This window comes from Clostridium collagenovorans DSM 3089, from assembly GCF_900130005.1.
Classification (GTDB): domain Bacteria; phylum Bacillota; class Clostridia; order Clostridiales; family Clostridiaceae; genus Clostridium_D; species Clostridium_D collagenovorans.
Genome location: NZ_FQXP01000005.1, coordinates 57672 through 115342 on the forward strand (window position 1 = coordinate 57672; position 57671 = coordinate 115342).

Annotated in this window: 45 protein-coding genes, 1 riboswitch and 1 other annotated feature (2 of these 47 cut by a window edge); of the genes, 16 read left to right on the forward strand and 29 right to left on the reverse strand. The window is 28.6% G+C overall.

Features of this window, described 5'->3' with window-relative positions; translation table 11 throughout:
• Positions 1–661, forward strand: the 3' portion of a protein-coding gene (dapB, locus tag BUA48_RS06580; protein ID WP_072831266.1) for a 4-hydroxy-tetrahydrodipicolinate reductase. It extends 98 nt beyond the left edge of the window; only the last 661 of its 759 coding nucleotides appear in the window; its start codon lies beyond the left edge, outside the window; the stop codon is at positions 659–661.
• 386 nt (positions 662–1047) lie between these two features.
• Here dapB and BUA48_RS06585 read toward each other — a convergent pair whose 3' ends face one another.
• The 3 genes from BUA48_RS06585 to BUA48_RS06595 all read right to left on the reverse strand — a co-directional run bounded on the left by BUA48_RS06585 (position 1048) and on the right by BUA48_RS06595 (position 4612).
• Entirely contained in the window at positions 1048–1782 is a 735-nt protein-coding gene (locus BUA48_RS06585) for an amino acid ABC transporter ATP-binding protein (protein ID WP_072831267.1), read from the reverse strand.
• A gap of 35 nt (positions 1783–1817) precedes the next feature.
• Positions 1818–2984: a MalY/PatB family protein gene (locus BUA48_RS06590; protein ID WP_072831268.1), complete on the reverse strand. Its 1167-nt coding sequence runs from the start codon at positions 2982–2984 to the stop codon at positions 1818–1820.
• Positions 2985–3457: 473 nt separating this feature from the next.
• Entirely contained in the window at positions 3458–4612 is a 1155-nt protein-coding gene (locus tag BUA48_RS06595; RefSeq protein ID WP_072831269.1) for a pyridoxal phosphate-dependent aminotransferase, read from the reverse strand.
• Between the two features lie 210 nt (positions 4613–4822).
• On the opposite strand from BUA48_RS06595, the gene dapD reads away from it, so the two are divergent.
• Positions 4823–5533 carry a 2,3,4,5-tetrahydropyridine-2,6-dicarboxylate N-acetyltransferase gene (gene dapD, locus BUA48_RS06600; protein ID WP_072831270.1) on the forward strand — a complete coding sequence of 237 codons (711 nt, stop codon included), beginning with the start codon at positions 4823–4825 and terminating at the stop codon, positions 5531–5533.
• Positions 5534–5600: 67 nt separating this feature from the next.
• Here the strand turns inward: dapD and BUA48_RS06605 are convergent, their stop codons facing one another.
• Both BUA48_RS06605 and pdaB read right to left on the reverse strand, forming a co-directional pair.
• A complete protein-coding gene (locus BUA48_RS06605) occupies positions 5601–6311 on the reverse strand; it encodes a single-stranded DNA-binding protein (RefSeq protein WP_072831271.1) in 711 nt (236 codons plus the stop codon).
• 194 nt (positions 6312–6505) lie between these two features.
• Complete coding sequence (pdaB, locus tag BUA48_RS06610) at positions 6506–7276, reverse strand: polysaccharide deacetylase family sporulation protein PdaB (RefSeq protein ID WP_072831272.1); 771 nt, start codon at positions 7274–7276, stop codon at positions 6506–6508.
• A 197-nt stretch (positions 7277–7473) separates the two neighbouring features.
• On the opposite strand from pdaB, the gene BUA48_RS06615 reads away from it, so the two are divergent.
• Complete coding sequence (locus BUA48_RS06615) at positions 7474–8013, forward strand: DUF4364 family protein (protein WP_072831273.1); 540 nt, start codon at positions 7474–7476, stop codon at positions 8011–8013.
• Here the strand turns inward: BUA48_RS06615 and BUA48_RS06620 are convergent.
• On the reverse strand, positions 8006–8890 hold the full coding sequence (locus tag BUA48_RS06620) for a YncE family protein (protein WP_143147678.1): 885 nt from the start codon (positions 8888–8890) through the stop codon (positions 8006–8008). The genes BUA48_RS06615 and BUA48_RS06620 overlap by 8 nt on opposite strands.
• Before the next feature lie 370 nt (positions 8891–9260).
• On the opposite strand from BUA48_RS06620, the gene BUA48_RS06625 reads away from it, so the two are divergent.
• Positions 9261–9509 carry a TIGR03905 family TSCPD domain-containing protein gene (locus tag BUA48_RS06625; RefSeq protein ID WP_072831275.1) on the forward strand — a complete coding sequence of 83 codons (249 nt, stop codon included), beginning with the start codon at positions 9261–9263 and terminating at the stop codon, positions 9507–9509.
• 111 nt (positions 9510–9620) lie between these two features.
• Here BUA48_RS06625 and BUA48_RS06630 read toward each other — a convergent pair whose 3' ends face one another.
• The 4 genes from BUA48_RS06630 to BUA48_RS06645 form a co-directional block, all read right to left on the reverse strand.
• Positions 9621–10919: a bifunctional folylpolyglutamate synthase/dihydrofolate synthase gene (locus BUA48_RS06630; protein WP_072831276.1), complete on the reverse strand. Its 1299-nt coding sequence runs from the start codon at positions 10917–10919 to the stop codon at positions 9621–9623.
• Between the two features lie 281 nt (positions 10920–11200).
• Entirely contained in the window at positions 11201–12256 is a 1056-nt protein-coding gene (locus BUA48_RS06635) for an aldo/keto reductase (protein ID WP_072831277.1), read from the reverse strand.
• A 198-nt stretch (positions 12257–12454) separates the two neighbouring features.
• The gene (locus BUA48_RS06640; protein WP_072831278.1) at positions 12455–15100 is read right to left on the reverse strand and encodes a valine--tRNA ligase; all 2646 of its coding nucleotides are present in this window, start codon (positions 15098–15100) and stop codon (positions 12455–12457) included.
• A gap of 134 nt (positions 15101–15234) precedes the next feature.
• Positions 15235–15460 (reverse strand) — a binding site (T-box leader).
• Positions 15461–15643: 183 nt separating this feature from the next.
• Positions 15644–19999, reverse strand: coding sequence for a 2-hydroxyacyl-CoA dehydratase (locus BUA48_RS06645; RefSeq protein ID WP_072831279.1), 4356 nt, complete (start codon positions 19997–19999; stop codon positions 15644–15646).
• Positions 20000–20396: 397 nt separating this feature from the next.
• On the opposite strand from BUA48_RS06645, the gene BUA48_RS06650 reads away from it, so the two are divergent.
• On the forward strand, positions 20397–20753 hold the full coding sequence (locus BUA48_RS06650; RefSeq protein WP_072831280.1) for a tetratricopeptide repeat protein: 357 nt from the start codon (positions 20397–20399) through the stop codon (positions 20751–20753).
• A 128-nt stretch (positions 20754–20881) separates the two neighbouring features.
• On the opposite strand, the gene BUA48_RS06655 is transcribed toward BUA48_RS06650, so the two are convergent.
• The 11 genes from BUA48_RS06655 to BUA48_RS06705 all read right to left on the reverse strand — a co-directional run bounded on the left by BUA48_RS06655 (position 20882) and on the right by BUA48_RS06705 (position 32743).
• Positions 20882–22048, reverse strand: a complete 1167-nt coding sequence (locus tag BUA48_RS06655; RefSeq protein ID WP_072831281.1) for a transglutaminase-like domain-containing protein — start codon at positions 22046–22048, stop codon at positions 20882–20884.
• Positions 22049–22081: 33 nt separating this feature from the next.
• A complete protein-coding gene (gene recX, locus BUA48_RS06660) occupies positions 22082–22912 on the reverse strand; it encodes a recombination regulator RecX (RefSeq protein ID WP_072831282.1) in 831 nt (276 codons plus the stop codon).
• Between the two features lie 2 nt (positions 22913–22914).
• Positions 22915–24165, reverse strand: coding sequence for a M16 family metallopeptidase (locus tag BUA48_RS06665; protein ID WP_072831283.1), 1251 nt, complete (start codon positions 24163–24165; stop codon positions 22915–22917).
• Positions 24166–24633: 468 nt separating this feature from the next.
• The gene (locus BUA48_RS06670) at positions 24634–25167 is read right to left on the reverse strand and encodes a dihydrofolate reductase (RefSeq protein WP_084666127.1); all 534 of its coding nucleotides are present in this window, start codon (positions 25165–25167) and stop codon (positions 24634–24636) included.
• 192 nt (positions 25168–25359) lie between these two features.
• Positions 25360–26109, reverse strand: a complete 750-nt coding sequence (locus BUA48_RS06675) for a TIGR03943 family putative permease subunit (RefSeq protein WP_072831285.1) — start codon at positions 26107–26109, stop codon at positions 25360–25362.
• Between the two features lie 10 nt (positions 26110–26119).
• Complete coding sequence (locus tag BUA48_RS06680; RefSeq protein ID WP_072831286.1) at positions 26120–27094, reverse strand: permease; 975 nt, start codon at positions 27092–27094, stop codon at positions 26120–26122.
• A 440-nt stretch (positions 27095–27534) separates the two neighbouring features.
• A complete protein-coding gene (locus BUA48_RS06685; protein ID WP_072831287.1) occupies positions 27535–28287 on the reverse strand; it encodes a tRNA threonylcarbamoyladenosine dehydratase in 753 nt (250 codons plus the stop codon).
• Positions 28288–28360: 73 nt separating this feature from the next.
• Positions 28361–29461 carry a toxic anion resistance protein gene (locus tag BUA48_RS06690; RefSeq protein WP_072831288.1) on the reverse strand — a complete coding sequence of 367 codons (1101 nt, stop codon included), beginning with the start codon at positions 29459–29461 and terminating at the stop codon, positions 28361–28363.
• Between the two features lie 30 nt (positions 29462–29491).
• The gene (locus tag BUA48_RS06695; protein WP_072831289.1) at positions 29492–31135 is read right to left on the reverse strand and encodes a YceG family protein; all 1644 of its coding nucleotides are present in this window, start codon (positions 31133–31135) and stop codon (positions 29492–29494) included.
• Positions 31136–31363: 228 nt separating this feature from the next.
• Entirely contained in the window at positions 31364–32296 is a 933-nt protein-coding gene (locus BUA48_RS06700; protein WP_072831290.1) for an SPFH domain-containing protein, read from the reverse strand.
• A 15-nt stretch (positions 32297–32311) separates the two neighbouring features.
• Positions 32312–32743, reverse strand: coding sequence for an NfeD family protein (locus tag BUA48_RS06705; protein WP_072831291.1), 432 nt, complete (start codon positions 32741–32743; stop codon positions 32312–32314).
• Positions 32744–33248: 505 nt separating this feature from the next.
• Between BUA48_RS06705 and BUA48_RS06710 the strand changes: the two genes are divergently transcribed.
• Positions 33249–35156 (forward strand): NAD(+) synthase, encoded by a 1908-nt coding sequence (locus BUA48_RS06710; RefSeq protein ID WP_072831292.1) that lies wholly within the window; start codon positions 33249–33251, stop codon positions 35154–35156.
• A 206-nt stretch (positions 35157–35362) separates the two neighbouring features.
• The gene (locus BUA48_RS06715; RefSeq protein WP_072831293.1) at positions 35363–38038 is read left to right on the forward strand and encodes a cation-translocating P-type ATPase; all 2676 of its coding nucleotides are present in this window, start codon (positions 35363–35365) and stop codon (positions 38036–38038) included.
• Positions 38039–38175: 137 nt separating this feature from the next.
• Here BUA48_RS06715 and BUA48_RS06720 read toward each other — a convergent pair whose 3' ends face one another.
• The 4 genes from BUA48_RS06720 to BUA48_RS06735 all read right to left on the reverse strand — a co-directional run bounded on the left by BUA48_RS06720 (position 38176) and on the right by BUA48_RS06735 (position 41920).
• On the reverse strand, positions 38176–39033 hold the full coding sequence (locus tag BUA48_RS06720) for a CvfB family protein (protein WP_072831294.1): 858 nt from the start codon (positions 39031–39033) through the stop codon (positions 38176–38178).
• A gap of 280 nt (positions 39034–39313) precedes the next feature.
• Positions 39314–39817, reverse strand: coding sequence for a GAF domain-containing protein (locus BUA48_RS06725; protein ID WP_072831295.1), 504 nt, complete (start codon positions 39815–39817; stop codon positions 39314–39316).
• A 189-nt stretch (positions 39818–40006) separates the two neighbouring features.
• Complete coding sequence (locus BUA48_RS06730; RefSeq protein ID WP_072831296.1) at positions 40007–41173, reverse strand: cation:proton antiporter; 1167 nt, start codon at positions 41171–41173, stop codon at positions 40007–40009.
• Between the two features lie 91 nt (positions 41174–41264).
• Positions 41265–41336: riboswitch (Fluoride riboswitch) on the reverse strand.
• A gap of 83 nt (positions 41337–41419) precedes the next feature.
• On the reverse strand, positions 41420–41920 hold the full coding sequence (locus BUA48_RS06735; RefSeq protein ID WP_072831297.1) for a gamma carbonic anhydrase family protein: 501 nt from the start codon (positions 41918–41920) through the stop codon (positions 41420–41422).
• A 720-nt stretch (positions 41921–42640) separates the two neighbouring features.
• Between BUA48_RS06735 and BUA48_RS06740 the strand changes: the two genes are divergently transcribed.
• Positions 42641–45637: a vitamin B12-dependent ribonucleotide reductase gene (locus tag BUA48_RS06740; protein ID WP_072831298.1), complete on the forward strand. Its 2997-nt coding sequence runs from the start codon at positions 42641–42643 to the stop codon at positions 45635–45637.
• A 48-nt stretch (positions 45638–45685) separates the two neighbouring features.
• On the opposite strand, the gene BUA48_RS06745 is transcribed toward BUA48_RS06740, so the two are convergent.
• Positions 45686–46054, reverse strand: a complete 369-nt coding sequence (locus BUA48_RS06745) for a hypothetical protein (RefSeq protein ID WP_072831299.1) — start codon at positions 46052–46054, stop codon at positions 45686–45688.
• 285 nt (positions 46055–46339) lie between these two features.
• Here BUA48_RS06745 and BUA48_RS06750 point away from each other — a divergent pair, with 285 nt between their 5' ends.
• From BUA48_RS06750 to BUA48_RS06775, 6 genes are all read left to right on the forward strand, one after another.
• Positions 46340–47203: a Rossmann-like and DUF2520 domain-containing protein gene (locus BUA48_RS06750; protein WP_072831300.1), complete on the forward strand. Its 864-nt coding sequence runs from the start codon at positions 46340–46342 to the stop codon at positions 47201–47203.
• Positions 47187–48014, forward strand: a complete 828-nt coding sequence (gene panB, locus BUA48_RS06755) for a 3-methyl-2-oxobutanoate hydroxymethyltransferase (RefSeq protein ID WP_072831301.1) — start codon at positions 47187–47189, stop codon at positions 48012–48014. Before BUA48_RS06750 ends, panB begins: the two co-directional genes overlap by 17 nt.
• Before the next feature lie 101 nt (positions 48015–48115).
• Complete coding sequence (gene panC, locus BUA48_RS06760) at positions 48116–48955, forward strand: pantoate--beta-alanine ligase (protein ID WP_072831302.1); 840 nt, start codon at positions 48116–48118, stop codon at positions 48953–48955.
• Positions 48956–48967: 12 nt separating this feature from the next.
• Positions 48968–49351 carry an aspartate 1-decarboxylase gene (gene panD, locus BUA48_RS06765; protein ID WP_072831303.1) on the forward strand — a complete coding sequence of 128 codons (384 nt, stop codon included), beginning with the start codon at positions 48968–48970 and terminating at the stop codon, positions 49349–49351.
• Positions 49352–49420: 69 nt separating this feature from the next.
• Positions 49421–49633, forward strand: a complete 213-nt coding sequence (locus tag BUA48_RS06770) for a DUF378 domain-containing protein (protein ID WP_072831304.1) — start codon at positions 49421–49423, stop codon at positions 49631–49633.
• Between the two features lie 64 nt (positions 49634–49697).
• Entirely contained in the window at positions 49698–51152 is a 1455-nt protein-coding gene (locus BUA48_RS06775; RefSeq protein ID WP_072831305.1) for an NADP-dependent glyceraldehyde-3-phosphate dehydrogenase, read from the forward strand.
• A gap of 234 nt (positions 51153–51386) precedes the next feature.
• Here the strand turns inward: BUA48_RS06775 and BUA48_RS06780 are convergent, their stop codons facing one another.
• Complete coding sequence (locus BUA48_RS06780; protein WP_242944314.1) at positions 51387–52118, reverse strand: lysophospholipid acyltransferase family protein; 732 nt, start codon at positions 52116–52118, stop codon at positions 51387–51389.
• 226 nt (positions 52119–52344) lie between these two features.
• On the opposite strand from BUA48_RS06780, the gene BUA48_RS06785 reads away from it, so the two are divergent.
• A complete protein-coding gene (locus BUA48_RS06785) occupies positions 52345–53208 on the forward strand; it encodes a ComEC/Rec2 family competence protein (protein WP_242944315.1) in 864 nt (287 codons plus the stop codon).
• Between the two features lie 340 nt (positions 53209–53548).
• On the opposite strand, the gene pckA is transcribed toward BUA48_RS06785, so the two are convergent.
• Both pckA and BUA48_RS06795 read right to left on the reverse strand, forming a co-directional pair.
• A complete protein-coding gene (pckA, locus tag BUA48_RS06790; protein WP_072831306.1) occupies positions 53549–55126 on the reverse strand; it encodes a phosphoenolpyruvate carboxykinase (ATP) in 1578 nt (525 codons plus the stop codon).
• A 264-nt stretch (positions 55127–55390) separates the two neighbouring features.
• Entirely contained in the window at positions 55391–57121 is a 1731-nt protein-coding gene (locus tag BUA48_RS06795; protein ID WP_072831307.1) for a tetratricopeptide repeat protein, read from the reverse strand.
• Positions 57122–57591: 470 nt separating this feature from the next.
• Between BUA48_RS06795 and BUA48_RS06800 the strand changes: the two genes are divergently transcribed.
• Positions 57592–57671: the beginning of a Mur ligase family protein gene (locus BUA48_RS06800; protein ID WP_072831570.1), read on the forward strand. Its footprint extends 1279 nt past the window's final position; the window shows 80 of its 1359 coding nt (coding positions 1–80); it begins with the start codon at positions 57592–57594; its stop codon lies beyond the right edge, outside the window.

Genomic DNA, 57671 nt, shown 5'->3' on the forward strand with positions numbered 1-57671 from the left:
AGATTTTAAAGAAGATACTACTCTTAGTTATCCTACTTTTAAAAATATATTAGATTGTAATATTGAAGGAGATGTAATACTAGACTTTTCTAGACCTTCTTCTTTAAAGAGTCTTGGAGAATTTGCTGTTTCTAAAAATCTTCCTTTAGTTCTATGTACTACTGGATACTCTGAAGAAGAAAAAGCATACATCAAATCCTTAAGTGAGAAAATAGCAATATTCCACTCTGCTAATATGTCCATAGGCATAAATGTAGTTAATAGTGTTCTTAGAAAAATTTCTTCTTTATTATATGAAGATTTTGATATAGAAATTATAGAAAAGCACCATAATCAAAAAGTTGACTCTCCTAGTGGAACAGCTTTACTTTTAGCTAATACAATTAAAAATTCCATAGAAGAAGATACTGAATTTATTTATGGAAGAGAAGGACATAAAAAAAGAGAACACAAGGAAATAGGTATACATGCAGTACGTGGTGGAAATATCATAGGAGATCATGAAGTTATCTTTGCTGGTCAAGGAGAATGTATTGAAATAAAACATACTGCTATTTCTAGAGAGGTTTTTGCAGTTGGAGCATTAAGATCTTGTGCTTTCGTTAAAGGAAAGTCTGCTGGAATGTATGATATGGATAATGTAGTAAACGAAGCTTTATAATAAACACTAAAAAGAATAATTTAAAGTTAATTATTAAGGGTGCTTAGGAAAACTTAACAACTCTTAATTCTAAGACATTATATATAGCATATTAGAAACTTATTAAGGGATATGAAAATTCATATCCCTTTAATTATATAGCTTATTAAGTTATAATTAAGCTTCTACATATTTAATTAATTAATCTTCAATAAATAAAATTAAAAATACTATCTTTAATTTTATTTATATCTATATTTTAATAAACAACCTTCATTGTATTTACAGGTAACATACATTGTAAAATAAATGAAACCACTATTAGAAATGTAGAATATTAATATATACTTTTAATATTGTAAAATAGACATTATCATGATTAATTCTAATTTATTATTTACAATAAATTATTTCTCTATTAAATTTAAGAACTTTTGAGTACGTGGATTTTTAGGGTTATCAAATATTTCTTCTGGTGTTCCCTCTTCAATTATGTTTCCACCATCCATAAATATAATTCTATCTGCCGCTTCTCTAGCAAATTTCATTTCATGGGTAACTATAAGCATAGTTCTATGTTTCTCTGCTAAAGATTTTATAACTCCTAAAACCTCTCCTACAAGTTCAGGGTCTAAAGCTGATGTAGGTTCATCAAATAACATAAGCTTTGGATTAACAGCCATAGCTCTTGCTATACCAACTCTTTGCTGTTGACCTCCTGATAATTTAGATGGATAATAGTCCTTTTTATCACTTAGTCCAACTTGATTTAATAAATCCTTAGCTATTTTTTGTGCTTCAACTTTTTTCATTCTCTGAACTGTAACTAATGGCTCCATAATATTTTCTAAAGCTGTTTTATTTTTAAATAAGTTATAACTTTGAAAAACCATAGATGTATTCATTCTTAGCTTTCTAACATCTTCCTTAGAGTGTTTTTTAGCATCCACCTTAATATCATCTATTTCTATGATTCCTTCAGTTGGTTCTTCTAAATAATTTATACATCTTAAAAGAGTAGATTTACCTGTACCTGAAGGACCAATTATAGCTATAACCTCCCCCTTATTTACATTTAAATTAACACCTTTTAATACTTCTAACTCTCCAAATTTCTTATGCAAGTTAGTTATCTTAATCATGACACTCCTCCATAAAATCCCTTAAATCATATATTTTATAGTTCATTAACAAACTTTTCTATTCTTTCTAAAGCTTCTTTTATTACTGCTCTACTTGTACCTAAGTTAATTCTTTGATATAAATCTGAACCTTTACCAAATATAGATCCCTTGTTTAATATAACTCCAGCTTCTTTTATTAATCTTTGATATAATTCTTCCCCTTCAATTCCAAGTGCTGAAAAATCTACCCATAATAAATAAGTACCCTCTGGATATTGAACCTTTAATTTAGGAATTCTTGTTTCAATAAACTCAACAGCAAAATCTATATTACCTCTTAAGTATTCCATTAATCCTTGATACCATTCTTCTCCATTAGAGTAAGCTGCTTCTTGTGCAATAGCTCCAAATATTGTAGGTCCACTTATACATAGTTTTTCTAAATGCTTAGCAAATTTATTTCTTAATTTCTCATTAGGAACTATTATATTAGCTGTGTGAAGTCCTGCTATATTAAATGTTTTATTTGGTGCTGTACATACTATTGTTATATCTTCTATTGCCTTTGAAAGAGTTGAAAATACAGTGTGTTTATTCTCACCAAATATTAGATCTGAGTGGATTTCATCTGAAATAATTAGTATGTTATGCTTTAAGCATATTTCACCTAATCTTCTAAGCTCCTCCTCTTTCCAAACCTTACCTATTGGGTTGTGAGGACTGCATAATAAGAATATCTTTGTTTTTTCAGTTATTTTATTTTCAAAATCCTCGAAATCTATTGAGTAGACCCCATTTTCATTTATTAATGGATTCTCAACAACTTTACAATCATTATTTTCAATCACTTTAAAGAATTGATGATACACTGGAGTCTGAATTATAACTTCATCTCCCGGATTAGTAAAAGCACCTATTATGTAATTTATTCCTGGTACAACCCCTGGAGTAAATTTAATCCACTCTTTTTTTACATCCCAATCATGTCTTCTTTTCATCCATGATATTACTGCATTGTAATATGATTCACCTAAAAATGTATATCCAAAAACCTCATGTTGTAATCTTTTTTCTATATTTGCTTTTATTGATGGATCTACTTCAAAATCCATATCTGCAACCCAAAGAGGTATAGCATTTTCATTGCCTAATACTTTAAGTATATCCCACTTAGCACAATTAGAATTTTTTCTACAAACTTGCTTATCAAAATTAAACATAAATTTATTCCCTCCCATAAAATACTTTATCCCAATAGTCATGTTACATTATAAGACTTTTGTTGTCTAATACATATTGTTTATACAAATTATACTTATTATTGCATTTTTCTATAGAGCTTTAACCTTCTATACTAAAAATTATATCTATATATTAAATATACCTGAGATTATAGATATTATATAAAGCTTAACTTTTATTATTAAAATTTACATAAATAAAAGCTCATATAAATTTGAGATAAGATATCAAATTTATAGAAGCTCATTTGTTACTTTTAATATATAAGTTTTAGTTTATTTTCTAAATAAATATATATTTTTCATTACCTAGATAAAAGTTAAATATATATGTTATTAGTCTTGATTATTTAACTAAATAGTTAATTAAAGCATCTATACTCAAAGTTTACTTATTTATATATGTTTTAATTAACTTTCTTCAATAATCAAATTTAACTATAAATTCTTTACTAATTTATATGTGTTGCTATAAATTCCTCTATTCTTCTTATAGCTTCCTTTAATTCTTCTATACTATAGCAATATGATATTCTAACACATCCCTCTCCATTGCTTCCAAAGGCTGTTCCTGGAATTACAGCTACCTTACCATACTCTAATAATTTTTCACAAAACTCATCACTACTCATATTGAACTTCTCTATACTAGGGAAAATATAAAAAGCTCCCTTAGGTTCATTTATTTCAAAGCCTAATCTTATAAGCTCTTCACATAAGTAATCTCTTCTTTTCTTAAATGAATCTCTCATAGAAATAACATCCTCTAAAGAATTTTTTAATCCTGCTAAAGCTCCATATTGACATATAGAAGGTGCACAAGATACATTATACTGATGTACCTTCAATATAGCACTAAAGAATGGTTCCTTAGCACAAACATAGCCTACCCTCATACCAGTCATAGAAAAAATCTTAGAGAATCCACTTACTAAAATTATTTTATCTTTTATATCATCATATTGTGCTATTGAATTATATTCAGCATCATATATTAAAGCTGAGTACATTTCATCACTTACAATAACTATTTCTTTATCTTTTAATAACCTATGTAGTTTTTCACTAAACTCCTTAGTTAAAATAGTTCCTGTTGGATTAGATGGATAAGATAAAACTATAGCCTTAGGAGAATGCTCGTTTATAAGCTTTTCTATTTCCTCTATATTAGGCATAAACTCTTTATCTAAATTATAATTAACTACTTCTCCTCCTAAAAGCTTTACACACGCCTCATAAGCTGGATAAGCTGGATTAGGAATTAATATTTTATCACCTTCATTTATTAAAGCAGTAAATACATTCATTAACCCCTCACTACCGCCTACAGTAATACAAATATCCTCTGTATCATAATTTATACTTTGACTTTTTAAGTAGTTACTAATTTCTTCTCTCAACTCAAGTACACCTGCATTAGGTGTGTATACTGTCTTACCCATATCAACAGCTTTTAATATTCCCTCTTTTACTCCCTGTGGAATAGGAAAATCTGGCTGCCCTAGAGTTAATGAAATAGCTCCTTCAATTTTGGATACTTTATTATAAAATTTTCTTATTCCTGATATTTCTATAGAATTAACTTTATTTGAAATAAAATCTTTCATTTTTCACCATTCCTTTTATAATATTCAATTGCTTTTCTATGCTTTTTTATATAATATATTACATATATATTATTTTATCATAAAACCTTATTTTAAAAACACTGTAGCCTAGTATTAAACTAGTCATTATGCATATAATTTATATTTAAGTGTTTTAAATTCTAGTAAATTAATTTTACTATAAAATAATAAAATTGAAAGGAGATTATTATGAATTATAATTTAACAGATCCATATGAAATTGCAAGATACATAAAGGAAGTAAAGAAAACTACTCCTGTTAAAGCATACATAAAAGGTACTCTTGAAGGTTGTGACTTTGGAAGTATTGAAGCATTAACAAGTGGAGAATTAAACATTTTATTTGGAGAATACTCTGAGGTTTCTAATTTTATAAAAGCTAATGAAGCAAAAATTAGCACAGTAAAATTAGAAAATGATAGAAGAAATTCTGCTATTCCTATGTTAGACATTTCAAATATAGAAGCAAGAATAGAACCAGGTGCTATTATCCGTGATAAAGTTTTCATAGGTAAAAATAGCGTTATAATGATGGGTGCAGTTATTAACATAGGTGCTGAAGTTGGGGAAGAATCTATGATTGATATGAATGCTGTACTTGGTGCAAGAGCTAAGGTGGGTAAACGTTCTCACGTTGGAGCTGGAGCCGTTGTAGCTGGTGTTTTAGAACCACCTAGTAAATCTCCTTGTGAAATAGGTGATAACGTTGTTATAGGTGCTAATGCTGTAATTCTTGAAGGTGTAAAAGTAGGTAACAATTCTGTTGTTGCTGCTGGTTCAGTTGTTACTGAAGATGTTCCTGAGAATGTTGTTGTTGCCGGAACTCCTGCTAGAATAATAAAAAGCGTAGACGATAAAACTAAAGGTAAAACTGAAATATTAGATGATTTAAGAAAATAACAATAAAAAATCCAAGATATTAACTATCTTGGATTTTTTATTACCATTTTTACTTGTTTGAAGGAATTTATATTATTTCTTCAGTCTCTGATTTAGAGTCTGGAGTGCAAATACCTACTGATGTCATATCAACATCTTCACTGTATAATTCTTCTTCTCCAGCCTTAACCATTTCCATTTTAGAAATTGATACTTCGTATGCAACTTTTTTGATTACGTCTAAGTCTGATATTTTCTTTTGATACTCTCTACTTTGAAGTCTTCCCCATATTCTTATTCTATCGCCTACAACTAAAGTCTTACAGTATCTTGAATTTCTTCCCCATGCTATAGTTGGAATGTAGTCTGACTTGTTATATGCTCTGTTTACAGCAAGAAGCATGTCCGCAATTTCTCTTCCGAATGGAGTCTTTCTGTATACTGGCTCTTTGCAAATGTAGCCATCTAAGAATATTTGATTAGGATTTTTACTTCTTTCTAAACAAGGATATATGTCTCTAGCAAATACTGTTAGTATTAATCTGTTAGCATTGTCAACAAACTTATTATAGGATCTTAATTGACCCTCTACAATTATTTCTGAACCTACTTGGATATCTACGTCAACCATTAGTCTCTCTGATATTGTTATGTTTAATTGGTCAGTTACATCGCTTAATCTTGGTACCTCAATATAAAATGAATAAAATCCTTCTCCATACATTTCATGACTAAATTCTAACTCTGTAAGCACCTTTCCTTCTAAATAAATAGTGTTGCTGTTAATTAAATTTTCCATTGTAACCCCTCTTTCCCTTAGTTTTATAATTTTTAATCATAGCTTTTCAAATAATTATTCTTATAAATAATTATCCCCTAACAATATAGAACCGATATGAAAAGTAATTTTTTTATTTTACTTTTCTTATTTTCCATTATAATACATTTCATTAATACTTTTCAATATTTTTTATGAGAATTTATTAAATAATTTTATTCATTTGAATTTTTAATCTGTTTACCGGTATGATCTAAGTAATAATCGTCCTTATAAATCATGTCTGAGACCTTTACAAACTCATATCCTTCACCTTTTAATTTAGTTATTATTTTTTCAAGATTTTCTGGTGTGTATTTAGCATTGTTATGAAATAATATAATAGATCCTGGTTTTACCTTTTCTACCACTCTATTATACTCTTCTTCCGCTCCTTTTTCTTTCCAATCAATTGAGTCTGTGTCCCATTGTATTATTTTATGATTGGTTTCCTCTATATTCTTAATTACTTCATCATTATATGAGCCACTAGGACATCTAAATAAAGTTGGTCTTTCTCCTGTGATCTCCATAATTTTAGCATCTGTTACAGCTACTTCATTAATCATCTTATCCTTAGATATCTTGGTCATGTCAGGATGAGTATTGGAGTGATTACCTAGTTCATGCCCCTTGCTATGAATCTCCTTTGTCTCCTCCTTATAATCATCAATCCAAGTACCAATTACAAAGAATGTAGCTTTTACATCTTGCTTTTCAAGTACATTTAATATTTCCTTTGTATAGTCAGTTCCCCAACTAGTGTCAAAGGTAATAGCAACCTTTTTATCTTTTACATCAGTTGAGTAAATAGGTAATTTTTTTGTTGTAGCATTAGATAATGCTCCAACTGTTTTATAATTATATACTACCCCTACACACATTACCACAACTAAGGCTATCGATAAAAATAATAATTTAGTATGTTTAGGTTCTAGCTTTTTCATTTATTCCTCCTACATAATGTTTTCCCTAAATTTATATTCATTAGGTATAATTTATATGATAAAATAATTGATAATAAAAAAAATAAGCATTAAAGTTACTATTAAGTAAATTTAAATGCTTATTAACTTAACTTTTTTATGGTATACTATAGTGGGTGTAAGCTTTTTACACACCACTTATTAAAGGAGGAGTAATAATGTATGAAGATACTTTAGAGCTAGCCGAAAATAAGCTTCTTTTATTGTATATAATAGATAACATTAAAATGCCTATATCCAATACTCAATTAACAGATATAGTCTTAGAAAATAATTTTCTAAATTATTTCACTTTACAACAATATATCTTTGAACTTACTTCCTCTAATTTCATAAAATCAATTGAAAAAGAAGGAAAGATACGAATAGGCATTACTGAGAGAGGATCAAAAATATTATCAATGTTCTTTAATAGAATATCTCCATCAAAAATTAAAGTTATTGATGATTATTTAGAGAAGCATATTCAAAACATAAAAAGACAGCTAACTATAACAGCTGATTATACAATAGATGATAATAATAGTTTTATAGTAAATCTAGGTGCCGCAGAAAATGAATCTATCTTAATAGATTTAAAGCTTACTGTAGGTTCTAATAAAGAAGCTAGAAAACTATGCTCAAAATGGACAGAAAATTGTTCAGACCTTTATACAAAACTTATTGAAATATTAATAGATGAAGAAGAAGCTAATTAATTACTATAGCCGATGGCTCTCCGCCTAGGCGAAGGCTTCTTTTTTCTTTACTTAAAATATCTACTCTTATTAAACTTCCATTTAGACAATTAAGTATATATAAGTATGAACCATACTTCAAAATCTTTTTAGGCATCCCACCTACATCCATAATATCTACTATTTCAAAAGATTTTTTATCTATTACATCTATCGTTCCACTTAAAAAATTAGCAACATAATAATTTCCCTCTTCTTCGATTATGTCAATTGGAGATAAACCTACCTCAACTTCCTTTATTGTTTTCATATATACTGTATCTATAATGCTTATCTTTCCATTTTTATTTAGTCCCATATTACTTTGTAAAACAACCATAATGTTTTCTTTCTTGTCCATCAAAGTCTTTGTAGGATAGCTTTTCAAAGCTATTTTTTTATTTTCATTATAGTCTTTAAAGTTGATGACATTTACACTATCATCTCCTAAATTAGTTACAACTATCAATTCTTTCTTTTCATCATATGCTACATGACATGGCGCTGAACCACATGGAACTCTCTCTAAAATACTATTACTTTCTAAGTCAAAAATTATTAGACTATCACATTCCCCACAAGTAAAGTATGCTTTTTTATTCACTATAATAACGTCATTACAATTTGCACCTATATAATATTCACCTATAACCTTATCACTAAGGAGATCAACTATTATCAGGGTGTTTGCATAGCTGTTTGCTATAAATAACTTATCTTCGTGACTTATCATATTCTTAGGTCTAAGAATATGATTGTAAGCCTTGTCTAGCTGTATTCTTCCCTCCTCCTGAAAATCATTTAATGAAATTTTAGATATATAATCATATTCTAAATTACAAATATATATATATTTCACAACACCCATCACCTCCTATAATCTCAGTATATGAATTTAATTACTTATTGATATAATAAAAAATTTCATATAATGATGAATTTATAGGCACACTATGTTTTCACTATACTTACAACACTTGAAATTTATTTTACAGCTAATAAAAAATATTAGTATAGATTTATTCAAAAATATATTCACTGAATTTATTCCAAAACCTTAAGATATATAAAAGCCATGTTTAATAGCAAAGCTTGTTAATTCTATTACTATTTTTTATAAACTTAAGATTACTTAGACATATTTTCTATAGATAGTGAATTGTTCTTGTACTATGGCTTAAAAATAACTTATAATATTTGAAGAATTACTTATATGTGGGGGGATTAACATGCTTAATTATATGCCAAAGGGCGTTTGTGCTAAAGAAATATCTTTTGATGTAGTAGATAATAAAGTTACTTCTGTATCATTCGTAGGTGGATGTAATGGAAATTTACAAGGAGTTTCTAAATTATTAGAAGGCTTAACTGTAGAGGATGCTATTTCTAAACTTGAAGGAATCACTTGTGGTTCTAGAGATACTTCTTGCCCTGATCAATTTGCTCAAGCATTAAAAGATTTAGTTGTAAACAAATAATAAGATAGAATTTTATTTAAATTAGATTATCTTTATTATATACATAACATATTCATAAAATTAAAGAAAGTAAAAGGCTGTTGCACTAACACTTAATGCAACAGCCAATTCTTACTTTATACTATTTATAACTTTTCTCATTCCACCGATCATATATATTGAACCTGCTGCTAAAATCATATCTCCATCCTCATAATCTTCACAGGCTATTTTATATGCTTTTCCATAATCATTGCAACTCTCACAATTAGAATTATACTTAATAACAACTTCTCTTAAGTCTTCACTTAATTCTGCCCTGTCACTATTAGGAGTTACAGTTATTATCTTATGTGCTAAAGGTGCAATTTCCTTAACCATATCTTCTACTTGTTTATCTGCCAAAATTCCTAAAATTAAAATTAACTTATTGTACTTAAAATATGTATTTAAACTTTCCTTTAAACTTATAATCCCACCTATATTATGAGCTGCATCAATTACAGTAAAAGGACTATCTTTTAGTTTTTCTAATCTTCCTATCCATTTAACTTCTCTTAAGCCATTTAGCATTGATTCTTTGCTAATTTCGACTCCTATATAATTAAGTGCTTCTACAGCCTTAATAACTACTGATACATTATTCACTTGATATTTTCCTAGTAAACCTAATAATATATCATAGCTTTCACCTTCATTTACTCTTATCCTTTGATATGTTTTACCTTCTTCTCTACATACCTCTATATATTGTGTAAAATTCTCTGGAACTTCTATTAATATAGCATTTCTTTCAATGCATATATCCTTAAATACCTCTTGAGCTTCCTTTTCTTGAGGATATAAGACAAGTGGCACTCCCTTTTTTATTATTCCGCCCTTTTCATAGGCTATCTCTTTTAGAGTATTACCTAAAACTCCTGTATGGTCAAAGCTAATAGAAGTAATTATTGTTAGAATTGGATTAATTACATTTGTTGCATCCAATCTTCCCCCTAATCCTACCTCTATAAGTGCATAATCAACATCTTTCCTTTTAAAATATAAAAAAGCTATAGCTGTTACTATTTCAAAATATGTTGGTTCATCAAAACCTTCTTCAATAATTTGAGGCACTATATTATAAAATTCAGTTACTAAACTAGCAAATTCATCTTTAGATATATTTTCATTATTTATTTGTATTCTTTCTTCAAATATTTCAACATATGGCGAAGTATACATCCCCACATTATAACCTTGTTGATTTAAAATGTAATTCAACATAGCTGTTGTGGAACCCTTACCATTAGTTCCAGCAATGTGAATAGTTTTTATGAATTTATGTGGATTACCTAGAATCTCAAGTACTCTCTCCATTCTTTCTAATCCCAACTTCATACCAAACTTCGCTGTGCCCTCTACATAAGTTAAAGCTTCATTATAATTCATCCTTATCACTCCGTACCTTAATAAAATATTTACCTCATTATATCACTAATAAAGTTAAATGAAAAACTTATAACAAAATAATTGCATTTACTTTCCTATAAGTTTCAAATTAATATTCTCTTATTTTTTTATATTGTTTTAAATATTATATTTTTAATATTTAACTTCAGCCTATATTTTAAGTTTGTTTAAAATTATAAAAACACTTGGAATTTATTTTGGATATTATATATAAACCATAGTTTAAAATTAATTATTTGCACCTTCATTTAAAGCTAAGTTTACTTTTTAATTATGCAATTTTTAAATATGGATTCCATGTTATTAATAAGATTTTCTTTTTTCTTCATTCCTACCATGGTAGAAAATACTCCTTTAGTTTCTATTACATATCTCAGTAATTCATCCATTGTTCCTTTACCCTCTATATTTTCCATTTGATTTAAAGGTGCATTTATAATTATATTCAAGTCTAAGATTTTACACGCCTCTATCGCTGTATACATTTTTCCATTTATGCTCTGAGTCTTAATTGTATTTGCTGCATTATTCATTTTATTATAAGGAAGTTGTATAAATCTAAAGTTATGATTGTTTCCTGCTACCACTTTTACTATATCCATAACTTTTTCCAAGGATATATGCCACTGTGATTCGGAAGAGCATATAAAAGCTTCCCAAGTTGCCATACCATAATGTTTAATATTACCTTCTTCTACTTGACTCTCATAAAACTTTATAAGCTCAGTTAATTCTTCATAAAATCTTTTTTCACCTAGTACAAATCTAGAAATTTCAGGATCATGAATGTAATGAATATCTAAGGTTTTTAAATTCAAATTTTCTTTACTCTGTTCAATACATAATTTATAAAATTTAGGATTCATGGTATGCCTACGATTATCAATTATATTTACATCCTCTTTATTGAGAATATTACCTTTAAATAATTTATCATTTAAATAGTCCATAGGTCTTATGCCCTTTAGACAGTCTCCAAATATTTGACCACCCTTAGAAGATATTATAATCTCTTCTCGTTTTATTATCTTTTCTTCTACTATTAGCTTCTTTAGTACTTCCCCTATATCTCCCTCTGATCTCATTCCCCTATAATTAATAGCTGTATCTATAAAATTAATTCCCTTATTTAAACCATAACTGAAAGTCTCTTTATAGGCTTTAGAATCTTCATCTGAAAAATCACCTAAATTAGTTCCTATGGCGATCTTTGAGCAGTTAAAATACTCTCCATTTTCTATGCCTTCTCCTTCAAGACCTTTTTTTAGAAAATACTCTTTAGTACCATCAATAGTAGCATATCCACTTATAATCATAACCCTTCCCCCTTATAGCTTTAATACCATACGTAAATTATAGGTGCGAAACTCATAAAATACCAGACTATACTTTTGAAAATATTTACAGTATAATATAAGTATAAGGATACCTTATTTGAAAATAAGATATTTCAAAGTTAACTATATAAAATAAAAGGTAGAAAGCCTATTAAGCTTCTACCTTTTATTTTTATACTATTTAGTTAAACTTGCTATTCTTTCTAAAACAGCAGTATGCATTTCTTTATATTTTTCACCCTTTTGCTTTTCTTCTTCAACTACAGCTTCAGGTGCTTTACTTACAAATTTTTCATTGTTAAGCTTTTTCTCAACTCTATCTATTTCTTTTTCTAATTTTTCTTTTTCCTTACCTAATCTTTCAAGCTCTTTTTCTAAGTCTACTAAATCAAGTAATGGTACATAGATTTCAGCACCCTTTGTTATAACTGATACTGTATTCTCTGGAGCTTCATCCTTAGAATTTAGGAATTCTACTTCACTTGCTGAAGCTAATTTTTCAAAATAAGCTGTTCCACCTTTGAAGGCTTCTTTACCTTCTGTAGCAAAAATCATAAGTTTAGCTTTTCTTGAAGGTGGTACATTCATTTCTGCTCTTAAGTTTCTTAAAGACTTAATAGCTTCAATAATGAAGTTCATATTTTCTTCAACTTCTTCTGAATGTAATTCTTCCTTATATTCTGGCCATTTTGAAACTGTTATAGATTCATATGCACCTTCTAAGTGAGTATAAATTTCTTCTGTTATATATGGCATTATTGGGTGAAGTAATTGTAATGAAGTAGTTAAAACTGTATTTAATACATTGTATGCTACTCCTTTAGCTGCTTTATCTTCACTGAAGAATACTGGCTTAACAAGTTCTATATACCAATCACAGAACTCAGTCCAAATGAAGTCATAGATTTTTTGTGATGCTATACCTAATTCAAACTTCTCTATATTCTCTGTAACTTCCTTAACTACAGTATTCATTCTAGATAAAATCCATTTATCCGCTATTGAGTAGTTAGTGCTATCTTTATACTCTTCCATTAAATCCTTATCTAAATTCATCATAACAAATCTAGATGCATTCCAAATTTTATTAGCAAAGTTTCTAGCTGCTTCTACTCTTTCTTCATAGAATCTTATATCATTTCCTGGAGCGTTACCGTTAACAAGCATGAATCTTAAAGCATCTGCTCCATATTTATCAATTACCTCTAGTGGATCTACTCCATTACCTAGAGATTTAGACATTTTTAATCCATTACTATCTCTAATAATACCATGCATTAATACATGTTCAAATGGTGGTTTTTTCATGTTATGAATTCCTGAGAATATCATTCTAGCAACCCAGAAGAAAATAATATCGTATCCAGTTACTAAAACATTTGTTGGATAGAAATATTCTAAGTCCTCTGTTTTATTAGGCCAACCTAATGTTGAGAATGGCCATAATGCAGAACTGAACCAAGTATCTAATACATCACTATCTTGCTCTAAATTAGTAGAATTACACTTAGGACAATTTGTTGGTTCATCATTAGAAACTATTATCTCACCACAGTCTTTACAGTACCAAACTGGAATTCTGTGTCCCCACCATAATTGTCTTGAAATACACCAATCTTGAATGTTTTCCATCCAGTTATAATAAGTCTTTTCAAATCTTTCTGGAACAAACTTAGTTTCCTTATTTCTTACTGCTTCTATAGCTGGTTCTGCTAAAGACTCCATTTTTACATACCATTGTTTTGATATCATTGGTTCAACAACTGTGTTACATCTATCATGTGTACCAACATTATGGCTGTGTTCTTTAATTGCAACTAAGAAACCTTGTTCCTTTAAATCTTCTACTATAGCTTTTCTAGCTTCATATCTATCCATTCCTGAATACTTACCATATCCATTTACTATGCAGCCTTGCTTATCCATAACTAAGATTTGAGGTAAATCATGTCTCTTACCAACTTCATAGTCATTAGGATCATGAGCTGGAGTTATTTTTACTGCTCCTGTTCCAAATTCTAAATCAACGTACTCATCAGCAACAATTGGAATCTCTCTATTAACTAGAGGTAACATTAATTTCTGACCTATTAAATGACTATATCTTTCGTCATTTGGGTTAACTGCAACAGCTGTATCTCCAAGCATAGTTTCTGGTCTTGTTGTAGCAATTTCTAAGAATTCCTCTGAACCTACAACTGGATATTTTATATGCCAGAAATGTCCTGCTTTTTCTTCATGCTCTATCTCTGCATCTGAAAGTGCTGTCATACATTTTGGACACCAGTTAGTTATTCTATTTCCTTGATATATTAATCCCTCATTATATAACTTAACAAAAACCTCTTTAACTGCTTTATCTAAGTTATCATCCATAGTGAAACTCTCTCTTGTAAAGTCAGCTGAACATCCCATTTTTTTAAGTTGAGTTCTAATTCTATCTCTATATTGCTCAGTCCATTGCCATACTCTATCTAAGAAAGCTTCTCTTCCCATTTCTTTTTTATCTAAGCCTTCTTTTATTATTTCCTTTTCTACTCTAACCTCAGTAGCAATACTAGCATGGTCCTGTCCTGGTAACCATAATGTGCTATATCCTTGCATTCTCTTAGTTCTGATTAAAATATCTTGTAGAGTATTATCAAGTGCATGACCTAAGTGTAATTGTCCTGTGATATTTGGTGGCGGCATAACTATTGTAAATGGCTTCTTGCTCTTATCCACCTCTGGTGTAAAGTATCCTTTCTCTTCCCACCAAGCATATAATCTTTCTTCAAATTCCTTTGGATCATATGTCTTTGCAATATTATTCATTTCTTCCATAGTGTTTTCCTCCTTAATCTTTATTAACATAAACTGCTTTTAATCTATAACTTTAAGACATCGAAGTTATTTTACTTTAAAGTAAAAACTTCATTTAAATTATTTATAAACATAAAAAAGCGCTATCATCCTAATCAAAGGACGACAGCGCGCGTTACCACCTTTATTTTCTTGAAAATAAAAAAATAATTTCAAGAACTCTCAAATCTTTTAACGATACATACCGTTTCTAACTACTACTATTTCATTAGAAAAGCTCCAAAGCTACCTTCAAAATACTTTGTATAGAAGACCTCTCAGCCCATGAGTCTCCTTCTCTAAATACGCTATATTTTTACTCCTCTTTTTCTCAGCCTATAAACTATTAAATTAAAATTAATTCTATAAGATATATTTTATATATTATAGCTTATTAAGTTACTTTGTCAAGAGATGACTTTAAGAAAAAAATAAAAAAAGATATAAGATAATTTTTTATAATAAACTAATTATCTTATATCTATGATAAATCTAGTACTATGTTTACTAAATTATATGCTTATTTTAACTTTCTAAATCTGAAGCTATATAACTCTCTTCGTTAATATCCTCTATATCTTTTATTCCAATCCTTCCCTCTTCTATATCCTTATAGTTTAAGTTAAGATTTTCAATATTTTTATTCCCCTCAGAGTTATCTTTTAAATTCTTGTTAGCAATAGCTAACATTAACTTAATTCTATTAACTTGGTTTACTTCACTTGCTCCTGGGTCATAATCTATTGGTGCAATATTTATATCTTCATATCTTCTCTTTAATTCCTTAATTACACCCTTTCCAGTAACATGGTTAGGTAAACATGCAAAAGGTTGAATGCAAAGAATGTTTTTAACTCCACCTTCTATTAACTCTACCATTTCTCCTGTTAAGAACCATCCTTCTCCACATTGATTTCCAATTGAAAGTATAGGACTAGCTCCCTTTGCTAACTCTTGAATATGCTTTATTTCTCCAAACTTCTCTGAAGTAGCTAAAGCTTTTCTTACAGGGTTTCTATAAAATTCTATATATTTTATAGCAAGATTACTTGTTATCATATCTAGCCTTTTGCCTGACAAATACTTGAATTTAAAATCAGCATCATAGCTACAATATAAGAAGAAATCAGTTAAATCAGGAACTACTGCTTCAGCCCCTTCTCTTTCAATAACATCAATTAAATTATTATTAGCCGTTGGGTGAAACTTAACTAAAATCTCTCCAACAACTCCAACTCTTGGCTTAACAATATTTAATAATGGTAACTTATCAAAGTCTTTAACTATATCATATACAGCATTTTTAAATGCCTTATAATCTCCTTTAGTAACTATATCTTTGCTTCTTTCCATCCATAGATCATATAGTTTATTAGCAGATCCTTCTCTAGCTTCATATGGTCTAACTCTGTATAGGCATCTCATAATCAAATCACCTAATACTAAGGTCATTAGCATTCTATTAATTAACTTAAGAGTAATCTTAAATCCAGGGTTTGGTTCATAACCACAAGCATTTAAAGAAATTATCGGTATATTATTATACCCAGCATCTCTCAAAGCTTTCTTTAAAAATGCTATATAATTGGTTGCTCTACATCCTCCACCTGTTTGAGTTATCATAACTGAAGTATTATTCAAGTCATACCTTCCTGATTTTAAAGCATGTATTATTTGTCCAATTACTATAATTGAAGGATAACAAGCATCATTATGAACATACTTTAATCCATCTTCAACAGCCTCCTTATCTACAGAAGGTAACACTTCTAGGTTATATCCACATGGCTTCACTGCACTTTCTAAAAGCTCAAAATGTATAGGTGACATTTGTGGAGCTAATATAGTATGTGTTTGCTTCATATCCTTTGTAAATAAAACCCTATCCTTATTTATTTCCTTAACTTCAGCCTTATAGTTATTTCTTTCTCTTTCCTCTATTGCAGCTTTTAAGGAACGTATTCTTATTTTAGCAGCACCTAAATTACTTACTTCATCTATTTTTAATGTAGTATATATTTTACCTGCTGACTCCAAAATTTCTTGAACTTGATCTGTTGTTACAGCATCTAATCCACATCCAAAGGAGTTAAGTTGCACTAATTCAATATTAGATTGTTTAGCTACAAAACTAGCTGCTGCATATAATCTTGTATGATATACCCATTGGTCTACAGCTCTTATAGGTCTATCAATTTCTCCAAGCTGACATATAGAGTCCTCTGTTAAAACGGCTATTCCAAAACTATTAATCATTTCAGCTATACCATGGTTAATCTCGTTGTCTATATGATACGGTCTTCCAGCTAAAACAATAGCTTTTCCCCCTGTCTTATTAAGACTTTTAACAACCTCTTCACCCTTTTCTTTAATTTGGAATCTAAAGGCAATATCCTCATTCCATGCCATATCAACAGCTTCCTTAATCTCTTTATGAGATACACCATACTCTTCAAATACATCATATAGTCTAGAAGCAAGTTTATTTTTATCATGAAGTGCTAAGAAAGGATTTATAAACTTTATATTTCTCTCTCTTATAGCTTCAACATTATTTTTTATTACCTCTGGGTAAGAAGTTACCATAGGGCAATTATAATGATTAGTAGCCTCTTTATCCTCTACCTTCTCATAAAATACACAAGGATAAAAAATAGTATCAATTCCTCTATTTATCAAGTTCATTATATGCCCATGCGCAAGTTTAGCAGGATAACATGCTGATTCAGATGGTATTGTCTCTATACCCATCTCATAGACTTTCTTAGAAGACATAGCAGATAATTCAACTCTAAAGCCTAATTGAGTAAAGAATGTAAACCAAAATGGATAATTCTCATACATATTTAAGACTCTTGGAATTCCAATTACCCCTCTTTTAGCTTCTTCTTTTTTTAGTGGAATATAGCTAAAAAGTCTCTTCATTTTATAGTCGTAAAGGTTAGGTATCTTAGACTTATTTTTAGTCTTTCCTTCCCCTCTTTCACATCTATTTCCTGATACAAACTGTGCATTATCATTAAATTTATTAATAGTAAGCATACAATTATTAGCACATAACCCGCATCTTTTTATTTCAGTATTAATCTTCAAATTATTTAATTCTTCACTGTTAAATAATTTACTTTCATAATCATTAATATATCTTTCTCTTGCTATTAAAGCACAACCAAAGGCTCCCATAAGTCCTGCTATATCTGGTCTTACTACTTCTCTCTCTGATATAAGCTCAAAACTTCTAAGAACAGCATCATTGTAGAAGGTTCCCCCTTGAACTATAATCTTTTCACCCATTTCTTTTGGATCTCTTATTCTAATTACCTTGTTTAAAACATTCTTTATAACTGAATAAGATAATCCTGCTGATATATCTCCTACGGATGCCCCTTCCTTCTGAGCTTGTTTAACTCTTGAATTCATAAACACCGTGCATCTAGAACCTAAGTCTACTGGTGATTTAGAAATTAAGGCCTCTTCTACAAACTTACTTATAGGAACATCTAAGGACTTAGAAAAACTCTCTATAAAAGATCCACATCCTGATGAACAAGCTTCGTTTAACATTATACTATCTATTGTGCCATTTTTTATTTTTAAGCACTTCATATCTTGTCCACCAATATCTAAAATAAAATCTACTCCTGGCAAGAAAAACTCAGCTGCTTTATAGTGAGCTATTGTTTCTATCTCTCCTATATCTACATTAAGAGCAGCTTTAATTAAACCTTCTCCATAACCTGTAACTGCAGAATTAACTACTTTAACTTTACTAGGAATAATTGAATATATCTCCTTTAAAGTCTCCACTATTTTATTCAAAGGTTTACCTTCATTCCCACCATAATATGAGTATAAAAGCTCTCCTTCTTCTGATAAAAGTACTATTTTAGTAGTTGTAGAACCCGCATCAATACCTAAGTAAGCATTTCCCTCATAGGAATTTAAATCCCTACGTTTTATTTTGTTTTTGCTATGTCTTTCTTTAAACTTCTCAAATTCATCCTTGCTTTCAAATAAAGGATCCAATCTTGGAACCTCTTCAAAAGAAGTAACATCAACATTGCTTAATTTATCATATATGTCTTTTAAGCTTCTATCTTCACTCTCTACTGCACTTAATGCTGCACCCATTACAACAAAAAGTTGTGAATTCTCAGGAAAAATAACTTCATCCTGTGATAATTCTAATATCTCAATAAATCGCTTTCTAAGCTCTGATAAAAAATATAAAGGGCCTCCTAAAAAGGCCAATTTTCCTTTTATTGGTCTACCACATGCTAAACCACTTATAGTTTGATTTACAACTGAAGAGAATATTGATACTGCAATATCTTCTTTAGCAACTCCTTCGTTAAGTAATGGCTGAATATCACTTTTAGCAAAAACCCCACATCTAGCTGCTATAGGGTATATAGTCTTATAATTTTTAGCAAGTTCATTTAATCCTGAAGCATCAGTTTCTAGTAAAGTTGCCATCTGATCTATAAATGCACCTGTACCACCTGCACAAGTACCGTTCATTCTTTGCTCTATACCGTTTGTAAAATATGTTATTTTTGCATCTTCTCCACCTAATTCAATAGCCACATCTGTATTAGGTATAATTTCTTCAACGGCTTTAGTACATGCTATAACTTCTTGTATAAAATCTATCTCTAACCACTTAGATACAGATAATCCACCAGAACCTGTTACCATAGCCTTTACTTTTATATCTCCAAATTTATCATAAACTTCCTTAACTAATCCTTCTATTGTATTTTTTATTTGTGAAAAATGTCTTGTATATTTACTGTAGATTAAATTCCCTTCTTCATCCATTAGCACAAGCTTAACAGTGGTTGAACCTACATCTAAGCCTATATTCATAATCTTTTTCATAGTTTACTCCACTTCCCAATCTTATTGTATGTAATTTCAATAACACTACTATAGTTATTATAATTATAATGAAAATATGTCCTACAAGTCAATTATATTGTACATACTGTAACTTCTCTTAATTTTTTCTTATTTTTTTCTTAATTAATTATGTAAATTAAAGACTTAATTTGCACATATCTATAAATATATACTATTATATATCTTTTTTGTATCTTTTCAATTTATTTCAATATATTTTTTTAAATAACTAATTATTTTTTAACTTTATTCCTTTTTTATGAATATAAGGAATTTAAATTAGAAACTTAAAATAAAAATGTATAAATTATAGTTTCATGGATAAAATTACTACTATATAGATAAATATAAATTTATTGATGCTTTGGAGGATTTTATGAATTATTTTCAACAAGCAAACGACTTATATAATGCAAAGGAATATAAAAAAGCTATTTCTATGTATGAAAAAGCTTTAGAATTAAATGAGCATGAAGCTAGTTCTTTATATAACACAGCTGTATGCCATATTAAATTAAAAAATTTTACAGAAGCTATAAACAAACTAGTTTCAGCCTTAAGGCAAAGAGAGGACAGTAAGTATTTTTTTAACTTAGCTTATTGCCACGTAATGTTAAATGACAATCAAAAGGCTTTAATCTATTTTAATAAAGCTTGGGCATTAAACCCTGATGATAATGATTGTGAAAAAGCTATAGGCTTAATTTTAAAAAATTATATACATAAAGCATAATTAATAATTAAAAGGACATACTAAGTTATATTCTTATAAACAATACTTTTAAACACCTTGTCCCAATGTAAATACCTCTCAAACTAAACTAAAATAAAATCACCTACTTGCCATAGGTGATTTTATTTTTACCATTCTCCAGCTACTTTTCCCTCTTTATGATCTATTTTAAATCTTAAATTATTAAAATAGTTTCCACTTAATCCAAAGGTGCAATCTACATCAATCCAATTATCAATTTCCTTAATATAAACTTGATTCCAAGAATGATTAACCCATTGTTCCCCATCAAACCCCATACCAGTAATTAATCTCACAGGTATATTATTAGCTTTGCACATAGTTACGTATAAAGATGCATAATCAAAACATATGCCCTTTCTACTATTAAAAGCTGTAATTGCTCCTGAATTCTTAGAGTAATTGTTATTTATAATATCTTCTGCCTTATCATAATCATAGGTTATATTCTTAGTTATCCAAGAATAAATTTTCTCTGCTTTATCTATACTTGTTACTTCTTTATTAACTAATTCTCTTGCAAAACTTTCTAAACTTTCATTACTTTTTATAGCTTGATCTAAAGTCACACCATTATAATATATTATTACATTTTTACTTTCTTCAATATTGCCATTGTTCTTAGCTAAGCTTTCATCTACATTAACCTTAAATGAATTATTTAAAAGATTAGGAAGACTTTTAGCTATGTTTGAAGTTGTTATAGGTGATAAAATTTCACCATTCACATAATTATATATCTTTGATTTACTTATATAATCATTGCTTATCGAAGATGTTGTAAATAAATTAATAGCACTAATAATTAAACAACACACTATTAAATTTACTATTGCCTTAGGTATTTCAAAAATAGCACCTAATACTCTTCCTCCAATTCCTTCTCCAATATGTTTATCTAGAGATTCTAAAAGTGGATCAAAGAATATCTTGTTTATAAATACAAAAGTTATTTGAAATACTTTATATAAGAATAAAGCTACTGTTGGTATAAAAATAACATATATTATAAAGGGAGCATTATTTACTAATTCCAAAATAACATTAGGAATATTTGAGTATATAGTTGAATAAATGCCCTCCTTTTGCTCTATGAAAATATTTTTATTTACCATTACAGAACAAAGGATGCATAATAAAAAGCTCAAACTACATTGCACACTAAAAACTCTTTCTTTATAACTTTTAGATGAAAATTTACATATGAATCCTTTTAGAATAGGAAATACCATTAGACATACCAAGAATACATCTAGTATATTTTCATAGTTCATTTGCTTACCTCCATAAGTTTAAAACAAATCACTTTAATTCATTATTTCTCTTAATGCACTTTTTATTTCTTCGTAAGAGTACCCTCTTCTCAATAAAAAGTCATGTAGCTTTTTATAAATCTTTTGTTTATTATCTTCAGATTTTTTTATGATTTCATATCTCTTAGAAGCTACTTCCAATATCTCATTTTTATCTTCTTTTTCTTCTTCTAATTCTCTACAAAACATTGAACTATTTTCTTCAAGAATTTCATTTACAATTCTTGATACAACATCAAAATCATAACCTTTTCTAATTAAAAAATCATATAATTTCTTTTGAAGCTTTATTTTATTTCCTTCACTTTTCAAAAGCACCTTAAATCTCTTTTCACATAGAAATTTAGCTCTTTCTTCCTCTATGCCATAAGATAATTTATCAAAGGCATTGCGTATATACTCTTCTTTAATTCCTTTTCTTAAAAGTTCTTGCTTTATTCTACTTTTACCACAATTAATTACTTTCGTATTAGTATACATCTTTGCATAATTCTCATCATTTACAAAACCATATTCTATAAGAAACATCATTATTCTAGCAATAGTTTTTTCATCATATTCAAAGCTCTGTAGCTTATCAAATACTTCCTTTTCTGTCTTATATCCACGCTCTAAATATTTAAGTGCTCTACTCTTGCCCTTAATATAATTATCTTCTTCAACTATCTTACCTATCTCTTCTAATTCTATTGCTTTTCCCTTAACTAGATTATGAATGTATACTAATTCAGAACTACATGCAAATAAAAATTCATTATTTACAAAGATATTAACACGCTCTGAATTTCTCTTTTGAATTTCTATCTTTGTTATAATATTTTTCATATTTACTCACTCTTTTCTGACTTTAATATGTGAACAGTAGGATTATTAAGAACCTTATTAGCTATACTATAAATATGTCCACTTTCCATATTTTCTATACTTTTCATATCACTGTAAAATTCATATATATGCTCATCATCCAATCTCTGACATAAAACATAATGACATAAGTCACTAACATCCTCTAAAGTAGAAGCTAAGGCTGTTTTAAATACCTTTTTCATTAAATCTAAAGTATTTTCATTAAATATTATTTTTTCTTTTTTGATATCATCTATAGCCTTATTTATTACTTCAATTGCTTCTTCAACATTTTCTTCATCTACTGCTGTGTATATGTATAATGTCTTTACATTGTTAGAGCAATCAATATTACTATAGACATCATAAGCTAGTCCTCTTTTTTCTCTTAGTTCTCTAAATAAAATAGAGTTAGCGCTATCTCCTAACTTATGATTAAGAATTCTTAATACTAATTCTTCATATTTACTTAAACCATGAAAAGTATATAAATACATAATTGTATTTTGTTCAATATCTTTTTTGTAACTTATATGGGTAGCACATTTATTATCTTCAACTATTATTGGCTTTTTATATAACTCTTTTTTTTGCCAATCTAAGAAGTACTTTTCAACCACTTCTTTAACTTCATCATGTTCGTAACTAGATGCTACAGATATAATACAATTATTAGGTACATAATACTTATTATAGTATTTTAATAAATCCTCTCTTCTAAAGGATTTTAAATTCTTTTCATCTCCTAAAACTTCATATCTAATAGGACTTTTATCAAAGGCTAACTTATTAATCTTTCTAAAACTTAAATCTTCTATATCATCTTTACTAGTTTTTAATTCTGATAAAATAACTCCTCTTTCCTTTTCTAATTCTTCCTCTGGAAAGTTAGAATTAATTATCATATCTGATAAAATCTCTAAAGACTCTGGAAGTTCTTCCCCTAATGCAACCATACTATACACTGTACTTATATAGTCAGTATATGCATTACACTCTCCCCCTAAATTCTCTATATCTTCATTTAAACTCTCATTGTTTCTTGTTTCAGTGCCCTTAAAAAGCATATGTTCAATAAAATGAGATATTCCTTTCTCGTGTTTTTCCTCATTAAGAGATCCTACTTCAATTGCAGCGTATATAGTCATAAGTTGAGTATCCTTCTTTACCGTTACTAACCTTATGCCATTGTCTAATACACTCTCTTTTGCATCAAAAAAGCTTTCCTTCATTAAATTATCTCCTCTATATAAATGTATATCTTAATTATTCTACTTTTATAACTATACTAATAAATCCTTAGCTCACTTTAATAAATATAATTCTTACATTTCTATTTTATAATTATAAAATATCCTACTTTAACTTTTATCATAAAAACCATAATTATAATCTTATCTTATTTAGAACTATAAAAGTACCTAATCATTTATTCTAAGAATTTCTTAATTATATAGCTATTAAAATCATTATGCACTATAATATCATACTTTCATTAACTATACACTAAAATTAAATTTCCATTAACTTTGCTTTCTTAAACTATTTTAACAAATTTTTACTTTCATTTATAGAGTATATTTTAAAATATAAAAAGGACTGTCACAAAAATAATTTTAACATCAATACAGGCGTAAGGTTATTCTTATTAAATAACACTATATTGTGCTTATATACTTTGTTTTCAGTCCTACATATATTTATTTAAATTTCAACTTTACCTTTTTCTTTTTAAACTTATACTCTTCCCTTCTTACAAATTCAAAGAACTCATATGGATCAGGATTTTCAGCATCTACCTTGCCCTTTTCTGCTCTAATAAGCTCCCAATTTTCTGACTCGTACTTAGGAAAATAAGTATCTCCCTCATAATCCTTATATATTTTTGTTATATATAATTTACTAGCATGTGGTAAGAACTCATTAAAGATCTCACCTCCACCTATTACAAAGTTTTCAAATTCATCTTCTATATATGGATAAATTTCCTCTAGGCTGTGAACCACTTTAACACTCTTGTTCTTTACTTTATAGTTCTTATCTCTTGTTAATACTATATGATATCTATTAGGTAATACTTGTGGTAAAGATTCAAAGGTTTTTCTTCCCATAATTATTATTTTATAAGAAGTTATTTCTTTAAATTTTCTCAAATCCTCTGGTAAGTTCCATAATAATTTATTGTTTTTTCCTATAACAGAATTATTAGCAACTGCAGCTATAATACTTATCATAATTTATACTTGTTGATTATAAAAAAATCAACAAATACCTCCTTTCGTTTTTTACAAATATACTTTATATATTTTATTCCATTTATTTTAAAATGTTTTATTCTAAATTATATTTTCTTATAAATTTGCTATTTTCAAGTAAAAATAACACCCTTTTATTATACTATTTTATTTTATAGCTTCAACTAATATTTAATTATATATATATTGATTTTCTGCATTTACGTTACTTAATTTTTTTATATTATTTACTATTACCCTAGGACTCAAGTTTCCTAATTCGTCTTTATAGTAATCAACCTCACCTATAATTTCTACCCATTGATCCTCTTTAATATTAAAATCTTTATTACTTTCACATAAAAACCCTATAAATTGAGAATCTGCAGCACAACAGCTTACTAACATTCTTCCTAATATAAATTCATCTTTTTTCATAGAATTATCTCTATATACAATTCCTCTTAATTTTAAAGTTTCACCTTGTAAAGTTACATCTGTATAAGTTTTATTTAAGGTTTCTAAAAACTCATGGGATTCACCTTCCTTTTCCCCATGACTGTGCTCATGAGAGTTATGTTCTTCACTACTTTGTTGTAAAACAAACTCTTTATTACTACTGTGAATATCTATTAATCTACTGTTTATAAAGCTATTACTTACCCCCTGTGGTTTTACTATATAAGCAAAAAATAATATTATAAAAAAGAATAAAAATCCAAAGTATGATTCTCTTCTTTTACTTTTTTCTGTAAATAAAGTAGCTTGAAATATACATAGTATATACAAGATTACACTAGCAATAAACACATATTTAAACATCTTAGGGTGAATAAATAGATGTAATTTATCATTTAAAATCAACATTAAAAAGTATGTTCCCAAAAGAAACATAACAATAAACCATAGAATATTTTTGTAATTTAGTTTTGCTTTTTTCACACCCTCTCACCTACCCTAAAATTATATTTGCAAAGCAAGACATTATGAAGCAAACTGCAAATATTAAAAATATAAGTACTGCGCTGAATTTCTTCTTAAAGCCTCCAAAAAGCATTATTGAATTTTTTATATCTATCATTGGTCCTAAAATTAAAAATCCTATTACAGAACCTTTTGTAAAGCTATTAATAAAGGTCTTAGCTATAAAAGCATCAGTTTCTGAGCAAACTGATAATATAAAGGCTATAAATAACATTAATATTATTGAAGAAACATTTTCTCCTCCAATTGACATTAAATAGCTTCTAGGTACAAAGCATTGTAATGCAGCTGATAATAAAGCTCCTATTGTAAATAATGATCCAACCTCATAAAACTCTAAGCTTAAATGATATAACACCTCTTTTATAACACTTAAAATACTTTTTCTTTTTCTTTTCACCTTATGTATAGTAACTACTGAATTATTTAAAGATTTTATCTTTACACCTTGTTTTTGAGTTTTATTTTGAAGTTCTCTGTGATAAGTACAATTACAAGTTGCTTCCTTAACTAAAGAATCCTTTAAAGGGTTTCCCTTATATAGTTGTTCTATTAAAATTCCAATTATAATAGCTGATATTACACCAAATCCTATTCTTCCTATTACCATATAAGGCTTATCAATAAAAGCATAATAAGTTGACATTATACATACTGGATTCATAATAGGCACTGATAACATAAAGGTAATAGCAAGACTCACGGGAAGTCCCTTTTTCATTAACCTTCTTGTTATTGGTATTATTGCACATTCACATATTGGAAATATTACTCCCATAGTGGCAGCACAAATCAAACCTAAAAACCTATTTTTAGGTAAAACCTTGCTAATTGTTTCTCCTGATATGAATACTTGAATTAACGATGATACAAAGGTTCCTAATAATATAAAAGGAAAACCCTCTAAAATAATGCTTAAAAATATGGTTCCAAAACTATTCATTTTTCTATCTCCAAAATTACTTTATTTAATTTTATGGATACCCTTTATAAAAAAGAACCTAAAACAAGAAAATACCTATAAAGTTTCTTCACAAAACTTTATAGGTATCATAAATAGTTTATTTATGTAATATATGTACTATTTTTATTTTCAATGTATTATTCTTAGTTATAATAAATATATAAATTCTAATTAATGTTATACATTTTTTATATAAACTTTAATCAATATTCTAAAGTTATATTAATGGCTGAATTTATTATATAATGAAACTCATATTTGAAAAAAATGAGGATTCTTTATTAGAATATATATACTTATATTCTTTTAATCTTAAATTAGTATTTAAATCACATATTCTTTTTATATTTTAGTATATGATTAACACTTTATTCTACTAAACTTAGTTAAATTAACTTGCATTTTAAATTATCTTTACTCTATAGATTAGTTAAATCCTTAATGACCTCTGAAGCAATTATCATACCTGCAACTGGCGGAACAAAAGATACACTACCTGGAGTTTGTCTCTTCGGTTTCATTGTACTTGTTGCATCCATAATTTCTCCATTATGTTCCTCTTCTTCATTATGTACAATAGGCTTTCTTGGTAATTCTTCAGAAAATAACACTTTAACCTTCTTAATTCCTCTCTTCTTAAGCTCAATTCTCATAACCTTAGCTAAAGGACAAATACTAGTTTTTGATATATCAGTTATTTTAAACTTAGTAGGATCTATCTTATTCCCTGTACCCATAGAACTTATAACCATTATATCCTTGCTCTTACAATACTCTATAATAGCAAGCTTTGATGTAACCGTGTCTATTGCATCAACTACATAATCTACATCCTCTGTTATGATTTCACTTAAGTTATCCTTAGTTGCAAAAACAATATGAGTTGTAACATTACACTTTGGATTAATACTAAGTATTCTTTCTTTCATAAGCTCAGCTTTATCTTTACCTACCGTATCAATAGTAGCATGAATTTGTCTATTTAAATTGCTTACACTTACACAATCCGCATCAACTAAAACTAAATTCCCTACCCCACTTCTACAAAGAGCTTCCACTACAAAGCTACCTACTCCACCTATTCCAAACACTACAACTTTACTATTAATTAAAGTCTTTACTCCATTTCTCCCAAGTACTAACTCTGTTCTTGTATACATTGTTTCTTGCATTTTTACACCTCTAGTTTTTAAAGTTATAAAGGGGTAATTATTTAAATAAGTAATTACCCCTTGGCTTATATTCCTATAAAAGTATTCCTTTTTCCTTAGACTTTTCAGTTAACTCATTAATTTTAGAAATACTTTCATCTCTTACACGTCTATTTTCTTCTTCTATTGCTCTAGTTTCATCTATGCCTTCCATGATAGTTTGCCATGTTTTTTCTAAAGTATCCAATTTAATTGAAGTGCCTGTAGATAAACGAGCAATATCAATGCTTTGATTTTTTATAGTCTCTGCATTTTTAAGCAATAATTCATTAGTTGTCTTATCAAGTTCTGATAAAGAACTTGATATTAAGCTTTGTCTCTTTAAGGCAATAGCTTGAAGTATACCATTTTTAAATACTGGTATAGTAATTATAAATGCTGAATGTATCTTACCTATAAGTTTATAGTTAGACTGTTGTATAATTCTAATTTGAGGTGCTGTTTGTAAAGATACCATCTTAGCTAACTCTAAATCATAGATCTTATTTTTTAATAACTCTAATCCCTCTTCAACCTTTTGAACCTTTAGCATTTCCATTTCATCTTGAGAAGACTCAGCCTTTGCTCTTAACTCTGGAAGTTCAACTTTTTCTATTCTTTCTACATACATATTACCTGCAGAAACGTATTTTTGAAGTTCTTTATAATATTGAGCATTTTTATTATACATTTCTTCTAACATAACGTTAGCATCATTAATATCTAATTTATAGTTTTGAAGCTCAACATAAATTTGGTCGATTTCTCCACCCATAGTTTTATATTTACCCATCATTTTATCTATATTATTTGTAGTTTTCTTAAAAATTCTTTCAAAGAAACCAGGTTTTTCATCTTCAAAGTCTTTTTTATCAAACTTATTCATGATGCTAGTTAAATTTTTTATCATCATGCTAGAACCTTCGATAGAACTAGACTTCATGCTACGAAGTATGCCATCAGCAAATTTTGATATTTCTTCTGCTGGACCGTTACCATATGACATAATAGATTGAGCATCCTTTAAATCAATCTTAGATACTAATTGTTTTAACTCAGGAGATACAGCAACCTCTTTTTCAATTTCTTGCTTTTTAACTTGTATATCTTCTTCCGATATAACTAAAATTTCTTTTTCTAAATTATTATTTTCCATAACCAATAGACCCTAAGGTCTTCCCCCTTTCTATTCACCAAATATTTTTTGAATGAAACTTTTTTTCTTTTTAAACTTTCTATATGCCAAATTAAATCTCATCTTTTCTAAATTATGAACATCATATACATTATCAAAGGTATATCTTTCTACATCACTATATCCTGAAGGATTAAATATAAATATATCTACCCCTAGCTTATTAAGGAATGCTAATAAAACACAATCCTCAAAGGATAAGTTTCCATTTTGTTCATTATTATAAATTACAACCTTAGGTACTTTTTGAGGATAGTCAAAGGCCTGCAATAACTCCATAAATTGATTTTCTAAATTTATTAACACAGAAAATATCTCTACTGCAAAATCCCTAAACTCATCATTATTAATATTTTTAATAACAGGACTTAAGCACATTTCCTTGATAGCTAATGCTATAGAGTACTGTAATCCTAATCTTAACTCCCCATATTTCCACCAAGAAGAATTTATTAGCTTTTTAACATCGAATTCTCTTGCACTATTTTTAGGGTATACCTCTCCGAATTTACTATATTCAAGATGTGTATAATCTATAATAGGTAGTTTATTATAAAACTTAGTATTCTCTTGTTTTAAAATTTTACTTATATCTTCCCAATATTTCTCTACATCTTCATGGGTTCCCCTTATTTTTGCAAATATATTAGGTACTACTACCTTTCCCTTTGATGCTACCCAACCATCTCTTAAATAAGCTTCTTCAGTTCCCCAAATAAAAAGCTCCTCATAGGTTGTCTTTAATGTAATAGAACTAAGTTCATATTCACTAAGCTGCCATGGCTTATAAAATAAAGACTCCTCTGAATGTAGAACTTTCTTTAAATCTTCACGAGCATTATAAGCAGTAGTTTCTTTTCTATCTGCCATTGCTATTGGAAATGGTGGAATATCAACTTTTTTACTATAACAAACTTCCTTTGAAAAGGCACTAACCTTATCTACAGATTTAAATACCTCACCATCATGTGAGTTAAAATATAAAACGTCGCAGCCTAAAGTAGCTAGCAAAGTTAAAAACAAACATTCTTCTTCTGTTATGGCACCATAAAATAAGATCTTAGGATTTGTGTCTCTGTATTCAAATTGCTTAAATAAATCATAAAGATAAAGGTTAATCCAAGATACTATAAACCCAATTATCTTCTTCAATTTATCCTTTTCTACATCTCTATTATTAAAATAATAATAGTCCATAAGTCCCTTGAAATTATTTTTTATTTGTCTATTTAAAGTTCTATTAGGAAAACTAGGCAGTATACCATTGCTCTCCATTAAATCCATTATTAAAGTTGTGTCTAAAAAGTTATCTATATTAACTTGATTCCACACCTTATTCAATTGTTCATTTATATTAAAGGCTATATTCCTTTCAAATCCATTTGTAATCTTTAAGTACAAATCAGCATAACATCTAAGTTCTAAATCTATCTTAGAAATATGCTCGAAGTATTCCTCTTCTTTTTCCATAACTCCAATAAATCTATAAAAATATCTAGGAATGTAGATTATGCTGGAGTTCTCCTTAAATCCTTTTCTTGCCCTAACAGGTAATTTTACATTAGATAAAATTTCATTCTCTATCTCAGCATTTATTTCTGCTATTTCTAAATTATTTAAACTCCATTTTTCCACTGTTAATACTCACCCTTCTTATGAATAATATTAAGTTGATTTATTATAACATATATTTATATTATAGTTTTACTTTTGTCATGAAATTTAAAATAAATTTTATTTTTGCATAACTAAAAAATTCCTTCTATAATATTACTTAAATTTTTTTTATTTTATGCATAAATAAGGATAGAAATAAAATCTTGGTTCTAAGATTGAACCAAGATTTTACACTTAAATTTTATTCTAATTTTTTGCATCCTTTAATACATCTGCTATTGCTGCAATACTTCCTAAACCTGATAAAGTTTCATTTGGAAGTATAAGTTTATTAGCAGGGTTCTTAGCCATTTCTTTAAGAGCTTCAACTTGTTTTAAAGCAATTACTACTTCATTAGTTCCTGACTCTATAATTGATTTATTGATTTTTTCAATTGCTTGTGATTCAGCCTCTGCAATAGCAGAAATAGCCTTTGCTTTACCTTCTGCTTCTAGAAGTTGAGATTCTTTTAAACCTTCTGCTCTTCTAATATTAGCTTCTTTTTCTGCTTCTGCTGTAAGTATCTTAGATTGTTTTACCCCTTCAGCTTTAGCTATTTCACTTTGTTTTAAACCTTCTGCTTGAAGGATAATTGCTCTCTTATCTCTTTCAGCTTTCATTTGTTTTTCCATAGCCTCTTGGATTTCACGAGGTGGAATAATATTTTTTATTTCAACTGAAAGGATCTTTATTCCATAAGCATCTGTTATCTCATCTATAATAGTTAAAAGTTTTGAGTTGATTCTATCTCTTCCTGATAAGACTTCGTCTAATGTCATTTCACCAACAATATTTCTCATATTTGTAATTGTAGAATATACAATACCTGATCTAAAGTTTTCAATATTATAAATTGAGTCCTTAGCACTAACAACTTTATAGAATATTACATTATCAATTTCTATATTTACGTTGTCCTTAGTAATAACTGTTTGAGGTTCAATATCTAATATTTGTTGTTTTGTTGAAACCTTTTTTCTAACAAAGTCAGCAAATGGAATAGTAAAGTGCCAACCTGGTTCTAAAATTCTGTGAAACTGACCAAATCTTTCTACAAGATAAACATATCCTGTATTTACAACTTTGATTGATGATAATACTGCAATAAGAATTACTACAGCAATAATAATAAATATCATTATAAATTCCTCCCTTTATTTTTCTATAGCAACTAAAAATTTTGTCCCTCTTAATTCTAAAATCTTAAATTTGTCACCTTGTTTTATAACTTCACCTTCATTTAAAACTGTCCAGTAGATACCCTCTATTTTCACAGTCTCCTTTGTTTCAATGTCCTTTTCAGCTACATAAACTCTTCCTATATATTCTTGCTCTTGAGTTTTAGTAACCTTAACTGTTTTCTTTATGGCATCCTTAACCAATGGATAAGCTACTGCTATTAATACTGTGCTTAAAATTATAAATAATATAATTTGTGCTGCAGTACTTAAACCAAACAACATAGCAATTATTGCAACAATCGCTGATAAAGTGAACCATATGAAAAAAAAGTTACTACTTAGTACATCTAAGGCTATTCCAGCAACAGCTATAACTATCCATACTGTCATCATTGTCCAATCCATCTTACATACACCCCCTTAAAATTTCTTTAATGTTATTTCCCTTCTATTATCTATGATATTTCTACCAATAATATTAAATACTACTTTTTCACATTTCTTTTCTACTTTTTTCAGAAAATCCTATATCACAATAAGTCTTTTATAAAATATTTTAAAAATTCTTATTTGTTAAATCTTGATATCATTATATCATATTTAAAACTATAATCAATACTATTTTATAACTTTTTAAAAGTTTTTTAAAACCATATTATAAGTTGATACTCACTTTGTTTTTATCATTGTTTTTCAAATTTCTACATGCTATAATTTAATAGAATATTTTTACAATAAGAGTATAAATATTTTTCCCTTGGGAACATTTAATTATAAATTATGAATTTTAATTTTATAAAAATAGAACTAGTTTATATTTAAATATATAATGAAGCTAGTGCAATGATTTCCCTTATAAAACTATGAAAATGATTATGGTATTACTAATTAGTGAAAGGTTGTGTAAAAATTGAAACTTGGTTTTATAAAAGTTTCAGCTGCTTGTCCCGTTACTAATGTAGCTGATGTAAACTTTAACCTTAATAAAATAAAAGAGTGTATTTCCATAGCTTTAAATGAGAACTCCAAATTTATACAGTTACCAGAACTAGCTATAACCTCTTACACCTGTGCAGATTTATTTTTAAATAAAAGATTACTAGATAAATCTCAAGATGCTATAGAGGATCTTTGTAATTTTTCTAAAAACAAAGATATACTTATTAGTGTAGGTGTTCCCTTATTACATAATAATTCTCTATATAATTGCTTATTCCTTCTTTTCAACGGCAATATTCTTGGAATTGTTCCAAAAAACTTCATTCCAAACTATAGCGAATTTTACGAAAAAAGATGGTTTACCCCTGGAATAAACCTTAAAAATCAACATATTAATTTTGGCAACCATAAAAATATACCTTTTGGAAGCAAATTTATATTTTCAAGCGGAATTGCAAAGTTTGGCTTTGAAGTTTGTGAAGATTTATGGACTACTATTCCTCCTAGCAGTTACTTAGCTTTAGCTGGTGCAAATATTATAGGTAACGGCTCTGCTTCAAATGAACTTGTTTCTAAAGCAAATTATAGAAGATCTATAATTAATGGGCAAAGTGCTAGAGCATTATGTGCCTATGTATACTCATCTTCAGGAGTTTTTGAATCTTCTACAGATGTACTTTTCAGTGGTCATTTATTAATTTCTGAAAATGGCTCTACTCTTGTAGAAAATAATAGATTTCAAAGAGAAAATGAGGTAATTACAAATATTATAGATTTAGATAAATTAAATGCTGAAAGGTTAAGAAATATAAGTTTTAGAGATGCTTCTCTTAATTTAATGGATTTTGAAGAAATTAATTTTTCATTTTCAAATGATAATATAGGAGAATTTAATCGCATTATAAATAAACATCCATTTATTCCCTATGGAGAAGATAAGAGAGAGGAAACTTGCAAAGAGATTTTTAATATTCAATCCGCAGCCTTGGCTAAACGTTTAGAACACACTAATACTAAAAAGGTTGTTATAGGTATCTCTGGTGGCCTTGACTCTACTCTAGCCTTCTTAGTTTTAGTTAAAACCTTTAAACTTTTAAATTTACCTTTACATAATATAGTTACAGTAACTATGCCTGGTTTTGGTACTACTGATAGAACTTATGTAAACGCCGTAAATTTATGTAAACTTTTAAATACAGACTTAAGAGAAATAAATATTGTTGAAGCTGCCCTTCAACATTTTAAAGATATAAATCATGACCCTAATGTCCATGACATAACTTATGAAAATGTTCAAGCAAGGGAAAGAACTCAAATACTTATGGATATAGCTAATAAGGAAGGTGGATTATCTATAGGTACAGGTGACTTATCTGAAATTGCTTTAGGTTGGAGTACATATAATGGAGATCATATGTCTATGTATTCAGTAAACTGCTCTATTCCTAAAACTCTTATAAGATACTTAGTAAAATATGTTGCTGAGAATGAAGTTAATTCTGAAGTATCAGATATATTATTAGATATCTTAGATACTCCAGTTAGTCCAGAGTTATTACCTAAAAATGAAAAAGGTGAAATCACTCAAAAAACTGAGGATTTAGTTGGACCTTATGAACTACATGACTTTTTCTTGTATTATTTTATGAAACAAGGTGCTTCTAAGGAAAAACTTTTCTTCTTAGCTAAAACGGCCTTTAAAAATGATTACACTGAAGAGACTATTGAAAAATGGTTAAATAAATTTATTACTAGATTTATTACTCAACAATTTAAACGTTCTGCTATTCCAGATGGACCAAAGGTTGGAACAATAAGTTTATCACCTAGAGGTGACTTAAGAATGTCCTCTGATACTAGTTTCAATTCTTTTATTTAATAAATTTAACAATTAGACATAATTATTTCTTTACAGGATGAATATACTTTTAATATTCATCCTTTTTTTATATAAAACTCATTAACTGTAATTTTATTTTTATTATTGGATAAATTAATATAGATTAAAACTTTAAAAAGTTTATAATATGATTATATAATGGTATATTTTTAATTTTTTTATATTTTTTAGGAAGAGGTGATATTATGTGGTTTAGTAAAAAGTCCGAAGATATTATAGTAGAACTTTCAACTAATCCAGTAGAAGGACTAAGTTCTAGTGAAGTAGAAAGAAGAAAAGCCCAATACGGATTAAATAAGTTAGAGGGTAAAAAAGGTAAAACCTTAATCCAACTTTTCTTTGCACAATTAAATGATATTTTGATTTATGTTTTAATTGCTGCTGCTTTAATCTCTGGATTCTTAGGAGAAATTTCTGATGCTATAATTATTGGAATAGTAATACTTATTAATGCTATTGTTGGTATTGTTCAAGAGTCTAAAGCTGAAAAAGCCTTAGATGCCCTAAAACAACTTTCTACTCCTAAAACCATAGTTAAAAGAGATGGTCAATTAGTGGAAATCCCCTCCGAGGAGGTTGTACCAGGTGATATTATAGTAATTGATGCTGGTAGATATATTCCTTGTGATATTAGATTATTTGAAACTGCAAACTTAAAAGTAGAAGAATCTGCTCTTACTGGGGAATCAGTGCCTGTAGATAAAGATGCGGAAATGGTTTTAGATGCACCTGATACTGCTTTAGGTGATCAAAAAAACATGGCCTTTTCATCAACTCTAGCAACCTATGGTAGAGGTGTTGGTATAGCTGTTGCTACTGGTATGAACACAGAAATAGGAAAAATAGCAAAAATGCTTAACGAAGACGAGGATAGTAAAACTCCTCTTCAAATTAAACTTGCTGAATTAGGTAAAACACTTAGTATAGGTGCTATTATAATTTGTGCTGTTATGTTCTTGGTTGGTTTTTTACAAAAGAGAAATTTACTTGATATGTTCATGTCCTCCATTAGTTTAGCCGTTGCTGCTATACCTGAAGGATTACCTGCTATTGTTACTATAGTTTTAGCAATGGGTGTTCAAAGAATGATAAAGCAAAATGCCATTATCAGAAAACTTCCTGCTGTTGAAACCCTTGGTTCTGTAAATATAATTTGTTCAGATAAAACTGGTACTTTAACTCAAAATAAAATGACTGTAACAAAATTTTATTGTAATAAAGAGTTAAAAACTATAGATGATTTAAATATAGAAAATTCATCTGAAAAATTACTTATTGAAAATTTAGTTTTATGTAATGATGCTACTTTTTCTGAAACCTCCAGAACTGGAGACCCTACTGAAATAGCTTTGGTAGAAGCTGGAATAAAGTTTAACTTATTTAAAGATGAACTTGAAGCCTCTCACAAGAGAGTTAATGAAATTCCTTTTGACTCTGATAGAAAGCTAATGTCAACAGTAAACACTTATGATAATAAATTTATTGTGATGACAAAGGGTGCCCTTGATAATATGCTTACAATCTGTACAAAAATATATGAAAATGGGCAAGTAATTCCTCTTACACAGGAAATGAAAAACACTATTTTAGATGAGTCTTATAAAATGTCTGATGATGCCTTAAGGGTACTAGGAGCTGCTTTTAAAGAAACTCCTAATACTAATGTAGAAATATCTACTCTTGAAAATGATTTAATTTTCATTGGTATGATTGGAATGATAGATCCTCCTAGATTAGAAGTTAAGGACTCTATTTCCTTATGTAAAAACTCTGGTATCAAAACTATAATGATAACAGGTGATCATAAAAATACTGCCTTTGCTATTGCTAAGGAACTAGAAATTGCAGAGGATATTAGTCAAGTAATGTCTGGTCAAGAATTAGATAAATTAAATGATGAAGAATTGAGCGAAAAAGTTAAACATTTAAGAGTTTTCGCTAGAGTTTCCCCTGAACACAAAGTTAAAATAGTAAAAGCCTTTAAGAGTCATGGCAATATAGTTTCTATGACTGGAGATGGTGTAAATGATGCTCCTTCCCTTAAGGCAGCAGATATTGGTGTAGCTATGGGGATAACTGGTACAGATGTTGCAAAGGGCGCTTCAGATATGATATTAACTGATGATAACTTTTCAACAATTGTATCTGCTATTAAAGAAGGTAGAAATATCTTTAATAATATAAAGAAATCTGTTATATTCCTATTATCTTGTAACCTAGGTGAAATAATAGCATTATTCTTTGCTATTTTATTAGGCTGGGCAACACCACTTAAACCTATTCACATTTTATGGGTTAACTTAATTACAGATACACTACCTGCTTTATCTTTAGGTGTTGATCCTGGTGATCCTGATATTATGAAAAATAAACCTAGAAGTCCTAAGGATAGTATTTTTAAGAATTCTGTAGGAAGCCTTATTTTTAATGGATTGCTTATTGGATTATTAACTTTAGCAGCCTTTATTGTAGGAATTAAAATTCATACTGGCAGCACTAGTTTATTCCCATTGTATCCTAGCAATTTAACAGAGGATGCTTTAATTTATGCTAGAACTATGGCATTTATAGTATTGAGTGTATCTCAATTAATTCACTCACTTAATATGAGAAGCGAAGATAAATCAATCTTCTCCTTAGGATTGTTTACAAATAAATTCTTAATAGGCTCTATTGTTTTAGGTATTCTTATTCAAGATTTAATAATAACAATACCTTTCCTTGCTAATATATTTAACGTAATTAACCTTACAGGAACTGATTGGTTAGTAGTTACTGTATTAAGCTTAATTCCGTTAATAGCAAATGAAATAATAAAAATCTTTAAAAGAATGAGTAATTCTAAAAAAGAAATAGCATAAAAAAGGCTGTAGCACTAAAATAAATATGTCAACAGATTATACTTGTGATTAACTCAGAAATATAATCTGTTGCACATAAATTTATTAATGCTACAGCTTTTTATTTTTATAATTTATGAAGTAATGTATTCTCAAGCTTACTTTTCATCTTGATTTTCTTTTAAGTAAGTACCCTTTTCATTTTGATCAATTAGTCCCTTTTTCATTAAACCACCTAAAGCTCTTTTAAAGGCATTTTTACTTGTACTAAACACATCCTTAACTACCTCTGGACTTGTTTTGTCTCCGTAAATCATCTTTCCTTCATTTCTCTTTAAGAACTCCATGATTTGTTCTTCAACATCATTCATTTCATCTAATTTCTTTTTTCTAGTGCTTAAGCTTATTTTACCATCATCTAAATATCCAGTAACTCTAGCATTTATAACCTCTCCTGGTCTTACAGCTCTATATATTTCTCTTTTAAATATAACAGCTCTATAAAGATTATCTACTGCAACCATAAGGTTTCCTGTCTTTTGAATTCCATATACTAAAGCTTCTACTTCATCACCTATTTTATAAGTATTAGTATGATGTAAATGCTTATCTACATAAGTTGTAGCAGCAAGTCTATCAGTTTTATCTAGATATATGTAAAATAAATATGATTTACCTACCTCTAATGTGTAAGCAATCTCTTTAAAAGGAACTAATAAATCTCTTTCTAATCCAAAATTTATAAAATATCCTATTCTTGTAGAATCTACAACTTCTAATAAAGCAACATCTCCTACCTTTGCTAAAGGTTTTTGTAAAGTTGCAATTATTCTATCTTGAGAGTCTTTATAAATAAAAGCTTCAATCTCTGATCCAACTTCTATTTCCTCTTCTAAAGCACTTTTGTTTGGTAATAAAATATCATCACCTGTTTTTCCTGTGCCTGCATCTAAATAATATCCAAATTCAGCCTTTCTAGCTACTTTTAATGTATTGAAATCTCCTATATTTATCATTATTTTCTCCTTACTAGCTTTACTAAAAGAAAACCTTTAATAAAGACTTTTATAATACTGTTCTTTAAGTCCTAAATAAAATTACTATATTTCCATAGTACATTTCTCTTCTTACATATTAATAAGTATAATATTACACTAAATTTACTGTCATGGGAATACTGTACCATGTATACTGTAGTGTAAAACATTAATATTATTGCCCTTATACACAAAAAACTTACAAAAATCGTTACACCATATAAAGTATAACGATTTTGAAGAATATTTCTTACTCAAACTACTTACTAATCTCTTTAAAATCTATATATTCTACTAATAATTCTACAAATTTAATTAGATATTTTTCCTCTAATTCTGTAAATCTAGAAAGTTTCGGACTATCTATATCTAAAACTCCATAAACCACATCATTTTGAATTATCGGAATTACAATTTCAGATTTAGATGCACAATCGCAAGCTATATGTCCAGGAAACTCATGAACATTTTCCACTCTATAAATTTTTTTATTAGCTACAGCTGAACCACATACTCCATTGCCAACCTTTATACGATTACAAGCTGGAAGCCCTTGAAAAGGTCCTAAAACTAATTCTTCATTTCTCATAAAATAAAAACCAGCCCAGTTTATATCATGAAAAATAACATTTATAATAGCTGAAGCATTACTTAAATTAGCTAAAGCATCTTTTTCTGATGAAAGTTGTGATTGTAATAAATTATTCATGTATCTATATTTTTGTTCAATAGTCATCTTTTCTATTCCATTTAACTTAAACATTTAATCCCCTCCAAAGTTTAATTATTAAATATACATTTCCCCCACAAGGATAATCTATGTAAATAATATATAGTATCCTTGTAGGTGTCAATAAATATTTAGTATTAAAATCTTTCCATTTAATTATTTATATTTATTTAATAGTTAAATGGAAAGATACTAAAAATCACTTTTAAAAGCACACATTTACTATTCTTTTAAAAGCTTTGGAGCTAATCCTTTTATTGCTATAGCCCCTAAGGGTGCAGTTATTATAATTGCCATAACCGCTACAGCTAAAATTAATTCTCCAGATGCTACCCCACTAGCTAAGGGAACTGCCCCTAATGCTGCTTGCACTGTAGCCTTAGGGGTATATGCTATTACAGTAAATAACTTTTCTTTTCTATTTAAATTAGAACCAAGCAATGCTATGATAACCCCTATAGATCTTCCAATAAGTCCTATTGCTATTATTGCTATTCCAAAAGCACCCGCCCCAAAGGCTACCTTTACATTTACTGCAGCTCCTATTAAAACAAATAAGAATATTTGAGCTATAAACCATAGCTTGCTTAATGAACTTTCTATAAGCTTTGCCTTTTCCTCACTTTTTTCTAAAATCATAAATCCTAATGTCATAACTCCTAATAACCCTGAAACATTAATAAGGTTGCCTATTACATAAATTAAAAATCCCATACTTACTAATAAAAATGTTTCTTCTAAAATAGAAAATTTGAACTTCTTAAATACTTTAACTATAATGATTCCAATTATTAATCCTAGTACTATTCCACCTATTATTTCAATAGGTATTCCTATTAATTCTTTTCCAATAGATACTTCTCCTGATGTTGATAATCCTAGAAATACCGTAAAAATTGTGATTGAAAATATATCATCTATTGATGAACCAGCTAAAATTATTGTAGCTATACCTCTTTTCTCACCTAAACCTTGCTCCTTCATAGAAATCATAGCTGGCACTATAACTGCTGGAGATACTGCTGCTAAGATAAAACCTAAAATGCCAGCTTCATATAGGGGCATATTGAAAAGAAAGTGACCTACTAAGGTTATTACAGCCCCCTCTAATAAGCATGGAATAAAACTCATTTTTAAAGCCGTTACTCCCACCTTCTTTAAAACTTCCTTATTGATTCCTAATCCTGCTCTTAATAAAATAAGAATTAGAGCCATATTTCTAATATCCGTAGATATACTTAAAAATTCCTCGCTTAATAAGTTTCCTACATAAGGTCCTATTACAACTCCAACTAAAATCATACCAAGTAATCCAGGTAGTCTTAATTTAGTAAATAATTTATTTGCTAAGATACCTAATAATAAAACTAATAAAATACTAAAAATCATTTTTTTCTTCCTCCATAATCTATTTATATAACTTTAAAAACTAAATAAATGCATAAAAAAATCAAACTCAAAAAGCAAAAAACTTCTACGACAGGTCGTAGAAGCTATTAGCATTTAGCAGTTTGATAAAGTTTATCAGGAGAGCTTCATCTCCTCATATCTCTTATTTTCACGATTAATATATATTATACAATAAATACTTATTAAAAGCAATTTACTTATGTATGGTAATTTAGTATGTTTTAGTTAATACTCCTTAGATAACTCTACATAATTTTTAGCTGACTCTTTTATTCCCTCTATTTCCTCTGCTGTAAGTTCTCTCACAACCTTTGCTGGTGAACCTAAACATAATACTCCTGAAGGAATCTGCTTTCTTTCTGTAACCAAGCTTCCTGCACCTATAATTGTATTCTCTCCAATTACAGCATTATTTAAAACCACTGATCCCATTCCAATTAATACATTGTTTCCTATAGTACATCCATGAATAACACAATTATGTCCTATAGTTACATCATCACCTATTATAGTTTCAACATCATTGCCTACATGTACTGTGGAGTTATCTTGTATATTGGTTCTCTCTCCTACAACAATCTTTTGTATATCCCCTCTAAGTACTGCTCCATACCAAAGGTTAGCATCCTTTCCTACAACTACATCTCCTATTACATCTACAGACTCTGCAATGAAACTTTCTTCATGAATTTGTGGCTTTAAATTTTTAAATTCTCTTATACTCATAACATATTTTTTAGTAAGAGTGTTTACTTTGAATTATAAATATTAGTTTCTATGTCTTATAAAAACTAAATCTTATATAATACATATCTATATTCTTTCCCTCTTACTAAAGCCTCCCTCCTTATTTATTAGTTTTTATATCCTACTACCTTAGAAAAATACTAAAATTATCTTATTTCATTTCACAATTCGCATCAAAGCTCATGTATAAATTTTATTAAAATGTCTCATAAATAATTATGTTGCTATGAAACAAAGAATATACAAAAGTACTTTTTCACTACATCATTTTATCATATTAAGAAAATTTAGTTTATATATTAAAATAAATTTCATGTAATTTACAACAAAAATACTATTGTCAAAGTTGTGTTTTACCATTAATATATATTTTGTGATAATTATTTCTCTTTAATATTCTTTATTTTTCACTAGTTTATTCTCATTTCTTTTAGTTTCCTATAAAGATTAAGATTCACTATTGTAATAGTATTTTTCTTAAGATATAATACTAAATGTGGTATATATTTCGAGCTTTGCAACTATATATTGTATAGTAGTCTTGGAATTTTTATTAATAAATACTGATAAATTCTCAAGAGAAATTATATGTAGCCTTCTTATGAAGTAATCTTATATAGTTTTTCTTAGTTAAAATATAGCGATATTGGAGGTGAAGCTTAAAGCATTCTAAATTTAGAATGGCTTAAGCATAATATAATGAAAAAACTTGATACTATATTCAAAAGAGTTTTTACTAAAGAGTTAGAAACATCTAAAAACTTAACTGTCTTTGACCTATTTAATTGGAAAAAAGTTGATGTTATCTTAAAAGATCACAAAACTGGAACTACACTAGTAGATATGAAGGACTTAGAATTTCCCGTTGAATATTCACAAAATGCTTGTGATATTATAGCTTCTAAGTATTTTAGAAAAGCTGGTATAAATAATGAATTAGGATACGAAAATAGTCTTAAAATGATTGCACATAGATTAGTTAATTTTTGGGCTGAATCTTTAGTTGACGAAGGAATTATAGAAAATGAGGAGCAAAGAACTATTTTTTATGATGAAATGGTTTATGCTTTTTTAAAGCAAATGTATGCTCCTAACTCACCTCAATGGTTTAATACTGGATTGAAATTATCTTATGGTATAGCTGGTAACTCAAATAATAACTTTTACTATGATGTTAAAGAACAGAAAGTAAAGAAGTGTGAAGATTTCTATTCTAGAACTCAGGCTTCTGCTTGTTTCATACTTTCTATTGAAGATAAACTTTTAGGTGAACATTCAATATCGGAACAGTTTGTAACTGAAACTAAGTTATTTAAAGGTGGTTCTGGTACTGGTACTAACTTCTCAAATATTAGAGCTGTTGGTGAAAGATTATCTGGTGGTGGAGTTTCTTCTGGATTAATGAGTTTCTTAAAATCCTTTGATAGAAATGCCGGTGCTATAAAATCTGGTGGAACAACTAGACGTGCTGCTAAGATGGTTATTCTTGATGTAGATCACCCTGAGATCATGGAATTTATGTCTTGGAAAGCTAAAGAAGAGGATAAAGTTCGTGCTCTTGGAAAGATGGGTTATGAAATAGGTTTTGAAGGGGAAGCTTACGAAACAGTTTCTGGTCAAAACGGTAATAACTCTATTAGATTTTCTGATGAGTTCATGAAAAAGGTAGATGACTTAGATGTAAATCCTGATTCTACTTTAGATCTTAAAGGACGTGTGGATGATTCCGTTACTAGAACTGTACAAATTAAGGATCTTTGGGAAAACTTTAATGAATCTTCTTGGAAATGTGCAGATCCTGCACCACAATTTGATGATACATTTAATGCATGGCACACTTGTCCTTGTGGAGAAGATGGTGTATTCAATGCTAAATATAATAGAATAAATTCAACTAACCCTTGTGGAGAATATGCTTTCTTAGATGATACAGCTTGTAACTTAGCTTCAATTAATATATTTAAGTTCTACAATGCAGAAACTAAAACTTTTGATGTAGATTCTTATGTTCACTTAGTTGGACTTGTTCAGCTTGCTTTAGAAGCATCTATACATTGGGGGAACTTCCCTACTGCTGATATTTGCAGAAAAACTCATTTGTTTAGAACAACAGGATTAGGTATATCTAATATAGCTTCTTTACTTATGGTTATGGGATATCCTTATGATTCAGAAGAAGCTAGAGCTTTAACCGCTGCTTTAGTTGGTACATTAACAGGAACTTCTTATTATGTATCTTCTTTAATGGCTGAAAAGTTAAGTCCTTTTGAAAAGTATGATGTAAATAAAGAGCATATGTTAAAAGTAATTCGTAACCACTGTAGAGTTGCAGGTGCTTTAGATTCATCTTATGAAAACTTAAACTATACACCACTTGAAGTAAATCATGAACTACTAAAAGCTAAAGGTTTAGACAAGGTTAGTTCTGCCTTAATTAACTCTTGGAAAGATGCACTTAAATATGGTGAAACTTTCGGTTATAGAAATGCACAAGTATCTGTTATTGCACCTACTGGAACTATTTCTTTTGCTATGGACTGTGGGGCTACTTCAATTGAACCTTACTTTAGTCACATAGTATACAAAAAATTATCTGGTGGCGGATATATGACTATTGTTAACCCTGTTATTGAGCTTTCTTTAAAAAACCTAGGCTATAACGAGGAAGAAATTGCAGATATACTTGAGTATGTTTCTAGAAAAGAAACTGTTAATGAAAATGGTTTTGAATATGAGAAAATCCTTGACGGTAAAATTGAAGGAGCTCCTCATTTAAAAGAAGAACACATAGCTATATTTGACACAGCTAACAAATGTGGAAGTGGTGATAGATATATCTCTGCTAAGGGTCACGTTTTAATGATGGCTTCTATTACACCTTTAATCTCTGGAGCTATATCTAAAACAGTAAACCTTCCAAAGAACGCAACAATAAATGACTTTAAGAAGGTTGTTTTAGATTCTTGGAAATTAGGTGTAAAAGGTATTTCTTTATACAGAGATTCCTCTAAAGCTAGTCAACCTCTAAATAATACTTTAAGTGAAAATGAAGAGGCTAAGCTTGAGGACTTAAATTATGAGGATTTACTTAATAAAGCAAGAGAATTAAGTTACTCTAAATACTCTCATAGAGATAAGCCACTTGGAATTAGAGTAGGAACAACTCATCCTGCTCAAATAGATGATGTTAAAATATATACTACTGTTAACAGAGATGAAAACGGTAAAATATGTGAAATATATATAACTACAGATAGAGAAGGTACTATAATAACAGGATTGCTTAACTCTTTATCAAAATCAATTTCTGTTATGCTGCAGTACCATGTACCTGCTAAGGACATTGCTAAAATGTTAAGAGGTCAAAAATATGAACCTTATGGCTTTGTACAAAAACACCCTTACATTAAAAATGTATCCTCTATTTCTGATTTAATAAGCAAAGTTATTGATATAGAACTTGGAGATTTCTCTCGTTGTCAAGTTAAGCCTGAAAACTTCAACTTACCAACAATGATTTCCTTAGACTGTGAAGTATCCACAGACTCTATGGATACTTCAAAAGTTAATCCAAAGAAAGTAACTGGTGAAAGACTTTACTCTGAAGTATGTTCATCCTGTGCTAGTACAAGATTAGTTAGAAACGGTACTTGTAAAGTTTGTATGGACTGTGGAACTACAACTGGATGTAGCTAAAAATAAAAATGCACTAAGGAAATTTCCTTAGTGCATTTTTCATAGCTTTTATTTTGAAGCTCTATTTTTCTTAGCTTTAGGTTTTATAACATCATGTTTCTTGTCAACTTGTTTTACATATTTATTATGTTTTAATCTTTCCTTATCATTAGACTTTTTTTCAAACCAATTAAATAAGCCACAAAGATCAATAAACCATAAAAATAATATTACATATATAGCTGGAATTATGTACTTTCCTAAGAAGCTAGTAGCATCTACCCCTAAATACCCTGGAACAAATGCAACAACCAATGCTAGTACAAGTACTATCCACTTATTGATTTTTACTCGATCTAAAACATACTCTTTTAGTACTGTGAAAACTATAAATCCTATAATTGAAAAAATTAGTATAAATAATACATCCTTAAACATTAAAAAAACTCCTCTCATGTTCTAACCTATATAAAGTATTATTCTACATTTTATAGATTATATCAATATACTTTATAAACTTTTAATATTTTCCTGTTATTTCTTTGTTATTTTTTGAATTTTCTTTAAATTTCTTTGTTTCAAATTTTATGCTAAAATATTCTTGGGTAGTATCTGTAAGGAACTGCACCTTAATTGTTTATAGTTTTTTTATTCATTGCTTACATCTATATAGAGTAAGACAATAAGGCAGGAGTAGTTAAATATTATCGTGGTGGTGATATTTTGAAAATTGGTTTTATAGGAGCGGGCAAAGTAGGCTTTAGCCTTGGTAAGTACTTCTCTATTAATAATATTGAAGTCTCTGGCTACTACAGCAAGACTCTTGAAAGTGCTAAGGAAGCTGCACAATTTACTAATTCAAAGTTTTATACTGATTTAAAAGATTTTTTAAATGATACAGAATTTATTTTTATAACTACGCCTGATGATTTTATTAGTACTGTATGGAATGACTTAAAAAACTACTATATTAAAGACAAAATTATTTGTCATTGTAGTGGTTCGATTTCTTCGGAAGTTTTTTCAAACATAAGCAATTTTGGAGCCTATGGTTATTCACTTCATGCCATGTATGCCTTTTCAGACAAGTATACTTCCTATAAAGATTTAAACTCAGCATATTTTTCACTAGAAGGTGATTCTAAATATTTATCTTATATAGAGTCCCTTATAAAAACTTTAGGAAATGAGATTATTATTATTGAAAAAGAGAAAAAATATCTATACCATTTAGCCAGTGTAACAGTTGCTAATTTAACCTTATCACTTTTAAACACAGGTGTTGATTATTTATCTCTTTGTGGTGTTGATAAAAATGATGCTTTAAAAGCCCTTTTACCACTTATAAAAAATAACCTAAACAACATTGAAGAAAAAGGTTTTGTTAAAGCAGTTACTGGTCCTGTAGATAGAAATGATATAGGAACTATAACAAATCATTTATCTGTAATTCCTAAAGAAGATATTTTACTTTATACCAATTTATCTAATAAGTTAGTGAAATTATGCAAAGAAAAAAATCCTGATAAAAATTATTCACAGTTAGAGACATATTTAGGAGGATATAATGATGAAAAACACAGTTAGTACATTTTTAAATTCAAAAATTAAGGGCGAAAAGCTAACTATGCTTACAGCCTATGACTATTCTATGGCAAAACTTTTTGATGGTTGTGGAATTAACGGAATTTTAGTTGGTGACTCTTTAGGAATGGTATGTCTTGGATATAAGGATACTTTAAGTGTAACTATGGAGGATATGATTCATCATACTAAAGCTGTTGCACGTGGTTGTGATAATTGTTTAGTTGTTGGTGATATGCCATTTATGTCATATCAAACTTCTGTTTATGATGCAGTAAAAAATGCCGGTAGATTAATTAAAGAAGCTGGTGCCCATGCTGTTAAGCTTGAAGGTGGTGCTTCTGTTTGTGAACAAGTAGAAGCTATAGTTAAAGCTCAAATTCCTGTGATGGGACATATAGGCTTAACTCCTCAATCTGTTAATATGTTTGGTGGGTTTAAGGTTCAAGGGAAAAGTGAAGATGCAGCAAAAGCTCTTATAGAAGATGCTAAGAAATTAGAGGCTGCTGGTGTATTTTCCATAGTTTTAGAATGTATTCCTGCTAAACTTGCTGAAATTATTTCAAAGGAAGTTTCAGTACCTACAATAGGCATTGGAGCAGGCGCTGGCTGTGATGGTCAAATACTTGTTTATCAAGATATGTTAAATATGTTCTCAGATTTTAAGCCAAAATTTGTAAAAACCTTTGCTAATGTTGGAGAAGCTATAAAGTCTGGGGTTACTTCTTATATAAAAGAAGTTGAAGAAGGAGTTTTCCCCTCTGAAGAACATGGTTTTAAAATAGATGAAGAAACACTAAAAAAATTATATTAAAAATTATCAAATAAAACTTCATAGGATGAAGTTTCTATGAAGTTTTATTTTCATCAAAACTTATTTATGAAAGGAAGTGAAGCTGCTTAAGCAGCTAAATTATGAAAACTGCAAATACTATTAAAGAAGTAAGAGAAACAGTTAAAGAATGGAGAAAACAAGGACTTTCTATTGGTTTTGTACCTACTATGGGATACTTGCATGAAGGTCACATGAGCCTTATAGAAAGAGCTGCTAAGGAAAATGATAAAGTTGTAGTAAGTGTATTTGTTAACCCTACACAATTTGGTCCAAATGAAGACTTAGATAATTATCCTAGAAGCTTAGAAAGAGACACTGAAATTTGTGAAAAAAGTGGTGCAAATTTAGTATTCTTCCCTGAGGCATCTGAAATGTATTTTGAGGATAAATCTACTTCAGTTTCTGTTAGTGGTCTTACTACCCTTCTTTGTGGTGCTAAGAGACCTGGACACTTTGATGGTGTATGTTTAGTTGTAAGTAAATTCTTTAACATCGTAACTCCTGATAGAGCTTACTTTGGTGAAAAAGATGCACAACAATTAGCAGTAATCAAAAGATTTGTAAGAGACTTAAACTTTGATATAGAAATAGTTGGTTGTCCTATAGTTAGAGAATGCGATGGCTTAGCTAAAAGTTCAAGAAACGCTTACCTTTCTAAGGAAGAAAGAAAATCAGCTTTAATATTAAGTCAAAGCTTAAATAAAGCAAAAGAGGCCTTAAGTAAGGGGGAAACTTCTGCTAATAAAATAAAAGATATAATTATAAACTCACTTTCTACTGAACCACTTGCTAAAATGGATTATGTTGAAGTGGTTGATAGTTTATCTCTAAGTCCTGTAGAAAATATAAATGCACCTATACTAGTAGCAATTGCTGTTTATATAGGCAAAACTAGATTAATAGATAACTTTACATACTAGGAGGAAAACACAATGAAATTATCCATGCTAAAAGCAAAAATTCATAGAGCAACTATTACTGAGGCTAAATTAGATTACGTAGGAAGTATAACTATTGATGAAGATTTATTAAAAGCTTCTGGAATTTTAGAGTATGAAAAGGTTCAAATAGTTGATATAGATAACGGAAGTAGATTAGAGACTTATACAATAGCTGGTGACGCTGGAAGCGGTGTTATATGTTTAAATGGTGCTGCTGCTAGATTAGTTCAGCCTAATGATAAAATAATAATTATGGCTTATGGTGAGATGGATGAAGAAGAAGCTAAAAACTATAAACCAACTGTTATTTTTGTAAATGATGATAATTCTATAAAAGAAATTTGTCATTATGAAAAACATGGTGAAGTAAAATAATTTTACACATATTTTTAAAAAACCTGCAAATACTAAACTCATAACCTAATAAAAAGGAGATGTTTACTTATGAAAGCATTAAATATTATCGTGCTTTTACTTGTCATTATAGGTGCTGTAAATTGGGGACTAATAGGTTTCTTTGGTTTTAATTTAGTTTCTGCATTATTTGGAAGCATGACAATGTTCAGTAGAGTAATTTATGGTTTAGTAGGAATTGCAGGCTTATATTCATTATCTTTCTTTGGGTTATTTAGCTCTGATAGTGAAGACGTAAAATAATATAAGCCAATCCCTCTTATTTTTATAAGAGGGATTTTTATTATCCTTAGAAGGGAGGAAATGAATGTTAAAAGATATATGTGTTAATAAAAACTATGGAAACCTTGTTGATGGAGAATGGGTAACTACTCAAAACTCCATAGAAATTTATAATCCTCTAAATAATTCCTTATTAGGTACCATCCCTGCAATGAGTCAAGAGGATATTAATAAGGTCTTAAAATCTTCAAAAAAAGCTCAGACTTCTTGGGCAAATACTCCTGTAAGTGAAAGAGCTAATATTTTATATAAAGCTGCTAATCTTTTAGAGGAAAATAAAGAAGTTCTAGCTAATATTTTAATGAATGAAATATGTAAAGATAAAAAGTCTTGCTTATCAGAGGTAACTAGAACAGCTACCTTTATTAGATTTACGGCAGATGCTGCAAAACATTTAGAGGGAGAAGTAATTTATGCTGATAATTTCCCTGGATTCGAAAAAAATAAAATTTCCTTTGTTACAAGAGTTCCTATGGGGGTAATACTAGCTATTTCTCCATTTAACTATCCTATTAATTTATCAGCATCTAAAATTGCTCCTGCTTTAATGGGTGGTAACTCTATTGTACTAAAACCTCCAACTCAAGGTGCTATAAGTGCCCTTCATCTCTGCGAAATTTTTTCTTTAGCTGGAGTACCAAAGGGTGTTCTAAATACAGTTACAGGAAAAGGTTCTGAAATAGGTGATTATATAGTTACACATGAAGATGTTGATTTTATAAACTTTACTGGAAGTACTGAGGTTGGGAAACATATAGCAAAAATTGCTGGCATGGTTCCCCTTCTTATGGAACTTGGAGGTAAAGATGCTGCAATAGTATTGGAAGATGCTGATTTAGATAGAGCTGTTAAAGAAATTGTTTCTGGTGCTTACAGTTATTCTGGGCAAAGATGTACTGCTATTAAAAGAGTTTTAGTTATGAACTCTATAGCAGATAAATTCAGCGAAAAATTAGCTAAGGAAGTAAGCAAGCTTAAGGTTGGAAATCCTGAAGAAACTGATGTTACAATAACTCCTCTTATTGATAATTCTTCCGCTGATTTTGTTGAATCCTTAATTAAAGATGCACTTTCTAAAAATGCTAAACAACTAGTAGAATATAAAAGAAAAAACAACTTAATATCCCCTTACCTCTTAGACAATGTAAGCTTAGACATGGATATAGCTTGGGTTGAACCCTTTGGACCAGTTCTACCTATAATTAGAATTGACTCTATTGAAGAAGCTATAAATATCTGTAATAGAAGTAACTATGGTCTTCAATCTTCTATCTTTACTTCTAATATTGATAATGCATTTTATATAGCCTCTAAATTAGAAGTTGGAACTGTTCAAGTAAACACTAAAACAGAAAGAGGACCTGATCACTTTCCTTTTAGTGGTATAAAGGATTCTGGTATAGGTACTCAAGGAATAAAATACAGTATAGAGTCTATGACTAGGCTTAAAGCTACTAATATAACAATGCATAACTTATAATTCAAAAATATATAACCTATAGAATATACCTCTTCAGTATATTCTATAGGTTATTTTTTATATGCTTTAAATTATATTCTTATATATAAATTCAAGGATTAATATTCTAAATTTATATTAATCTTTGAATTTATTCTATAAGTAAGCTTATCTCTAGAAAGAATGAGTATAACTTAAATTCCATTATACTTAATTAATTTAAAAATAATTTTATCCTAATATAAATGCAAATTATTATTTTAAAAACTCTTCCTTATTTTTTCTTACTACTTCTTCAACTATTTCGTGAATTCTATTTTTATCTTCCTTATCCATATCCTTAACATAAATAGGTTTTCCTATGTAAACTTTTATTTCATCAGGTGTTCTATTTACTTCATTGTTATTTCCCTCAAAGATTTTATATGATCCTTCTAAGCTAACAGGAACAATAGGAACATTAGCCTTAAGTGCCATCTTTAAACTTCCTTTTTTAAAGCTTCCTATCTCACTTCCCTTACTTCTAGTACCCTCTGGAAATATAGCCATAGAATATCCATTTTTTAAGTTTTCTCCACCCTGAATGATACTTTTCAAGCCCTCTCTTGGATTCTCTCTATCTAAAAACACTGAATGTATTTCATTCATCCAATAAGGTAATATAGGCAACTTTTCTAATTCCTTTTTAGCTACAAATCCAATGTGTGAATCGATAGCTGCAAATAAAGTTGGAATATCAAAGTTACTTTGATGATTACTAGCAAATAAGCATGGTCCTTCTATCAAGTTCTCTTTTCCATATACCTTTACTGTCATTTTGGCAGTCTTTAATACACTAACCGCCCATTCTTTAAGAACTTTAAATAAGAAATCTTCAGCTTCCTTGCTATTTGTTTCCTTTAACTTTTTATACTTTCTCTTATTTGTATTTGCTTTTACCGTAGAGCTTACCATCTTAGTAAATGGTATGACATTTTTTATTTTCATAATAATTCCTTCCTTAATAATATCTCATATTATTACTTTTATTATATTGATTATACAATTTTGTAATTTAAATTTCAATAAAACTATTTCCCAAGAAATAAGAGGAAATATGATAATTGAAGTATTATTTTATCCATTTTATGTCAATAATGTAATATGTAACTGTAAGTATTTGTATTTTTATATTATATATCTAATTTTTTAGATTTATTTATAGGAGGATACCTTGAAAAAAAATTTTTTTAAACCTATATATATATATTTCTACATAACAGTTTTTTTATTAACTACTTTCCTTTACTATGGTTGTTTTAGTAATGCAAATTCTCTAAAAGAAATTGAACTTAGAGTTCATTTCATTGATGTTGGTCAAGGAGATGCCTCACTAATACAATTTAATAATAAATCTATATTAATTGATGCTGGTCCTGATGAAAATAGCAGTAATTTGATTAAATATCTAAAATCATGTAAGGTTGAAACCTTAGATTATGTTATTGCAACTCATCCACATGAAGACCATATAGGCGCAATGGACGAAGTACTTGATAAATTTAAAGTTAATAATTTTATTATGCCAAAAACAAGTGATTCTAGTAAATACTTTGAGGATATGGCTAACTCACTTATGAAACATAATATTACTCCTATTGAAGCTAAAAAGGGCGTAAATTTTCTTTTAAATGACAAAATAAATTGCTCTATAATTGCTCCAAATAGTAGTAGTTATGAAAACCTTAATGATTATTCTGCTGTCCTAAAGTTAACTTATAATGATCTATCCTTTCTATTTACAGGAGATGCAGAAGCTATAAGTGAAAATGAAATGATTAATAATAATTATAATCTTAATTCTCAAATTTTAAAGGTAGGTCATCATGGTAGCAATAGTTCTACCTCCAAGAATTTCTTGAATAATGTAAAACCTAAAATAGCTATTATTTCTTGTGCAGCTTCAAATAGCTACGGTCATCCCTCTAAGGAAGTATTAAAATACTTATCAGAATTTAATGTAAAAATACTTCGTACTGATAGGGAAGATACCATTGTGCTTAGTAGCGATGGAACAAATATATATAAATTAAAATAACCTTAAATATTGCTTTAATAAAATAACTTTATCCATAATAAAATTAAATACAACTTTATTTCTTATATTATATATATTTCAATTAATATTCTACATATATAGTTATGTTCTCATTTATTACCTAAACAAACTTAATTCTATTATAGTTAGAGTTATTTATTAAAATATACATGATCTAATACCCTATTATATGAAAATCTTCTTCTTTATAATTATCAAAATTAAAAACCATGTATTATTAGAATACTCTAGTAATACATGGCTTTTGTATTTAAGGAGAAACATTTTAGTTTTCTAAAAGTTTCTTTGTAAGCATTATTAAAATATTTTAAGAGAAATATTAAATTCTAGGACCAGCATTTATAATATTTTCTGGTACATCTTCATATCTCTTAAAGTTTTCATTAAATCTTTCTACTAATTCTTTTGCCTTTTTATAGTAGTCATCTTTATTTTCCCAAGTATTTTCTGGATTTAAAAGTTCACTTGGAACTCCTTCTATACTCTTAGGAATAGAAACATTGAATAAACCATTATTAGTATATTCTGCTTTAGCTAATTCACCGCTTATAGCAGCTTTAACCATAGCTCTAGTATAAGATAAGTTCATTCTCTTTCCTATACCATATGGACCGCCTGTCCACCCTGTATTTACTAAGTAAACCTCAGTTTCGTTTTGTTCTATTTTCTTACCCAATAATTCAGCATATACATAAGGGCTTCTTAACATAAATGGTTCACCAAAACAAGCTGAGAAAGTTGCTTTAGGATCTGTAATCCCTCTTTCTGTTCCTGATAATTTACTTGTATATCCTGACATAAAGTGGTACATTGCAGCTTCTTTACTTAACTTAGAGATTGGAGGAAGTACTCCAAAAGCATCTGCTGTTAAGAAAATTACTGTATTAGGATTTCCACCCTTACCATTAATATCAGCATTAGGTATATAATCTATAGGATAACCTGCTCTTGTATTTTCAGTTTTACTTCCATCATTATAGTCTGGTTTTCCCTCTGAATCAACAACAACATTTTCAAGTACTGTTCCAAATCTTATAGCATCAAATATTTCTTTTTCTTTAGCTCTTTCTAATTTTATAACCTTAGCATAGCATCCACCTTCAAAGTTGAATACACCTTCATCACACCATCCATGTTCATCATCCCCTATTAGTATTCTATCTGGATCTGCTGATAAAGTAGTTTTTCCTGTTCCTGATAATCCAAAGAATATTGCAGTATTCCCTTGCTCATCCTTATTAGCAGAACAATGCATTGGGAATACGTCTTTATCTGGCATAATGAAATTCATTACTGAAAACATAGATTTTTTAATTTCACCTGAGTACTGCGTTCCACCAATTAAAACAATCTTCTCATCAAAGTTAACTAAAATGAAAGCTTCTGAATTAATTCCGTCATTTTCTCCTTCAGCTTTATATCCTGGTGCAGCTATAATTGTAAATTCTGCAACATGTCCATCTATGTTCTTGCTATCTAATCTTCTGAATAATTGTGTAGCAAATAAATTCTGAGAAGCTAACTCATTAATAACTGTTATAGGTAAACTATATTTAGAATCTGCTCCTACTTCTCCATCAAATATATATAAATCTTTTTCACTTAAATACTCTAGCACTTTATTATATAAGTTATTAAAAACTTCTTCTTCAATTGGTAAATTACTATCTCCCCAATTTACCTTATCCTTTATACTGTCTTGCATAACTATGAATCTATCTTTAGGGGATCTTCCAGTATATTTTCCTGTATCAATAACTAAAGCTCCTGCATCTGATAAAGTTCCCTCTTTATTCTCTAAAGATTTATTAACTAATTCTTCAACGGATAAATTTCTATAAACTTTCCCATTTGTTTTTATATCTACCGCTCTTGACTTTTCACTAACTATATTCATACTTATTTTCCCCAAAGTTGTAATACTTTTAGGTGCTCCCCCTTACATTTTGTATAGTTTATTTAATATATATGATACACTATTTCTTATAAAAATCAATAAATTTTTGAATTTTTTCTTGCATTTTTTATTAACTTTCATTCTAGTTAATTCGACCTTGCAATTTTACCTTTATAATTATACAACATTTTAATACTTTTTCATTGCAAAAAACTTAACTAGATTTCAGATTTTTTTAATTTAATCCAAAATCTAGTTATTATGTTAATAAAAATATTTAAAATCCGGTATGGTTAAAACCTCTTTATGCTTAGCTAAATAATACTCCTTTTCAAGTTCTTTTATTTTCTTATAATTTTCATTGACTATTTGTTTTACACTCTTATCTTTTTCCTTTTCTGCAAACTCTTTGGCACTTTCTAGATACTTCAATGCTTTTTCCATTTCAGCATTTATGCTAATATAATAGGCACCTAAATTATTAATATTTTTCACATCTGTTACATTTAATTCATAGGCTTTATTATAGTTTTTAAGTGCTTCTTCATAGTTCCTATTTGTTATATGCAATGTGCCTATAGTTCTATAATATTTATCTTTTTCATCTGATATATCGATACATTGATGTAATTTTTCTATTATATTATCATCAATATTTTTTAATTGCTTTTTATATTCTTCTTTTTCTTCATCGCTTGATGCATTAGTAATTTTATTTAAATAAGCTTGTCTATCATCCAGGTAAAGTTGTGATATTTTCTCCTTTACAGCTAAGTCCTTAGGTAGCATACATTCTGATAATTTATATAAATCTATAGCTTTTTCAAAATTATTAAAAGATTTATAGTACTGTCCTATTTTCATAATCAAACTATAGTTATATGGATCTAAAACCATAGCTCTTCTAAACTCTTCCTCGCCACCCTTTTCTAGTCCACTAGCCATCATTAGTTCATACTTTAATGCCCCATAGTTATCTACATAATCTAAATTAGCTTTTATAGATTCCTCATAGTACTCCATAGCCTTATTTTCATCCTCTTTTACATAAAACCAACTTAAAGCATTATATGCTCTATCAACATACTTTTCCTCTTCTATTGCCTTATTAAGAAGTTCTATTCCACTCTTGACCTTTTCTTCTTTTTTACTTTGTAATAGTATAGAAGCCTCTAAAAACCTAATATCAAAGTCCTCTAATTTTTCCTTTTTTATATTCTCAAGTAAGTTTTCACATATATCCTCATAATCTATTGATGTACTGTATGCCTTTAAAAGAAACACTTTATACCCTAATTCATTAGGATTACTTTGAGTTAACTTCTCAAGTTCTTCTACAGTTTTATCAAAATTATAAGTTGTATTCTGTGCTAAGGCATCATAAATCCTATAGTTATTCTTATCTTTCTTAAAAGCTTGTAATAAAAGCTCATAACTCTTTTCTTTATCCTTACCAGTAACTATATACATATTAAATAAGTCTACATGATCATTTGAATTAGTTACTACCTTTTCAAATTCCCCTAGCATTTCCTCTGCTTTCTCATAATCATTATTGCACATATAAACAAGAGGCATAACTCTAAGAAGTTCTTTATTTTTGGCCTTACTTAAAAGCTCTTCCCCCTTACTTTTAGCTTCCTGTACTTCTCCATTTAAAAGCTTACTCATGACTATTCTATCTTCACCTGAATAACTTTCATTTTTATTACTAAGCTTTTCAATATAGCTTTGGGCAGCATCCATTTTATTAGTCATATAATAAGTATCTATCAACTCTTTCATGATTTCTTCTTTATTTTTATATTTTTTAAGTATGGATTCATATACCCCTATTGCCTCCTCATACTTTTCATTAATATATAAAGATTCAGCAATATTCTTTTCCTCTTCATATTTTTTATTATTTACATATTTGTACGTAAAAATAGCTGCAATCAATACTGTTATTGAGATTAAAATATAAATTAAATGTTTTTTTTCTATTTTTTTCATTAATTTGCCCTCCTTTTATGTATAATAAATATATAATTACTTTTTTATATATAAATACAATAAACATACTAATTTATTTAATTAAAAATATGCTTTAATTAAGTTTATGCTTAATGTACTAATAAAATAAATCTTACTTGTAAATTTTACCACAAATTATTAGACAAATTCACAAAAAATGTTAAAATTATATTAAGGATGTTATTTTAATCATAATGAGGTGAATAATTTGAATAAGCAAGAATTTATAACCGAGAGAAAACGCCAACTTAAAATTGCAGTTTTACTTTTTTTATTTTTAGTAATTGTGTATTTATGCGTATTTTGTTTGAAAAATTAATCACTACAAAAGTAAAATTATAATGAAAAATACTTATATTTTGTTGTATTTTTTATTAAAGCCTAGTAAAATAACTCTAGTTATACTTATGTACTATAAAAAACTTATAAAAAAACTTATGTTAGAGGCGGTGACTAAAATTAATATTAAGTCATTTTTTAGTATACTATGTTCAAAATTAACAATTAAACTTTCAAAGTTAATGTCTAA

Excerpts from the sequence above, each read along its gene's own strand:
- BUA48_RS06585 (WP_072831267.1), bottom strand. The coding sequence starts at position 1,782 with ATGATTAAGATAACTAACTTGCATAAGAAATTTGGAGAGTTAGAAGTA.
- BUA48_RS06590 (WP_072831268.1), bottom strand. The coding sequence starts at position 2,984 with ATGTTTAATTTTGATAAGCAAGTTTGTAGAAAAAATTCTAATTGTGCT.
- BUA48_RS06595 (WP_072831269.1), bottom strand. The coding sequence starts at position 4,612 with ATGAAAGATTTTATTTCAAATAAAGTTAATTCTATAGAAATATCAGGA.
- dapD (WP_072831270.1), top strand. The coding sequence starts at position 4,823 with ATGAATTATAATTTAACAGATCCATATGAAATTGCAAGATACATAAAG.
- BUA48_RS06605 (WP_072831271.1), bottom strand. The coding sequence starts at position 6,311 with ATGGAAAATTTAATTAACAGCAACACTATTTATTTAGAAGGAAAGGTG.
- pdaB (WP_072831272.1), bottom strand. The coding sequence starts at position 7,276 with ATGAAAAAGCTAGAACCTAAACATACTAAATTATTATTTTTATCGATA.
- BUA48_RS06615 (WP_072831273.1), top strand. The coding sequence starts at position 7,474 with ATGTATGAAGATACTTTAGAGCTAGCCGAAAATAAGCTTCTTTTATTG.
- BUA48_RS06625 (WP_072831275.1), top strand. The coding sequence starts at position 9,261 with ATGCTTAATTATATGCCAAAGGGCGTTTGTGCTAAAGAAATATCTTTT.
- BUA48_RS06630 (WP_072831276.1), bottom strand. The coding sequence starts at position 10,919 with ATGAATTATAATGAAGCTTTAACTTATGTAGAGGGCACAGCGAAGTTT.
- BUA48_RS06635 (WP_072831277.1), bottom strand. The coding sequence starts at position 12,256 with ATGATTATAAGTGGATATGCTACTATTGATGGTACTAAAGAGTATTTT.
- BUA48_RS06640 (WP_072831278.1), bottom strand. The coding sequence starts at position 15,100 with ATGGAAGAAATGAATAATATTGCAAAGACATATGATCCAAAGGAATTT.
- BUA48_RS06645 (WP_072831279.1), bottom strand. The coding sequence starts at position 19,999 with ATGAAAAAGATTATGAATATAGGCTTAGATGTAGGTTCAACCACTGTT.
- BUA48_RS06650 (WP_072831280.1), top strand. The coding sequence starts at position 20,397 with ATGAATTATTTTCAACAAGCAAACGACTTATATAATGCAAAGGAATAT.
- BUA48_RS06655 (WP_072831281.1), bottom strand. The coding sequence starts at position 22,048 with ATGAACTATGAAAATATACTAGATGTATTCTTGGTATGTCTAATGGTA.
- recX (WP_072831282.1), bottom strand. The coding sequence starts at position 22,912 with ATGAAAAATATTATAACAAAGATAGAAATTCAAAAGAGAAATTCAGAG.
- BUA48_RS06665 (WP_072831283.1), bottom strand. The coding sequence starts at position 24,165 with ATGAAGGAAAGCTTTTTTGATGCAAAAGAGAGTGTATTAGACAATGGC.
- BUA48_RS06670 (WP_084666127.1), bottom strand. The coding sequence starts at position 25,167 with ATGATAAGTATTATAGCTGCAGTTGCTAATAATTCTGTTATAGGAAAA.
- BUA48_RS06680 (WP_072831286.1), bottom strand. The coding sequence starts at position 27,094 with ATGAATAGTTTTGGAACCATATTTTTAAGCATTATTTTAGAGGGTTTT.
- BUA48_RS06685 (WP_072831287.1), bottom strand. The coding sequence starts at position 28,287 with ATGCAAGAAACAATGTATACAAGAACAGAGTTAGTACTTGGGAGAAAT.
- BUA48_RS06690 (WP_072831288.1), bottom strand. The coding sequence starts at position 29,461 with ATGGAAAATAATAATTTAGAAAAAGAAATTTTAGTTATATCGGAAGAA.
- BUA48_RS06700 (WP_072831290.1), bottom strand. The coding sequence starts at position 32,296 with ATGATATTTATTATTATTGCTGTAGTAATTCTTATTGCAGTATTATCA.
- BUA48_RS06705 (WP_072831291.1), bottom strand. The coding sequence starts at position 32,743 with ATGGATTGGACAATGATGACAGTATGGATAGTTATAGCTGTTGCTGGA.
- BUA48_RS06715 (WP_072831293.1), top strand. The coding sequence starts at position 35,363 with ATGTGGTTTAGTAAAAAGTCCGAAGATATTATAGTAGAACTTTCAACT.
- BUA48_RS06720 (WP_072831294.1), bottom strand. The coding sequence starts at position 39,033 with ATGATAAATATAGGAGATTTCAATACATTAAAAGTAGCTAGAAAGGCT.
- BUA48_RS06725 (WP_072831295.1), bottom strand. The coding sequence starts at position 39,817 with ATGTTTAAGTTAAATGGAATAGAAAAGATGACTATTGAACAAAAATAT.
- BUA48_RS06730 (WP_072831296.1), bottom strand. The coding sequence starts at position 41,173 with ATGATTTTTAGTATTTTATTAGTTTTATTATTAGGTATCTTAGCAAAT.
- BUA48_RS06735 (WP_072831297.1), bottom strand. The coding sequence starts at position 41,920 with ATGAGTATAAGAGAATTTAAAAATTTAAAGCCACAAATTCATGAAGAA.
- BUA48_RS06740 (WP_072831298.1), top strand. The coding sequence starts at position 42,641 with ATGAAAAAACTTGATACTATATTCAAAAGAGTTTTTACTAAAGAGTTA.
- BUA48_RS06745 (WP_072831299.1), bottom strand. The coding sequence starts at position 46,054 with ATGTTTAAGGATGTATTATTTATACTAATTTTTTCAATTATAGGATTT.
- panB (WP_072831301.1), top strand. The coding sequence starts at position 47,187 with ATGAAAAACACAGTTAGTACATTTTTAAATTCAAAAATTAAGGGCGAA.
- panC (WP_072831302.1), top strand. The coding sequence starts at position 48,116 with ATGAAAACTGCAAATACTATTAAAGAAGTAAGAGAAACAGTTAAAGAA.
- panD (WP_072831303.1), top strand. The coding sequence starts at position 48,968 with ATGAAATTATCCATGCTAAAAGCAAAAATTCATAGAGCAACTATTACT.
- BUA48_RS06770 (WP_072831304.1), top strand. The coding sequence starts at position 49,421 with ATGAAAGCATTAAATATTATCGTGCTTTTACTTGTCATTATAGGTGCT.
- BUA48_RS06775 (WP_072831305.1), top strand. The coding sequence starts at position 49,698 with ATGTTAAAAGATATATGTGTTAATAAAAACTATGGAAACCTTGTTGAT.
- BUA48_RS06780 (WP_242944314.1), bottom strand. The coding sequence starts at position 52,118 with ATGAAAATAAAAAATGTCATACCATTTACTAAGATGGTAAGCTCTACG.
- pckA (WP_072831306.1), bottom strand. The coding sequence starts at position 55,126 with ATGAATATAGTTAGTGAAAAGTCAAGAGCGGTAGATATAAAAACAAAT.
- BUA48_RS06795 (WP_072831307.1), bottom strand. The coding sequence starts at position 57,121 with ATGAAAAAAATAGAAAAAAAACATTTAATTTATATTTTAATCTCAATA.